This is a genomic window from Pseudomonas sp. CFBP13528, from assembly GCF_005233615.1.
Classification (GTDB): domain Bacteria; phylum Pseudomonadota; class Gammaproteobacteria; order Pseudomonadales; family Pseudomonadaceae; genus Aquipseudomonas; species Aquipseudomonas fluorescens_AM.
In genome coordinates, this window is sequence record NZ_QGAJ01000016.1 from 56,387 (window position 1) to 111,835 (window position 55,449).

The 55,449-nt window shown below is 59.6% G+C and carries 52 protein-coding genes, 2 tRNA genes, 1 pseudogene and 1 riboswitch (1 of these 56 running past the window's edge); of the genes and pseudogenes, 25 read left to right on the top strand and 30 right to left on the bottom strand.

Annotated features, from left to right (window positions below):
- Positions 1-37: 37 nt before the first annotated feature.
- The 3 genes from PspCFBP13528_RS22895 to PspCFBP13528_RS22905 all read left to right on the top strand — a co-directional run bounded on the left by PspCFBP13528_RS22895 (position 38) and on the right by PspCFBP13528_RS22905 (position 2,392).
- Entirely contained in the window at positions 38-955 is a 918-nt protein-coding gene (locus PspCFBP13528_RS22895; protein ID WP_065949292.1) for a LysR family transcriptional regulator, read from the top strand.
- A 147-nt stretch (positions 956-1,102) separates the two neighbouring features.
- A complete protein-coding gene (locus PspCFBP13528_RS22900) occupies positions 1,103-1,744 on the top strand; it encodes a LysE family translocator (protein ID WP_137201585.1) in 642 nt (213 codons plus the stop codon).
- A 120-nt stretch (positions 1,745-1,864) separates the two neighbouring features.
- Positions 1,865-2,392, top strand: coding sequence for a DUF4142 domain-containing protein (locus tag PspCFBP13528_RS22905; protein ID WP_065949290.1), 528 nt, complete (start codon positions 1,865-1,867; stop codon positions 2,390-2,392).
- A gap of 52 nt (positions 2,393-2,444) precedes the next feature.
- Here PspCFBP13528_RS22905 and PspCFBP13528_RS22910 read toward each other — a convergent pair whose 3' ends face one another.
- Positions 2,445-2,870, bottom strand: coding sequence for a low affinity iron permease family protein (locus PspCFBP13528_RS22910; RefSeq protein ID WP_065949289.1), 426 nt, complete (start codon positions 2,868-2,870; stop codon positions 2,445-2,447).
- Between the two features lie 179 nt (positions 2,871-3,049).
- On the opposite strand from PspCFBP13528_RS22910, the gene PspCFBP13528_RS22915 reads away from it, so the two are divergent.
- The gene (locus PspCFBP13528_RS22915; protein WP_137201586.1) at positions 3,050-3,832 is read left to right on the top strand and encodes a GNAT family N-acetyltransferase; all 783 of its coding nucleotides are present in this window, start codon (positions 3,050-3,052) and stop codon (positions 3,830-3,832) included.
- Here PspCFBP13528_RS22915 and PspCFBP13528_RS22920 read toward each other — a convergent pair whose 3' ends face one another.
- The 13 genes from PspCFBP13528_RS22920 to PspCFBP13528_RS22980 form a co-directional block, all read right to left on the bottom strand.
- Complete coding sequence (locus tag PspCFBP13528_RS22920; protein ID WP_065949287.1) at positions 3,833-4,333, bottom strand: methylated-DNA--[protein]-cysteine S-methyltransferase; 501 nt, start codon at positions 4,331-4,333, stop codon at positions 3,833-3,835. It lies immediately after the preceding gene.
- 87 nt (positions 4,334-4,420) lie between these two features.
- Positions 4,421-4,744, bottom strand: coding sequence for a hypothetical protein (locus PspCFBP13528_RS22925; RefSeq protein ID WP_065949286.1), 324 nt, complete (start codon positions 4,742-4,744; stop codon positions 4,421-4,423).
- A 124-nt stretch (positions 4,745-4,868) separates the two neighbouring features.
- Entirely contained in the window at positions 4,869-5,174 is a 306-nt protein-coding gene (locus tag PspCFBP13528_RS22930) for a DUF6482 family protein (RefSeq protein ID WP_065949285.1), read from the bottom strand.
- 231 nt (positions 5,175-5,405) lie between these two features.
- A tRNA-Gly gene (locus PspCFBP13528_RS22935) sits at positions 5,406-5,479 on the bottom strand.
- Positions 5,480-5,613: 134 nt separating this feature from the next.
- On the bottom strand, positions 5,614-6,498 hold the full coding sequence (locus PspCFBP13528_RS22940; protein ID WP_065949284.1) for an alpha/beta hydrolase: 885 nt from the start codon (positions 6,496-6,498) through the stop codon (positions 5,614-5,616).
- 303 nt (positions 6,499-6,801) lie between these two features.
- Positions 6,802-7,494: a pseudouridine synthase gene (locus PspCFBP13528_RS22945; protein ID WP_065949283.1), complete on the bottom strand. Its 693-nt coding sequence runs from the start codon at positions 7,492-7,494 to the stop codon at positions 6,802-6,804.
- Positions 7,484-7,696 (bottom strand): cysteine-rich CWC family protein, encoded by a 213-nt coding sequence (locus PspCFBP13528_RS22950; protein WP_065949282.1) that lies wholly within the window; start codon positions 7,694-7,696, stop codon positions 7,484-7,486. The genes PspCFBP13528_RS22945 and PspCFBP13528_RS22950 overlap by 11 nt, the downstream gene beginning before the upstream one ends.
- A 48-nt stretch (positions 7,697-7,744) precedes the next feature.
- Positions 7,745-11,338, bottom strand: a complete 3,594-nt coding sequence (gene uca, locus PspCFBP13528_RS22955; RefSeq protein ID WP_137201587.1) for an urea carboxylase — start codon at positions 11,336-11,338, stop codon at positions 7,745-7,747.
- 166 nt (positions 11,339-11,504) lie between these two features.
- A complete protein-coding gene (locus tag PspCFBP13528_RS22960; RefSeq protein ID WP_101219220.1) occupies positions 11,505-12,134 on the bottom strand; it encodes an urea amidolyase associated protein UAAP2 in 630 nt (209 codons plus the stop codon).
- Between the two features lie 9 nt (positions 12,135-12,143).
- Positions 12,144-12,869 carry an urea amidolyase associated protein UAAP1 gene (locus PspCFBP13528_RS22965; RefSeq protein WP_065949279.1) on the bottom strand — a complete coding sequence of 242 codons (726 nt, stop codon included), beginning with the start codon at positions 12,867-12,869 and terminating at the stop codon, positions 12,144-12,146.
- Complete coding sequence (locus tag PspCFBP13528_RS22970; protein ID WP_101219218.1) at positions 12,866-13,630, bottom strand: ABC transporter ATP-binding protein; 765 nt, start codon at positions 13,628-13,630, stop codon at positions 12,866-12,868. The genes PspCFBP13528_RS22965 and PspCFBP13528_RS22970 overlap by 4 nt, the downstream gene beginning before the upstream one ends.
- Complete coding sequence (locus PspCFBP13528_RS22975) at positions 13,627-14,442, bottom strand: ABC transporter permease subunit (protein ID WP_065949277.1); 816 nt, start codon at positions 14,440-14,442, stop codon at positions 13,627-13,629. Before PspCFBP13528_RS22975 ends, PspCFBP13528_RS22970 begins: the two co-directional genes overlap by 4 nt.
- 11 nt (positions 14,443-14,453) lie before the next feature.
- Complete coding sequence (locus PspCFBP13528_RS22980) at positions 14,454-15,521, bottom strand: putative urea ABC transporter substrate-binding protein (protein ID WP_065949276.1); 1,068 nt, start codon at positions 15,519-15,521, stop codon at positions 14,454-14,456.
- 59 nt (positions 15,522-15,580) lie between these two features.
- Positions 15,581-15,682: riboswitch (guanidine-I (ykkC/yxkD leader) on the bottom strand.
- A gap of 163 nt (positions 15,683-15,845) precedes the next feature.
- Here PspCFBP13528_RS22980 and PspCFBP13528_RS22985 point away from each other — a divergent pair.
- Together PspCFBP13528_RS22985 and PspCFBP13528_RS22990 are read left to right on the top strand one after the other, a co-directional pair.
- Entirely contained in the window at positions 15,846-16,199 is a 354-nt protein-coding gene (locus PspCFBP13528_RS22985) for a hypothetical protein (protein WP_083217900.1), read from the top strand.
- 145 nt (positions 16,200-16,344) lie between these two features.
- A complete protein-coding gene (locus tag PspCFBP13528_RS22990) occupies positions 16,345-16,779 on the top strand; it encodes a DUF3757 domain-containing protein (RefSeq protein ID WP_137201588.1) in 435 nt (144 codons plus the stop codon).
- 4 nt (positions 16,780-16,783) lie between these two features.
- Here the strand turns inward: PspCFBP13528_RS22990 and PspCFBP13528_RS22995 are convergent, their stop codons facing one another.
- Positions 16,784-17,896, bottom strand: a complete 1,113-nt coding sequence (locus PspCFBP13528_RS22995) for an enoyl-CoA hydratase/isomerase family protein (RefSeq protein ID WP_137201589.1) — start codon at positions 17,894-17,896, stop codon at positions 16,784-16,786.
- A 135-nt stretch (positions 17,897-18,031) separates the two neighbouring features.
- On the opposite strand from PspCFBP13528_RS22995, the gene ung reads away from it, so the two are divergent.
- The 5 genes from ung to PspCFBP13528_RS23020 all read left to right on the top strand — a co-directional run bounded on the left by ung (position 18,032) and on the right by PspCFBP13528_RS23020 (position 26,071).
- Positions 18,032-18,724 carry a uracil-DNA glycosylase gene (gene ung, locus PspCFBP13528_RS23000; RefSeq protein WP_065949273.1) on the top strand — a complete coding sequence of 231 codons (693 nt, stop codon included), beginning with the start codon at positions 18,032-18,034 and terminating at the stop codon, positions 18,722-18,724.
- Positions 18,725-18,915: 191 nt separating this feature from the next.
- Positions 18,916-20,859, top strand: a complete 1,944-nt coding sequence (locus tag PspCFBP13528_RS23005) for a hypothetical protein (protein WP_137201590.1) — start codon at positions 18,916-18,918, stop codon at positions 20,857-20,859.
- Between the two features lie 317 nt (positions 20,860-21,176).
- Positions 21,177-23,141, top strand: coding sequence for a hypothetical protein (locus PspCFBP13528_RS23010; protein ID WP_137201591.1), 1,965 nt, complete (start codon positions 21,177-21,179; stop codon positions 23,139-23,141).
- Positions 23,142-23,433: 292 nt separating this feature from the next.
- Positions 23,434-25,632 (top strand): autotransporter outer membrane beta-barrel domain-containing protein, encoded by a 2,199-nt coding sequence (locus PspCFBP13528_RS23015; protein ID WP_241669136.1) that lies wholly within the window; start codon positions 23,434-23,436, stop codon positions 25,630-25,632.
- A gap of 151 nt (positions 25,633-25,783) precedes the next feature.
- Positions 25,784-26,071, top strand: coding sequence for a chitin-binding domain-containing protein (locus PspCFBP13528_RS23020; RefSeq protein WP_137201593.1), 288 nt, complete (start codon positions 25,784-25,786; stop codon positions 26,069-26,071).
- 150 nt (positions 26,072-26,221) lie between these two features.
- Here the strand turns inward: PspCFBP13528_RS23020 and PspCFBP13528_RS23025 are convergent, their stop codons facing one another.
- The 5 genes from PspCFBP13528_RS23025 to PspCFBP13528_RS23045 form a co-directional block, all read right to left on the bottom strand.
- Complete coding sequence (locus tag PspCFBP13528_RS23025) at positions 26,222-29,377, bottom strand: hypothetical protein (RefSeq protein ID WP_137201594.1); 3,156 nt, start codon at positions 29,375-29,377, stop codon at positions 26,222-26,224.
- A gap of 167 nt (positions 29,378-29,544) precedes the next feature.
- Positions 29,545-30,573 carry an AbrB family transcriptional regulator gene (locus tag PspCFBP13528_RS23030; protein ID WP_137201595.1) on the bottom strand — a complete coding sequence of 343 codons (1,029 nt, stop codon included), beginning with the start codon at positions 30,571-30,573 and terminating at the stop codon, positions 29,545-29,547.
- On the bottom strand, positions 30,566-32,080 hold the full coding sequence (locus PspCFBP13528_RS23035) for a tripartite tricarboxylate transporter permease (RefSeq protein WP_065949267.1): 1,515 nt from the start codon (positions 32,078-32,080) through the stop codon (positions 30,566-30,568). Before PspCFBP13528_RS23035 ends, PspCFBP13528_RS23030 begins: the two co-directional genes overlap by 8 nt.
- A 1-nt stretch (position 32,081) precedes the next feature.
- Entirely contained in the window at positions 32,082-32,546 is a 465-nt protein-coding gene (locus PspCFBP13528_RS23040; protein ID WP_137201596.1) for a tripartite tricarboxylate transporter TctB family protein, read from the bottom strand.
- Positions 32,547-32,693: 147 nt separating this feature from the next.
- The gene (locus PspCFBP13528_RS23045; RefSeq protein ID WP_162515436.1) at positions 32,694-33,683 is read right to left on the bottom strand and encodes a tripartite tricarboxylate transporter substrate binding protein; all 990 of its coding nucleotides are present in this window, start codon (positions 33,681-33,683) and stop codon (positions 32,694-32,696) included.
- A 474-nt stretch (positions 33,684-34,157) separates the two neighbouring features.
- Here PspCFBP13528_RS23045 and PspCFBP13528_RS23055 point away from each other — a divergent pair, with 474 nt between their 5' ends.
- Both PspCFBP13528_RS23055 and PspCFBP13528_RS23060 read left to right on the top strand, forming a co-directional pair.
- Complete coding sequence (locus PspCFBP13528_RS23055) at positions 34,158-34,829, top strand: response regulator (protein ID WP_065949264.1); 672 nt, start codon at positions 34,158-34,160, stop codon at positions 34,827-34,829.
- Positions 34,822-36,213 carry a sensor histidine kinase gene (locus tag PspCFBP13528_RS23060; RefSeq protein WP_137201598.1) on the top strand — a complete coding sequence of 464 codons (1,392 nt, stop codon included), beginning with the start codon at positions 34,822-34,824 and terminating at the stop codon, positions 36,211-36,213. Before PspCFBP13528_RS23055 ends, PspCFBP13528_RS23060 begins: the two co-directional genes overlap by 8 nt.
- On the opposite strand, the gene PspCFBP13528_RS23065 is transcribed toward PspCFBP13528_RS23060, so the two are convergent.
- Both PspCFBP13528_RS23065 and PspCFBP13528_RS23070 read right to left on the bottom strand, forming a co-directional pair.
- The gene (locus PspCFBP13528_RS23065) at positions 36,207-37,028 is read right to left on the bottom strand and encodes an HDOD domain-containing protein (protein WP_137201599.1); all 822 of its coding nucleotides are present in this window, start codon (positions 37,026-37,028) and stop codon (positions 36,207-36,209) included. The two genes, PspCFBP13528_RS23060 and PspCFBP13528_RS23065, sit on opposite strands and share 7 nt — an antisense overlap.
- A gap of 37 nt (positions 37,029-37,065) precedes the next feature.
- Positions 37,066-38,007 (bottom strand): folate-binding protein YgfZ, encoded by a 942-nt coding sequence (locus PspCFBP13528_RS23070; RefSeq protein WP_101219198.1) that lies wholly within the window; start codon positions 38,005-38,007, stop codon positions 37,066-37,068.
- Positions 38,008-38,147: 140 nt separating this feature from the next.
- On the opposite strand from PspCFBP13528_RS23070, the gene PspCFBP13528_RS23075 reads away from it, so the two are divergent.
- Together PspCFBP13528_RS23075 and PspCFBP13528_RS23080 are read left to right on the top strand one after the other, a co-directional pair.
- Positions 38,148-38,402: a succinate dehydrogenase assembly factor 2 gene (locus tag PspCFBP13528_RS23075; RefSeq protein ID WP_065949260.1), complete on the top strand. Its 255-nt coding sequence runs from the start codon at positions 38,148-38,150 to the stop codon at positions 38,400-38,402.
- Positions 38,386-38,832, top strand: coding sequence for a protein YgfX (locus tag PspCFBP13528_RS23080; RefSeq protein ID WP_101219196.1), 447 nt, complete (start codon positions 38,386-38,388; stop codon positions 38,830-38,832). The genes PspCFBP13528_RS23075 and PspCFBP13528_RS23080 overlap by 17 nt, the downstream gene beginning before the upstream one ends.
- Here PspCFBP13528_RS23080 and nadB read toward each other — a convergent pair.
- Positions 38,801-40,417, bottom strand: coding sequence for an L-aspartate oxidase (nadB, locus tag PspCFBP13528_RS23085; RefSeq protein WP_137201600.1), 1,617 nt, complete (start codon positions 40,415-40,417; stop codon positions 38,801-38,803). The two genes, PspCFBP13528_RS23080 and nadB, sit on opposite strands and share 32 nt — an antisense overlap.
- Positions 40,418-40,878: 461 nt before the next feature.
- On the opposite strand from nadB, the gene rpoE reads away from it, so the two are divergent.
- From rpoE to PspCFBP13528_RS23110, 4 genes are all read left to right on the top strand, one after another.
- Positions 40,879-41,460, top strand: a complete 582-nt coding sequence (rpoE, locus tag PspCFBP13528_RS23090) for an RNA polymerase sigma factor RpoE (protein WP_003172477.1) — start codon at positions 40,879-40,881, stop codon at positions 41,458-41,460.
- A gap of 32 nt (positions 41,461-41,492) precedes the next feature.
- Positions 41,493-42,080 (top strand): RseA family anti-sigma factor, encoded by a 588-nt coding sequence (locus PspCFBP13528_RS23095; RefSeq protein ID WP_057723059.1) that lies wholly within the window; start codon positions 41,493-41,495, stop codon positions 42,078-42,080.
- Between the two features lie 16 nt (positions 42,081-42,096).
- Positions 42,097-43,056, top strand: a complete 960-nt coding sequence (locus PspCFBP13528_RS23100; RefSeq protein ID WP_137201601.1) for a MucB/RseB C-terminal domain-containing protein — start codon at positions 42,097-42,099, stop codon at positions 43,054-43,056.
- Positions 43,057-43,290: 234 nt separating this feature from the next.
- Positions 43,291-44,730, top strand: coding sequence for a DegQ family serine endoprotease (locus tag PspCFBP13528_RS23110; protein ID WP_065949256.1), 1,440 nt, complete (start codon positions 43,291-43,293; stop codon positions 44,728-44,730).
- A gap of 64 nt (positions 44,731-44,794) precedes the next feature.
- On the opposite strand, the gene PspCFBP13528_RS23115 is transcribed toward PspCFBP13528_RS23110, so the two are convergent.
- A complete protein-coding gene (locus tag PspCFBP13528_RS23115) occupies positions 44,795-46,228 on the bottom strand; it encodes a M48 family metalloprotease (RefSeq protein ID WP_065949255.1) in 1,434 nt (477 codons plus the stop codon).
- 95 nt (positions 46,229-46,323) lie between these two features.
- Between PspCFBP13528_RS23115 and PspCFBP13528_RS23120 the strand changes: the two genes are divergently transcribed.
- Positions 46,324-46,563, top strand: coding sequence for a sulfurtransferase TusA family protein (locus tag PspCFBP13528_RS23120; protein ID WP_065949254.1), 240 nt, complete (start codon positions 46,324-46,326; stop codon positions 46,561-46,563).
- 18 nt (positions 46,564-46,581) lie between these two features.
- On the opposite strand, the gene PspCFBP13528_RS23125 is transcribed toward PspCFBP13528_RS23120, so the two are convergent.
- Both PspCFBP13528_RS23125 and PspCFBP13528_RS23130 read right to left on the bottom strand, forming a co-directional pair.
- The gene (locus tag PspCFBP13528_RS23125) at positions 46,582-47,055 is read right to left on the bottom strand and encodes a peroxiredoxin (protein WP_101219190.1); all 474 of its coding nucleotides are present in this window, start codon (positions 47,053-47,055) and stop codon (positions 46,582-46,584) included.
- Between the two features lie 10 nt (positions 47,056-47,065).
- Positions 47,066-47,626, bottom strand: coding sequence for a glycine cleavage system protein R (locus tag PspCFBP13528_RS23130; RefSeq protein ID WP_003189463.1), 561 nt, complete (start codon positions 47,624-47,626; stop codon positions 47,066-47,068).
- A gap of 262 nt (positions 47,627-47,888) precedes the next feature.
- On the opposite strand from PspCFBP13528_RS23130, the gene dapA reads away from it, so the two are divergent.
- The 5 genes from dapA to PspCFBP13528_RS23155 all read left to right on the top strand — a co-directional run bounded on the left by dapA (position 47,889) and on the right by PspCFBP13528_RS23155 (position 51,577).
- Entirely contained in the window at positions 47,889-48,767 is an 879-nt protein-coding gene (dapA, locus tag PspCFBP13528_RS23135; protein WP_065949252.1) for a 4-hydroxy-tetrahydrodipicolinate synthase, read from the top strand.
- A 17-nt stretch (positions 48,768-48,784) separates the two neighbouring features.
- Positions 48,785-49,900, top strand: coding sequence for an outer membrane protein assembly factor BamC (gene bamC / locus PspCFBP13528_RS23140; protein WP_065949251.1), 1,116 nt, complete (start codon positions 48,785-48,787; stop codon positions 49,898-49,900).
- A gap of 4 nt (positions 49,901-49,904) precedes the next feature.
- The gene (locus PspCFBP13528_RS23145; protein WP_065949250.1) at positions 49,905-50,663 is read left to right on the top strand and encodes an MBL fold metallo-hydrolase; all 759 of its coding nucleotides are present in this window, start codon (positions 49,905-49,907) and stop codon (positions 50,661-50,663) included.
- A 27-nt stretch (positions 50,664-50,690) separates the two neighbouring features.
- On the top strand, positions 50,691-51,404 hold the full coding sequence (gene purC / locus PspCFBP13528_RS23150) for a phosphoribosylaminoimidazolesuccinocarboxamide synthase (protein WP_003172493.1): 714 nt from the start codon (positions 50,691-50,693) through the stop codon (positions 51,402-51,404).
- Between the two features lie 83 nt (positions 51,405-51,487).
- Positions 51,488-51,577: transfer RNA gene (locus tag PspCFBP13528_RS23155), tRNA-Ser, on the top strand.
- A gap of 74 nt (positions 51,578-51,651) precedes the next feature.
- On the opposite strand, the pseudogene PspCFBP13528_RS27680 reads toward PspCFBP13528_RS23155, so the two are convergent.
- The 4 genes and pseudogenes from PspCFBP13528_RS27680 to PspCFBP13528_RS23180 form a co-directional block, all read right to left on the bottom strand.
- A pseudogene (locus PspCFBP13528_RS27680) lies at positions 51,652-51,938 on the bottom strand (type II toxin-antitoxin system RelE/ParE family toxin).
- Positions 51,928-52,167 carry a type II toxin-antitoxin system RelB/DinJ family antitoxin gene (locus PspCFBP13528_RS23165; RefSeq protein ID WP_137201602.1) on the bottom strand — a complete coding sequence of 80 codons (240 nt, stop codon included), beginning with the start codon at positions 52,165-52,167 and terminating at the stop codon, positions 51,928-51,930. Before PspCFBP13528_RS23165 ends, PspCFBP13528_RS27680 begins: the two are co-directional and overlap by 11 nt.
- 445 nt (positions 52,168-52,612) lie before the next feature.
- Positions 52,613-53,839, bottom strand: coding sequence for an MFS transporter (locus PspCFBP13528_RS23175; protein WP_065949236.1), 1,227 nt, complete (start codon positions 53,837-53,839; stop codon positions 52,613-52,615).
- 244 nt (positions 53,840-54,083) lie between these two features.
- Positions 54,084-55,449, bottom strand: the 3' portion of a protein-coding gene (locus PspCFBP13528_RS23180; protein ID WP_137201603.1) for a response regulator. Its footprint extends 560 nt past the window's final position; 1,366 of the gene's 1,926 nt are visible here — the last part of the coding sequence; its start codon lies off the right edge, out of view — the gene reads right to left on this strand; the stop codon is at positions 54,084-54,086.

A 55,449-nucleotide genomic window follows, 5' to 3' on the forward strand; every position in this document is an offset into this window, starting at 1 on the left:
AGGCTATTCGTCGCGCAAATTTAAATTCCGATTTGTTATGCCGAGCATGCAGCTGATGAATGATCTGCGACGCGTTGACCTGAATCTGTTGGTGATCCTCGATGCTTTGCTCAGCGAGCAACATGTCACCCGCGCCGCCGAGCGCCTGCACCTGAGTCAACCAGCGGTCAGCCATGCGCTGGCGCGCTTGCGTGACCTGCTGGGTGACCCGTTGCTGGTGCGTCAGGGCGGCGCATTGATAGCCACCGCCCGTGCGCTGGAGTTGGCCACGCCGTTGGCAGAGGCCCTGGCCCAGGTGCAGGCGCTACTGGCGCCGAACCGTTTTGACCCGGCTTCGGCCAAGCGCCGTTTTCGCCTGGCGATGTCGGATTACAGCGCGGCGATTTTCCTGCCCGGCTTGGTGCGTCTGTTACGCCATGAAGCGCCGGGCATCGACTTGCAAATCATCCAGGCCAGCCGCGAAGGCATGGTCGACGGCGTGCTCAATGGTGATCTCGACCTCGCTGCCGGGGTCTTCCCTGACGTGCCAGCCGAACTGCGCACGACGCCCTTGTTCGAAGAGCATTACACCTGCCTGGTCGACCGCGACAGCCTGCCCAAAGGCGGTGTGCTGGACCTGGCTGCGTACTTGTCACGGCCCCATGTCTTGCTGGAAATGCGCGGCAGCGGCACGCCGGAAATCGAGCGTGCGCTGGCCGCCATTCGTGAGCGGCGGCACGTGGCAATCAGCCTGCCGCACTGGGGCGTGGCACCGCAGTTGATTCAAGGCACGGACCTGATCCTGACTGTTTCATCCCGAGGCCTGCTGAATATCGATCACGCGCACCTGATGAGCGTACCGCCGCCGTTTCATATTCCATCGTTTGCGTTCGAGTTGGCCTGGCATGCGCGCCGGGGCGGGGATGCAGGGTTGCAGTGGTTGAAGGGTCGGGTGCAAGGTGTGCTGGAGGCCTGAGCAGTCGCTACCAAGCTGCCGGTGGCTGAGCGCGGGTATGAAAAATTCGCTTAACTTGCAGTCGCCCGTCACGAATAGAAGTTTTACCCGCAGCCCCGGAACCTGCAGAATCGCTGTGTCTTTCAACAATTTGCCAGAGCCCCGCCCATGACCCCATCCCTGCTGTTAGCGGTCCTTGCTTCCGGGTTTATCTACGGTATTACGCCCGGCCCTGGCGTGTTGGCCGTGTTCGGCATCGGTGCCGCTCGTGGCCGTCGTGCGGGGGCGGGGTTCCTCGCTGGGCATTTACTCGGGGACGTCGTGTGGTGCAGCACCGCATTGGTGGCGATTGTGGGCGCGCGGGAGGTTGGCAGCAGTGCGTTTGATGTACTCGGCGTGCTCAGCGGCCTTTATCTGTTCTGGCTCGGCTGGCGCGCCATCCGCACCCGGCGCCGTAGCAGCGACGCCCCTCAGGGCGCGGCGCGGCATCCGTTCTGGCACGGCATTCTGTTCGGTCTGACCAATCCCAAGGCGTACCCGGTGGCAGTGGCGACATTCACGGCATTGCTCTCCAGTCGTGCCGAGTTGCTGACGTGGTCGATGCTGCCGTCGCTGATTGTTCTGAGTTTTATCGGCGGCCTGCTGGCCTATGCGATCCTGATCGGTGTGGTCGGTGCCCAACGCGTGCGTACGGTGTATCAGCGCCACGAAATCCTCATCACGAAGCTGTGCGGCGTGATGTTTATCGGGTTCGCCATCAACGCGCTGGCGCACGCGTTGCCGGGCCTGTTTGCAAGCAAACCTGCGTGAGTCGGCAACGACCGTTCGTCGCACTGCAAAGTTTTTTCTAAACCTTTGCCGCGTGCAAAATTCGAATCCAAGGCGAGGCGCAGTTCCCTTGCCCCTATTTTTGCCTTGGAGGAACCCATCATGAGCCGCATGGCTATCCGGTTACGCACCGCCAGTTTCGCGATGCTGCTGGGCCTCGGCGCCAGCAGTGCTTTCGCCCAGTCGCCTGCCCAATTCATCGAGCAGGCTTCAGCCAAAGGCATGGCCGATATCGAAACCAGTCGTATGGCTCACGCCAAGACCTCGTCCCAGGAAATCAAGGATTACACCATTGAGGTGATCAACGAGCGCACCCTGGCCAACCAGCATCTGGCGGCGATCGCCAAGAAGCTCGACCTGCCGGTGGCCCCGCGGGAGAAGATCGTCGACAAGGCCGAAACCTTGATGCCTGAACTCAAGGACGGCGACTCCTTCGACGCTGCCTATGCCGCGCAGCAGGTCAAGGAAAATGAAGACGCCATCGCCCTGTTCAAGCAGGAAGGTGCGGCGTCGGATGTGCCTGAGATCAAAGCGTTGGTGGACGAGACGCTGCCCAAGTTGCAAGAACGTCTGGAGAAAGCTCGGGCCCTGGCATCGACCTACGGCAAGGGGCACCAAGGTGACGGTTGAAGTGACTCCCTGAAATGAAAACGGCGGTTGGATCATCTCCAACCGCCGTTTTTTATGCCTGGTTCAAATCGGTTTTCGGCGGCGCCGCATCGTCGGCGGCGGCACCACAACTGCTGTTGAGGCTCAAGCTGCCGGCTTTGCCGATATCGCGGTATTCCTGACGCAGCTTTTCAAGCTCTTTACGGTCCAGGCCGTCCAGGCTCAGCACAGCGTTCTGAGCATCCTTGGACACACGCAACAGCTCGTCGATCTTGATATGCAGGATGTCGTTATCGCGGTTCTGTGTGTTCTGGATCAGGAACACCATCAGGAACGTGATGATGGTGGTCGAGGTGTTGATGATCAATTGCCAGGTGTCGTTGTAATGAAAGTACGGTCCGCTCAGGCTCCACGCCAGAATCAACGCCACCGCCGCGTAGAACGTCCGGGGGCTGCCGGCCCAGCGCGATAGAGTTTGGGAGACTGTGGAGAATTTCATGACGGTTTTTCCTCAAATAAGGGTGATGAAAATTCTGACCGCAGGCACTCGTCGAAATTTCTTTTTACAACTTAGCCTTCGGATAAAAGCAGGCGTTTTTCTGCCTGGGTTTTAGGAGCGGGCCTACGGCGCTGCGAAGCGTTGAGCGCAAGACTGGGTTTTTGCCCTGGACAGTCCTTATGTACGCAAAGGCCGCTACTGACATACCCGCACTTTATTACTTGACCGAAGATCATTTTTTTGCGACGACCTGCGCGATGTACCGTCGACATGCCGCCGGTATCAACACCTATTTTGCCGAGGAGAATTCCTCGCCGTGGAATACGTTGTTCATTCGCGTGGGCAGCGCTCCCTTGCACGAAGCGACGCAGGTGATCCTGGAGCTGATCCGCCGTAACGTAGCCCCAATACGCATCGTGATTCCTGAGGTACAGGTCGATGGGTTACGCGGCGCGCTCACCGGGCTTGGTTTTGAGCCTGCTGAAAAGAGCACCACGATGGTCCTCCCGTTGGCGCGCTTTGCGCCATCGATCAGCGAGGAGGCTGTGCAGATCAGCCTGACGTGTGACTTGAATGAATGGGCGAATCCGCTTGGCAGTGTGTTTTCGATATCGCCCCAGACGGTCGCCGATTATCAGGCCCGGCACCAGCGGGCGCTGGACGCCGATGAAGCCCTTTATCACTTCATCTTGTCCGCCGAGGGGCAGGTGCGCTGTTCGTTGACCTTGTCATTGTGTGAGGGTGAGGCAAGGCTCAGTGACGTCGGCACGCTTATCGGCTTTCGTGCCAGAGGCTACGCCACGCGATTGATTCAGGCGGCCCTGCTTCACGCTTCGGGTCTTGGGGCAGGCAGGTGTTTTCTCGAGGGATCGATGATGGCTGTCCCGCTGTATCAAAAATTGGGTTTTCAACGTTTATTCGACTGCGCGTCCTTTGTTCGCGGGCCTGTCCCAAGCCCATGATCAGAACGCCAGTGTTGCCTGACCGCGATCCTCCAGCGTCAACAGATACCGCTTGGCTTCAAGCCCGCCGGCAAACCCCGTCAGTGCCCCCGAAGCCCCCACGACGCGGTGACAGGGCGCAATGATCGAGATCGGGTTACGCCCGTTCGCCGCGCCTACGGCGCGCACCGCGTTTGGGTTGCCGATCTGCCGGGCAATCTGGCTGTAGCTGCGAGTTTGGCCAAACGGGATGGTCAGCAAGGCCTGCCAGACTTGCTTCTGAAAGTCGGTGCCGTCGAAGTCCAGTTCCAACTCGAAACGGTTGCGCGTGCCAGCGAAATACTCCGCCAGCTGGCGCTCTGTTTCCAGGAGTACCGGGCTGTCGTTGGCTTCGTGCAGCTCACCCAGGCGCACCCGATTTTCGCGTTCCGTTTCCCAGAGCACGGCACCGAGCTTGCCGTTGCGTGCCACCAGGGTGAGTTGGCCGACGGGGGAGGGCATGAGTTTGTAGGCGTATGACATGGGCTTGATCCTTGAGGCTGTCCGGTGCAACTATCCCCTCAGTGAACCCCAGGAGAAACCGGTTTCTTGCGGTCGAATTTGCTGGCGTTAAAAACGCCAGTGAATCCAATGGCCTGACCCATAGGCCACCGCGACATAGAAAATCAACCAGATGATCGAGGGAACCGACATTGCCACCCACGCGCCGAGATTGAGCAGGGCCAGCATGATAGCGCTGAAGGCTACCCCTCGGCTGGTGTGTCGCATTGAGTACCAGGCGCCGTAGACGGCGCCCGCGAGGGTCGCTGCCACTGCCATGGGGCGCAGTCCGAAAGGGATTGGGGTCAGTGGCAGCAACAATGGAATGATCAGCACAAGCCCCACGACTTTTCTTACTGCTTGCCTTGAATTTTCCTGTTCAGGGTAAGACATCCGGTAGGCCCTGCTGCTGACTGAGGTTGCTGCATTCTCGTGGTGTGGACGGCCCTTCCGTGTAGGACGCTGCTTAAATCAATGTCGCTGATACTCGGAAAACGGGTCCGACAATAAATCTAGCTTAGAGCGCCGCGTTCAGTGAAAAAGGAATGCGCAACCCACCAATCGGCCCTTCGCGGACCCCGCACATTTCGTCATGCACGCTGTGTTGCACCAGCACGCAGGGAAATGCGGCCACCCCTTGCAGCAGGTCGCGCAAGTGGGTGGTGGAGCGGATGCGCAGTGGCTGCCCGTCATCGCCCCGTAGCGTTTTTTCATCGCGATCCAGCCGGACCCGTGCCAGATACAAGCCACCTTCTAGCGACAGCAATTGCAGCTCGCGGATCTCGCCGTTCGCGGCCAGCTCGGTCAGCATGTGCACATTCATGAATTGGACCTCATTGGACGCCGACCTTGGCGTGCTCGAACGGTTGATCAATGTGTTTTGGTCTTCAGCGCACAATACTTGTACAGAATTTTATATTTGTACAGTTTTCTGGGGCGGTGCGAACACACGCGTTATCGGCCCTTGAACGCCAGGCATAAAAAAACCGGTCACAAGGACCGGTTTTTTACACTTCCCCTGTCAGCCGCAGCATGACAGGAGAACGCATTTGTGTGGAGCGGGTAGAGGGAATCGAACCCTCAACTAAAGCTTGGGAAGCTTTCGTTTTGCCACTAAACTATACCCGCTCAAAGCGGCTGACTTTGTACCAGATGTTCACCCGGATTTGAAGTTTTTCTTCGAAAAAATCGCATGTTGCGCTCGCACCGCTTGCCGATAGGCGGTGCCACTGCAGGAGCGCGCTCCTACAGTGGGTCGCATTTCAGACCGCAAAGGCATGTTGCGTCTGACCTGGCTGACAGCGTAACCGACTCACCGGCCGCTGCCCTTTCAAAAAGCCCACCACCGCCTCCCGGCTGTCCCGGCACGCCGCTTTATGCTCCATATCCAGGAAATGCCCCGTCGCCTGAACCGTGCTGAAGCTGCTGTTTTTCACATGCTGGCCGAACAGCCTGGCATCGCCTGCGCTGGTGTACTCGTCCCATTCGCCGTTCACGAACAGCACCGGAATGTCGATCTGCCTGGCTGCCTTGAGGTAGCACAACCGGTCGCTGTAAAGCACTTGGCTGATGTGGAAATGCATCTGCCCGTACTCATGCTCGGCCAGGCTGCTCACGTGCTTGTGGTTGAAGCGCTTGAACAGCGACGGCAGGTGCTTGCCGAGGGTGCTGTTGACCAGGTGGCCGACGCGGTCGCGCTCCAGATTACCGAGGTAGTCGACGCCGCGCTCCAGATAATCACGCATCGGTGCGTTGATCACCGGGGAGAACGAGCTGATCACGGCCTTTTCGACGCGTTGCGGGCGTTGAGCGAGGGCGAACAGCGTGGCGGCGCCGCCCCAGGAGAAGGAGAGCACGTGTTCGGCGGCAAAGCGGTCGATGAGTTCCAGCAGGATCTGGCCTTCGACTTCCTTGGTCAGCATCCGCTCGTGGCGGTTGTGTATTTTGGAACGGCCGGCATAAGGCTGGTCGTACAACACCACATTGAATTGCGGGTACAGGCTTTTCACGGTCTGGGCGAAAGAGGCCGTGGTGGCCATCGAGCCATTGACCAGGATGATGGTCTTGTCAGCGGCATCGGCGCGATAGAACTCCGTGTAAACCCGGTATTGACCCTGTATATCCAACACAGCGATTTCTGGCCTCATGTCGTAAGACTCCTGGCAAGCGGGTAGGGCGCGCAAATGACTTTGCACGAGCTTTATGACAGGTAGGCATACGCCTGGAAGCCGAGCGCCCATGTCGGTCCGATTGCGGCTGGCCGACAGCGGTTGTCAGGGCGGGATGTTTGCCGGGAAGGCCCGTAATCAAGCGCGGGCGCGGCAAGGTGTTTCTTGGAGGTTATAGGTGACCCGCCAGTCATCATCCGACGGGTGATCTTGATTCAAGCACAGCCTGGAGATGTCGCCAGCGGCGCAGCTGGTTTTTTGCCATCAGCGGCTGAGCGGTCGTCAGACGAGACGGATTTCCTCGTCAGTCAGCGCCCGATACTCGCCCGGCGCAAGCGCTGCATCCAGGTGCAGCGGGCCCATGCGCTCGCGATGCAGGGCTGTCACTTTGTTATCAAAATGGCCGAACATGCGTTTCACCTGGTGATAGCGGCCTTCGATGATGCTCAAGCGCGCCGTCCTCGGTCCCAGTAACTCCAGCTCGGCGGGTTGGGTGATGAGGTCTTCGAAGGCGAAGTACAGGCCCGCCCTGAAGACCGCCGCATAGTCAGGGCCGATGTCCTGCTCGGTTTCCACCCGATACACCTTGGGCAACTTGGTTGCCGGTTGCGTCAGGCGTCGCGACCACTGGCCGTCATTGGTGATCACCATCAGCCCGGTGGTGTTGTAGTCCAGGCGCCCTGCGATATGCAGTGCGTCCTTGTGCGGTTCATCGAGCAGATCGAGCACGGTACGGTGTTGCGCATCGGACGTAGCGCTGACGCACCCTTGCGGCTTGTGCAGCATGAAATAACGGGCAGGTTTGCCCGGCTGCAGCACCTCACCGTCCACGCGCACGCTGCTGAACGTGCGCACCTCATGAAGCGGGTCGCATACCGTTGCACCGTCCACCATTACCCGGCGTTCGGCCAACAGCCGCCGCACGTGCTTGCGATTGAACCGTGGCAGGTTACTGAGGAAGCGATCAAGGCGCATCGCGGTGACGCAACTGTTGGTCTACCTGGGCGCAACGCGGGCACAGGCAGGCCTTGTCGCGCAGTTCGTCGGGCAGCGCCTGGAGCACCGCCGGGTCGATGGTGACGCTGTAGCACCAGCAGGCCTGGCCGGCCGTGCGCGGGTCGGCCAGGCTGCAGTCGTTACGGGCACCGCAGGCGGGGCAAAGGGTTGGGGTGTTCATTGGACGGTCATGCCGGGCCTTGAAAGTACCCGCACAATACAGCGTCGCTCAATCCCGCTCCAGCACCACTAACCTTTGGCCGGCGCTGATGCCACTGCCCGGCTGCACGGCAACGTCACGTACCACACCGGCAAACGGTGCCAACACCGGGATCTCCATCTTCATGGATTCCAGCACTACCAGCACATCGCCGGCTGCGACGTGCTCTCCGGCCGATACCCGGACTTGCCAGAGCCCGCCCGCAATGTGGCTGTCGACGCTGTACTGATTGGCGTCTAACGGTTTGTCTTGCGCCAATGGCGCTGCCAGGGCCTCGCTCTCCAAATGCGCCAGGCCGCCGGCAAGCCAGCGCTCGCGTTCGGCATCGAAAGCCCTTTTTTGCCGTTGGCGAAAGACATCGATTGCCGCGGCTTCCTGCGCCAGAAATTGCTGATACGTGATCAGGTCCAACTGACTGTCTTCAATGGTCGGTTCAAAGCGCCCGAGCGGGAAGTCGCGGCGTATCTGCAGCAGTTCTTCGGCGCTCACCGGATAAAAACGGATCTGGTCGAAAAAACGCAGTAACCACGGCTTGCCCCTGAATGCCGCGACGTCGCGATAGCGATTCCACATCTGCAGGGTTCGCCCCACAAACTGATAGCCGCCCGGACCTTCCATGCCATAGACACACAAGTAAGCGCCGCCGATGCCCACCGAGTTTTCAGCAGTCCAGGTGCGCGCCGGGTTGTATTTGGTGGTCACCAGCCTATGCCTGGGGTCCAGGGGGGTCGCGACCGGCGCGCCGAGATAGACGTCGCCCAGGCCCATTACCAGGTAGCTGGCGTTAAACACGGTGTGGCGAACTTCATCCAGGCTGACCAGATCGTTGATGCGGCGAATGAACTCGAGATTGCTCGGGCACCACGGCGCGTCCTGGCGCACCGTGGTCATGTATTTGTCGATGGCCAGCTGGCAAGCCGGGTCGTCCCAGGATAGCGGCAGGTGGACGATGCGAGAGGGAACTTGCAGGTTTTGCCTGGCGCACACGCAGGCCCAATCCGCGATGATCAGCGGTAGCAGATCGGCCAACGGCAATTGTTCCGGTTGATAGTGGATTTGCACGGAGCGGATGCCTGGGGTCAGGTCAATGACACCCTGCAATGCTCGAGCTTCAAGGGCTTGCATCAAGGCGTGGGCGCGAAAACGTAGCACCAGGTCAAGTTCGGGAGCGCCGATTTCCAGAAGCAGGTGAGTGTCGCCGGCCAGACGGACGACGAGGCGCACGTCAGCTTCGCCGATGTCCAGCACCACAGGTGATGCCATTCTCACTGGGACCGTGTTGCGGCTGCACTCGCGCGCTTCAACGAGGGCAGGCCAGCCCTCACAGCGGTCCCACTTCAAGGCGAGACCGCGAGCAGTCTCGAGGTCGACCGCCTCGAACCTGAGCTTGTCTCCCGCCTTGAGCTGTCCCAGTTGCCACAGGTCCGCCTCGATCACCGTCACCGGGCATACAAACCCACCGAGGCTTGGCCCATCCGGGCCAAGGATCACTGGCATGTCTCCGGTAAAATCCACGGTGCCGACGGCATAGGGATTGTCGTGGATATTGGAGGGGTGCAGGCCCGCTTCACCGCCGTCCGTTCGCGCCCATACAGGCTTGGGCCCGATCAATCGCACACCGGTACGACTGGAATTGAAATGCACTTCCCATTGTGCGGCGAAGAACGTGTCGATGTATTGCTGCGTGAAGTATTCCGGCGCGCCGTGTGGGCCGTAGATCACACGCAGCGTGCGCACAGCGGGCAGCGGCTCGGCACTCTGTGTCTGCCCCGCACTGCGATCCTCCAGCGGCCGTACATGCAACACGTCACCGGCACGTAGCGCTCGCCCGCCATGACCGCCAAACAGACCGAGGGTGAAGGTGCTTTTGCTGCCCAGGTAATCCGGTACCTGCAACCCACCGCGCAGACACAGGTAACTGCGCGCACCTGCGCCGGTGATCGTACCCAGGCTCAGGACCGAGCCTGCCTCGATCAATAGCGCGGTATTCATCGGCACTGTCTGCTCGTTGAGCAGCAGCGCAATGTCTGCGCCTGTCACCGCCACCACCGTCGTGCAATTGAAGCGCAGCAGCGGGCCGCTCATGGTGATTTCCAGCGCGGCGGCGCCCTCGCTGTTGCCCAGCAGACGATTGCCCAAGCGTAACGCGCGGCTGTCCATGGGCCCCGATGGCGGCACCCCTACGGCCCAGTAACCCAGGCGGCCGGGGTAGTCCTGCACGCTGGTTTGCGTGCCGGGGCTGATGACCTCGAACGTATGGGCGGTGTAGATCAGGCTGTCGAGGCAACGGGTCCACGGCCGGCCACTGGCGAAGGGCGCCGTGAGTAAAATCTGGCGCAGGTAATCGCGGTTGGTTTCCACACCGTAGAGCCGGCTGTCGCTTAACGCCTGGTGCAACGCCAGGCGCGCCTGTTCGCGGGTAGGTGCCCAGGTAATAAGCTTGGCGATCAGGGGGTCGAAGTAGGGCGGGATTTCGCAGCCGGCTTGTACCCAGGTGTCGATACGCAGGCCTTCGGCGGCCGGAAACTCCACGCAGGTCAACAGCCCTGGGCTCGGCTGGAAATTGCGCCCAGGGTCTTCTGCATACACACGTGCCTGAATCGCATGGCCGCTGGGGCTGAGTGCCAATTCGCTCAACGGCGGCATGTCACCCGCTGCCAGCAACACCATCCAACGTACCAGGTCGACGCCCCACACTTGTTCGGTCACGCCATGCTCTACCTGCAAGCGTGTGTTCACTTCCAGGAAGTAGAAGCGTCCATCCTCACTGTCGAAGATGAACTCCACGGTGCCGGCGCTGCGGTAATTCACAGCTTTGCCCAGGGTGATGGCCGCCGAGCACAGGGCCTCGTTCATGCCCGTGGGCAGGTTGGGTGCAGGGGTTTCTTCAAGGACTTTCTGGTGACGTCTTTGCACCGAGCAGTCACGTACCCCCAGAGCGATCACTTGGCCTGTCCCGTCGCCAAATATCTGTACTTCCAGGTGACGCGCGTGCTGGATGTATTTCTCGATAAACACACCGGTGTCACCGAAATTGTTTTGGCCCAGGCGTTTGACGATTTCGAAGCCGTCGCCCAGCTCCTGCGGGTTGCGGCAGATCCGCATGCCAATGCCGCCGCCACCGGCGGTACTTTTGAGCATGACCGGGTATCCCACGCTGTCGGCGGCCAACAGTGCGTCGTAGAGACTGTCGAGCAGTTCACTGCCTTCGAGCAATGGAATCCGCTGTTGCCTGGCCAGCGCACGGGCGGTGTGCTTCAGGCCAAATAGTCGCAGTTGTTCAGGCGTTGGGCCGATAAAGACCATGCCTGCATCTTCACAGGCCTGTGCAAACGCGGCGTTTTCCGACAGAAAGCCGTAGCCGGGATGAATCGCGCCGGCGCCACAGGCCTTGGCGGTAGCGAGCAGTTTTTCCGCCGCCAGGTAGGTGGTGGCCGCGGTCCCTTCACCGAGGCTGTAGGCCTCGTCGGCTTGCTGGATATGCAAGCTCGCCGCATCGGCTTCGGCATAGACGGCGATACCCTTGACCTGCAATTCACGCAAGGTGCGCAGAATACGGCAGGCAATGGCGCCACGATTGGCGATCAACAGTTTTTTGAACATGACAATACCCCACAGGCTGACAGCTGATCAGCCTTGTCCTGGGCTGCGGGTCGTCCCGCATAATTAGGTGCGCCGAGGTCGTCCACGGCGCGAGGTCGTTATTTGAGGCACTGCCTGCTGCGAGCTTGGCACAGGGCAAACAACCATGTGCGCAGGCGCTTGAGTTTCAATCCCATACCAGCACCTGCGCAGGGGTTGGCCGGTAGGCGTTGCAGGGATTGTTAAGCTGTGGGCAATTGGAGATCAGCACGATCACGTCCATTTCCGCGCGCAGGTCGACATATTTGCCGGGTGCGGAAATACCGTCTTCGAAGGTCAGCCCGCCGTCGGTCGTCACCGGCACGTTCATGAAGAAGTTGATGTTCGCACCGATGTCGCGTTTGCCCAGGCGACCGTCATTGACGCAGGCGCGCAGGTAGTTGTCTCGGCAACTGTGCATGTAGCGTTTGTCCAGGGCGTAGCGCACGGTATTGCTCTCTTGGGCGCATGCGCCGCCCAGTGTGTCGTGGCGTCCGCAGGTGTCGTGCACAAGGGTCAGCATCGGCTGTCCAAGGTTGGAATACAGCACGCTGCCGACGCTGAGGTAAACGCGGTTCTGGCGCCGCAGGGTGCGTTGCACGTCGTAGCGTTCCCTGGGGTTTTGTGCGTTGTAGAACAGCGTGTCGACAGCCTGGTTGCCCTCCAGGTCGAGGATGCGCAGGGTCTGGCCGGCCTTGATCTGCATCAGCCACGGCTCGCCGGCGGGGATAGTGGCGCGGTACACGGCTGCATCCGCTTGTTTCAGTGCATCAGACATGGCAGTTCCTCAAGCGAACAGGCGCTCGGTGTTGATGAAACCGCGCTCGTTTTCCGGGCGCGAAGTGCGGCAGTGCTCGGCGACGCTGGGGGCGGCGTTCATCCAGCTCAGCTTCAGCGGTCGCGGGGCGTAGGCGGGGTTGGGATCCATCGGATGTTGCAGCGCGGTCAGCACCACCAGCGTATCCATCGGTGCGTAGAGTTCGATGTAGTCGCCAGCTTTTGAATTGTCCGGCACAAAGTGCAAACCGCCGTCTTCGTCCACGTTGACTCTGCTGAAGAGGTTGAGGGTCATCAACAGATCGGACAGCCCCAGTCCCCACTTGCCCAGCTCGACCAGCAGGTTGTCGGTGCCGTTGCGGTAGAAGCCATTACGCAGTTCCTGATAACGGCCCTGTCCGTATTTCTCGGCGACCTCCGATGCGCACAGCACGCCGCCGATGCTGTCGCTCCAGCCGCAGGTGTCTGCGGTGATCGCGGCAAGCACACGGCCCATGTCCGAGTACAGACAATGGCCTGCGGTGAGCTTGGCAGTGTGCTGGCATTTGAGGCTGTCAGGCAGGTTCAGGCGTTCGGTTTTTTCATTGGCGTTGAGCAACGTCAGGCTGACGTTGGCACTGCCGTGCAGGTCAGTGAGGCGCAGCAATTGGCCGCGCTTGAGCACAAAGGATCGGTGGCCGCCGCCGGGCAGCAGTTCTTCGGCAAATGGCCGCAACGGTTGGATGGAATCGTTCATGTGCACATCACTCCTGGTTGCGCGATGAATGCCTTGCGGCGCTCGCTGTTCAAAGGGATATCGAAGGTAATACGGGCACCATGGGCGCCAGGACGCAGTGGATCGACGTGCACCTTGTCGAATACCAGTAAGCGCGTACCAAGGCTGAAGCCTTCGTTCAAATCGTGGGTGACCATGAATACGGTCAGTCGGGTCTCGTACCACAGCTCCAGCAGCAGCGAGTGCATGTCTTTGCGAATGCCGGGGTCGAGGGCGCCGAAGGGTTCGTCCAACAGCAACACACGCGGCTTCATGATCAGCGCCTGGGCGATGGCCAGGCGTTGTTGCATGCCGCCGGAGAGCTGCGCCGGATATTTGCGCAGGGCGTGGTCGAGGCCGACTTTGTGCAGCAGTTCGGCGGCCTGTTCGCGCGCCTTCTGCCTGGCTTTGCCAAACAACCTCCCGAGCACGCGCGAGCGCGGCAGCTCCAGGCCCAGGGCGACGTTATCCAGCACGGTCAAGTGCGGGAACACTGAGTAGCGCTGGAAGACCACGCCGCGGCTGGCATCCGGCTCGGCGGCCAGGGGCTGGCCTGCCAACAGGATCTGGCCCTTGCAGGCGGTTTCCTGTCCCAACAAAAGGCGCAGGAATGTGGATTTACCGCATCCGGACGGACCGACCAGTGCGCAGAATTCGCCTTCGGCCACGTGCAGGTTGAAGTTTTCAAGTACGACTTGGGTGCCGTAGCGCTGCCATACATTGTTGACGCTGATAAAGCTCATGCCCGCGCTCCTTCGTACCAGGGAAAAGCGCGTCGGGCCAGGGCCAGCAAGCACCAGTCCATCAACCAGGCCAACAGGGTGACCCATGCGACGTAGGGCACAATCACGTCCATCGCCAGGTAGCGACGTACCAGGAAGATTCGGTACCCCAGGCCGTCGGTGGAGGCTATGGCTTCGGCGGCAATCAGGAACAACCAGGCCGAGCCCAATATCAAGCGCAGTGAAATCAGCAGGCGAGGCAGCAACTGCGGCAACACCACGCGTAACATCAGTGTCCATGTGGACGCGCCCAGGGCTTGCGCCTTGACCAGAAGCTCGACCGGGATCTCGCGCGCACGCTGCTCCAGGTCGCGGGCCAGGGCTGGCGTAATGCCGATAATGATCAGCACGACCTTCGACAGTTCCCCCAGGCCGAATACGATAAACAGGATCGGCAGGATCGCCAGGGGCGGCACCATCGACAGCACGGTCAGCAGCGGCGACAACGAGGCACTGACCAGCGGCAATGTGCCGCAAAACATCCCCAGGCAAAGACTTACCAACGCGCTGATACCCAAGGCAATACCCAAGCGGCGCAGGCTCGATGCGCTGTCTTGCCACAATATGTATTTACCGGTGCGACTATCCTCGCTGAACGCCAAGCGTGCGACGGCCTCAGCCATTTGCCCGGCGCTGGGCAGCAGTTTGTCGTTGGGATTGTCCGCGAGGCGCTCCGCCGAGCCTGCGAAGTAGGCGAACAGCAACAGAGCGAACGGCAGCAGCATCAACAGCACACGGCTGGAGCGATTCGGGCGACGGTTTATCAAACGCATGGCCAGTTCTCCTACAGCGTGCCGTCAGCAGCCATTTGTACGTAAGTGGGATCGAAACGCAGCTTGAGGTTGGCAGTGTTGCCGCTGGTCGTTCCATTGGCGAAGCTCATGCCTACGGCGCCGCTGTCCCGGGCGCCCTCGCCCAGCAGACCGTGTGTAAAGGAGAATTCAGCGACCTTGTGCATGGTTGCCGGCAATTGCGCGCTGGTGACGAAGGCCAGGGCGTCCTGTGGCGTGGCGAACAGCTTGGTGGTGTCCAGTTGCGCTTGATAGCCTGTTAGATCGGTGCCGGACGTCTTGGCCATATGTTCAAGCGCTTGAGCACTGGCGGCGCTTTTGGCGTTCATCAGCGCGACCACCTCGAACCAGGCGCCGGTGAGGGCTTTGCCCAAGCCAGGGTTGTCCTGCAGGACCTGAGTGTTGACCACCATCATGTCCATGAACTCACCGGGCACCTTGCTTGTGTCGAACACTTCGGTTACTCCGGGCCTGGCCTTGATTTGCGACAGCATCGGATTCCAGGTGACGACGGCCTGCACCTGATCGGTGTCGAAGGCTGCGGCAATGTCGGCGTCAGAGGTGTTGACGACGCTCAGGTCTTTCTCTGTCAGACCGGCCGCTTGCAAGGCGCGAGCCAGCAGATAGTGGGACGCCGAGAGTTCCACCAGGTTGACTTTCATGCCCTTGAGGTCGGCCAGGGTCTTGCCGGCGCCCTTGATCACCACGCCATCGTTGCCGTTTGAAAAGTCGCTGACCACCAACGCTGTGCTGTCTACGCCGCCGGCAGCGGGGATGGTCAGCGCGTCCATGTTAGTCATGGTGCAGCCGTCAAACTGACCTGCGGTGTACTGATTGATGGATTCCACATAGTCGTTGAGCTGCACCATGTCGATGGTGATGCCGTACTTCCTTGCCCATTTGTCGAGAATGCCCTGGCTGCCGGCGTACTCCCAGGGGATCCAACCGGCGTAGATGGTCCAGCAGACGCTGAAGTGGTTTTTTGCGGCGGCATGGGCTTGGATGCTCATCATGGCAGTCAATAGCGCGGCGAGCAGAGCGTTCAAACAGGTCGAGTTCATGGGCGGTTCCGCTGAGTCAAGGGCGAGCAGGCGCAACGCGGCACCGCGAACGGTGGCTGATCTCCCGGGCTTTTATCCCGCCGTGTAACCTCGACTGGAGGTCGCCCACTCTCGGACCAGTCACTCGCTGTTGACGAGCCGGAACCCTAGTCGGCCATTGCTGGTTGTGGTGCCGCGAATCTGTGCCTCATCCTTCAGGAAACAGGCGGGAACGAACCGCACTAAAATCGTATTTAACTGTCAGATATTTCGTTATTCGATGATAAATCGGATCACGCCCCCCAGCGTCGCTGGAGGTGCTCTTCCGCGGTCCAGGAGGCCGCCATGTATCGACGACTGCTGCTCACTGCATTACTCGGCCTGACCCTGTCAGCGTGCGTGCCCTATTACGATGGAGGTACCACTTACTATCGCTCCGAGGTCTACACCGCACCGGCACCCGCCTACTATTACGGCGGTCCTCGTTACTACGGGCCCAGCTATTACACACCCGCGCCACGCTACTATTCGGCTCCCCGCTATTACTCGGCGCCGCGTTATTACCAACCCGCGCCACGTTACTATCCAAGGTCTGCCTATCGGCCGTATCCAAACCAGGGATGGGGAGACAATCGGTGGGGCAACGGCGGGCACGGGCGTGGTGGCGATCATGGCGGTGGACGCGGAGGTCACCGCTGACAAAAAGGTTTTGAAAAAAGCGGCGCATGATGCGCCGTTTTTTTTGCCCGCCGTTTGTCGATACTGTCAGAATTCACAGCTAGCTTTGAGGCCGGAGATATATTTCACTGCGGGATAAGCAGTGTGGTTATCGAAGGGGGCATCCATGCTCAAACACTTGATGTACATGCTTTTACTGGTTGTCTGTATGGCTGGCCAGGCGCAAGGCAGCCAGTTCTGTCCAGACAAGTCGGAGATCCAGACGGGCACAGGTTATTTCCTGTACCAGGCCGGCGGCATGCTGTGGCAAGGTCCGAAGGTTGAACCCGGCGAGTTCATACACGCCTTTTCAGGCGCGGTGTTTGCGCCGGAAAAGGGTGATGATCGAAGGAACGGGCTGGTGGAAAAGTGTGTGTACACCAATCAGCGCGACGAGCTTGTCGTATTGCGCCCGTGCCTGTCAGGCGTGGTCAGCGGCATGTCGTTGGTGGACAGCTTGCATTGGGAGCGCGATAACGCCTCGTTCGACCAACTGGTTTATCTGTGCAAGGAAAATCAACCGGGTAACTGTGCTTTTAACGTCAAGGAGAATCGGCGATAAGCTGTCAATAATCAGACAGGTCTGCCAGAGGGTTCCTACCTTCCCATGCCTTGTTGAAGTGCGCCTGCACCACCGCCTCGGGAATGGTATTGATATCCGGCCAATGCCAGCGGGGCGCCTGATCCTTATCGATCAGCCTTGCGCGTACACCTTCGGCAAATTCCGGGTGGCGGCAACAATTGAGGCTCAGCGTGTATTCCATCTGGAACACTTGGGCCAACGACAAATGACGGGCGCGTCGGATCTTCTCCCACACCAGGTGCGCAGTCAGCGGGCAGCCCTCACTGAGGGTCTTGCCGGCGCGGGCCAGGAGTGGGTCGGCGTGATCCTTGAGCAGGCTCAGTGCGCGCCACGCACTGGCCACGTCACCCACATCCAGCCATTCGTCGATCTGCCCCCGGCGCGGCATCCATTGTGCCTCGGGTAGCTGGTGGACGGCGTCCTGGGCCAAGGCCTTGAGCAAGCTGTTGAGCTGCATCGCGGTCTGTTCTTGCCAGTTCAATTGGAGCAGGCCGTCAAGCAATTCGTCTTGCTGGTCATCGCGCAGAAAACGGTCGGCCAGGCCCAGGTCCAGGGCATCACGGCCATTGATATGGGCACCGGTAAGGCCCAGGAACACGCCGAGCGTTCCGGGCAGGCGCGACAGAAACCAGCTGGCGCCCACGTCCGGGTACAAGCCGATGCTGATTTCCGGCATGGCCAAACGGCTGCTGGGCGTCACGATACGCACGGACGCACTCTGCAACAGGCCCATCCCGCCGCCCAGCACATAACCGTGACCCCAGCAGATCAGCGGTTTCGGGTAGGTATGCAGGCGATAGTCGAGGCGGTACTCGGCGGCAAAAAATTGCGCGGCCAAGGTGGGCACAACGCCAGGTTGTTCACGGCAGGCCATCGCCAGGCTGCGCACTTCGCCACCTGCGCAAAAGGCCTTGGGGCCGTTGCCGCGCAGCAATACGCAGACGATATTCGGGTCCTTGGCCCAGGCATCCAGGCGTTCGCCCAGGGCCAGGATCATCGGCAGGGAGAGGGCGTTGAGCGATTGTTGCGCATCCAGGCTGGCGATGCCGATGCGGGCACCGTGGTTGCCGGTGAGTTCTTCGAAGTGCAGGTTCATCGTGACCTCAATCCAGAAGGTGAAGGATCAGTATGATCGCTCCGTGGGAAACTGGAGGTGGTGTATCAGACCAATTGACAAGCGGGGTCGGCTTTCCTAGGGTTCGCCCATTGTTTTTCACTCGATGACCTCATCATGACCGACGGCGACCGCATCAAACTCGAACCCAGCTGGAAACACGCGCTGCGCGAGGAGTTCGACAAGCCCTACATGGGCGACCTGCGCGAGTTTCTGCGCCAGGAACACGCCGCAGGCAAAGAGATTTATCCGCCGGGCCCACTGATCTTCAATGCACTCAATTCCACGCCGCTGGACAAGGTCAAGGTGGTGATCCTCGGCCAGGACCCCTACCACGGCCCCGGCCAGGCTCACGGCCTGTGTTTTTCGGTACAACCGGGCGTGCCGGCGCCGCCCTCGCTGGTCAATATCTATAAAGAACTCAAGCGTGACCTGAATATCGATATCCCCAACCACGGCTACCTGCAAAGCTGGGCCGACCAGGGCGTGCTGATGCTCAACACCACCCTGACCGTGGAGCGCGCCAATGCCAACGCCCATGCCGGCAAGGGCTGGCAGTTTTTTACCGATCGGGTTATCGAGGTGGTCAGCGAGCAGCAGCCGCATTTGGTGTTTCTGTTGTGGGGCGCCCATGCCCAGAGCAAGCAGAAGCTGATCGATGCCACCAAGCACCTGGTGCTGACCTCGGTGCACCCGTCGCCGTTGTCGGCGTATCGCGGGTTCCTCGGGTGCGGGCATTTCAGTCGCACCAACAAATTCCTTGAGCAGAATGGCGAGACGCCGATCAACTGGATGTTGCCGCCCATCTGAAGATGATCGGGCGGTGGCACATCGCCCTTTGCTTGACCTTCTCCCTGGTGTGTCCGTGCATCGGTCACGCCGGGCACCTGTTATATCTGACAGTATCCGCCGCACTTTTTTGCGCATTCAATAAGTAGCCAGACCTGAGCGTGCCGACCGTCTCGGTCGATTACCGATTGATTGTTCAAGGAGGAGTGGATATGTCTGATTCGAACTCACCCGCACGACACCAGCGCGCTCTGCGGCCGCGATCTCCAGGGGTAGATGACCCGACGATACTGGAACTGGACGCTCCCAACCCTTCCCAGACATTGCCTTTGGAATGGGACGAAGCGGCCAGGACGTTACCGGTCCAGCTCCATGATCAGGACCTGGAGGTCACGATCGCAAAGGTCTGGCCATTCAATCTCCATGAGCGGGAGATGGTGACAACGGTGGAATATCGTTGGGACGATGATACGGTGCACACCTTTTATATTCACGGCCCATACGACCCTGACACGGTATTTCCGTTGGTGCAGCGTCTACCCATGTCGATTCTGTCCAGCGGCGGTATCAGTCGCCTGACATACAGGGTCAGCGCGTCTTTGATCGGCACGACCGACTCGTTTCCGACCTTGGTCAATGTCGATAAAACGCCGCCCAATGGTGGCAACCCTGGCCCGCAGTTGCAGATTGATGACGAGGCTCGCGATGAGCTTACCGATGACTATCTGGTCAGGCACGGTGGTTTGCCTGTCGAGCTGGTGCGTTGGTTCGATATGCGCATTGGGGATATATGCCACTTCTTCTACGCAGCTCTGCCGAATCAGGGCTTGGCAGGCACGCTTTTGATTACCAGAGAACACTACCAGGGCGCGCCCATCCGTTACCTCATTCCTGAGGCGCACGTGCGTGCCAGTGGCCGAGGTGAAAGGTTCGCTTCCTGCCGGCTTGAAGACCGGGCTGGGAACGTCGGGCAGTTTTCCGACGAGACCAAGCTCAACGCCTCCCCGGTTGTTCTGCCGGATTTGCCACGCCCCTTTATCGAGTCGGCTGAACTGGACGGGTTAGTCACTCTGGACGATGTCAGGCAGGGGTTGGCGGTCGCCATCACGCGCATAGGCGAGGCAGAGCCGGGGGACGAAATTCATCCCTTCTGGAATACGCATGCCCTCGAAATCAAGCCGATTGGAGAAGTGCAGACGTGGCCGATTCCCGTGAGCGTGCCGTGGTCTATTGTTGCGGCAGGCGGCTTCTCGACGCGCTACCCATTGCGTGTGCGCTACGTGTATCAGCGAGGCACAGCCTCCAGGAATTCACCGGACAGCTTCTATGAAATCGATTTAAGGGTCGCCGGCCCTGACCCGAGCGGGCCTGATCCGATCAATCGCAAGTTGGCCCTTGCGATTGTAAAAGGCGTGACGGGCGACAATACACTGACCTCCGCTGACAGCCCGGGGCCCGTGCCCGTGGAGGTGCGTTTATTTGTAGACCCTGAAGTTGGCGAACACCTGGAGCTGTGCTGGAACAGCGATGACCGTATCGTCGATACCTACTCCGTACAGCCGGGCGATAGGGCCGGGGACTTGATCACCTTATGGGTTTCGTGGGCGGTGGCATCATCCATTGCCTTGGCCGAGGTCTATTACTGGACAGACAATGGCATAAACCGACAGCGCAGTCCTTCCGCTTCGGTGCGGGTGCGTCTTGATACGCTGACCGGTTTGCAGAGCCCGTTATTATTAAATGACAGCACCGAGAATTTTATCGCGTGTGGGACCAACCCGGCACCTCATGAGGGCGTATGGATCGGCATACCCTGGCATGCGTTCCATTTCGAGCCTGGCGACATCGTGCATTTATACTGGGCAAGTTACCCGACGAATGACGGCAGTGGTGAACCGTTCCGAGGCACTGACGTATATTTTGAGCATGAACTGACCACGGATGATTACAACAACCGCAAGGCGACAATCCGCATTCTGCCTTTCGACTTGATTACCGCACCGGGATTGGTACCGGGATTTGGCTCGGCGGTGGTGCGGTACCGGTTGTTCAAGAGAACGGGGGACACCGGGCTGTCTTCCAGAAAACTCATCTATATCAACTTGAAAATACCGGGCGGTGGAACGTGCCTGGGGCCGCATGACGGCAATGTATAAATAATGGAGTTTCATTAACAGGGGCGAAAGCCCCTTTTTTTATGCGAGGTGAAAGAGACCTTCACAGGATGAAGGATGAGCCGGTTGCCGAGGGTTTAGATTAAATAGCATTAATGGTGCTGGTTTTCTTCATCAGCTGGCTATTAAACACTGCGCAATTAATGCCTTTTAATTGGAAGCATATTTTGTATGAGTACGCAGCTGTCAAGTTTGACAGGCTGTGCAGTGTGGGAGAAGGGGGTTTAATCAAACGGTCAATCGTCTCGTGCGGCTGGCGATCAATGCACACCGTCTCTTACTCAAAGGAGTATGTAGCAATGGCTAAGTCGAACCCAAGCAACAATCCACTAACGGAGCCTGTACCTCATGGGCTTGCGCCTCACGCACCGCGAGCGCTGACCAGCGTTACAATCACCAATGCCCTGCCGCCCGTACCGGGTATGCCGCCTAATCTGATGGAAACTGTCGTCGCGCAAACGATAGGGGTTAATTTTAGTATTCCAATGTGGACGGATGTATTACCTATTCCTGGCGGTGTGCCGGATATATTACGGTTTTATCTTAATGGTGTGCCCTACGGAAATCCCATTCGGTTTGAAAAACCATTGGCGGACTTGACGTGGCCCTATGTATCAAACATCAAGGCCGAAAATATATCCAATCACGGGGAGTATGGCATTCATTACGAGATTTTATTGGCGTCAGAGGACAATCAAATCTCCGACACCACGCTGGTGAACGTCGATACGGTTGGCCCTGCCGGCGGTCTTTTATTGGACGCTATCACCTTAGTGGCGGGTGCGGTGGACGGGAAGGTCACGCAGAGCTCTCTGGCAGCCAATGGTGATAAGCTGACCTGCCGTGTTCCGGGGCGTTTGATTGCGCGTGCGCTCGATACACTTCATATCTATAAAAATTATACGGATGCGGAACCGGTAAAAGTAATAACAGACTTGCCGTTGGACTCATCGCCCATCGAGTTCTCGCTGACCAAAGATGAAGTTGTCGATGAAGGTACACGGGTGGACCGTATGGCGTACCGTTATTTTGACTACTCCAAAAACTCAACCATTTATCCGCCAAAGCTGAGAGAGATTGAGTATATATTGACACCGCAACCGGAGAATTTGAGCGATCCGGCGGTACCGGCGGCGCCGTTGGATCTTCGGGACGCGCAGTTGAAATTGGCAGAAGTGCATCTTTTCGGCTATGACAATTTCAGACCCGGCCAGATCGTGCAAATCGAGCTCGATAGTGCGCTTGGTACTCAGGTATTCCCGCATACATTGCTCATCGAGCCTACCCCCACTGACCCCGCAAAAATCGAAATTCCCTGGCTCACTCTCGTCGCGATCTATGGAATCACCGGGCCGGGCACTGCCAGCCTTCGTTACCGCGTGGTAGCGGAGGGGACCGCTTCAGCCTGGTCCAACACGATCTCGGTGGATGCGGACTTCAGCTCCGCTGCCGGGGACACTGACGATCCGGGCCCGATCAGGGATTACCTGCCGTTGGTCACCGTGAGGTCCAGCGAGGGGCTTGTCAATGAAATCGGCCCAGGTGATGCCGGCGATGCGACGGCTGAATTTGCTGTGTATACGAGCGCGGCCCGGGGACACCTGCTGCAGTTCTACTGGGGCGGGATACCGATTTACTCCACCCCTCGTGCCGTGACTCAGGCGGACATAGACTCAGGAACATTCACCGTCATTATTACTGCCGCCGTCATCGCGGCAGGTGGAAACGAACTGGACAAGAAGGTGTGGTACAGCCTGACGAATGGGGTGAACACCAACATGGACACCTCCCTGTCTACGTTGGTTGATGTGCTTGCCAGTGAGCTGCAGAATTTGAAGGCACCGGGTTTCCCCAAGTCTATCAATGCAGGCGGCGGGATTCGCTCGATCACTTGCAAGCAGTTTGTCGAGCTTGGTATCGATGCGAGCATCGTGGACCCGGACAACTTGAAAAAGGGTGACACGATCAGGCGCTTCTGGACCCTTTACGGAGAAGGGTTGACGTCCACCAACAAGCTTGTCGAAGCGGAAATACTGCCCCCGATTGTCGTCGCAAATGATCATAGCCTGCCCGGCGGTGGGGAGTTTTTCGTCGTGGACTTCGCTGCCTATGTGCAGCCGGCGATTTTGGGCCGTGTTGAATTCTATTACACAGTGCTCAAGGCCGATGGAGTGACACAGGGTAAGTCACCGACAACCCTGCTTTATGTGAGCCGTAAGAATGCCGATGAAAGCATTTGCGGCGTCCCGCCCGCTACTCCTTAAGCGCATCAATGTACGAACCGTCATTGGCAGTACTGACGGTTCGTATCATTCGCTCGTTGTAAATACCTATCCGCTCTAAACTCGCTACCTACGCACATTTAGGATTAGTCCTACGGTTACAGGGACTTTGACTACATGAACCTATCCGCCTGATACGTACCCTTGCCGCTTCTGAAAGCCAGAGTCGATGGTCCTTAAATCGCTTGGCTTGTTCAGTCACCGACTAGAGGTACTTACCATGGCTACTGAAACAACATTTTGTCTTTCCCGCTTATCGCTGGCTATCAAAGTAATGGCTGTGATGCCCATGACGTTCGTGGCCACGCAAGCCAACGCACTGAACATCTACCCAGGCCAGAACCTGGTTATAGACGGCACCTCGCAGGTCGATCGCTACGTCGTCAAAGAGGCGACCCTGACCTCCAATGGCGCGACGATGTTAGGCGTCAAGGCGCATGACTCCACGTTTACCATGAATGGCGGCAAGGTCAGAAATACCGCAGGCCAGGAAGTTGGCGTGGCGCTTTACGGCAGCAAGGGCACGCTGCGCGATGTCTCCATATTCAGTGGTGGGGCTCAAGGCCTGGTTGTCGGCACCCAATCGAATCGTGGCTCGACGGTGGAGGTGTTCGACAGCACCATAACCGGCGGCACATTTGGCATCGGGCTCGGCGGCGCCAGCACGTTGTTCTTGAGCAACACCCAGGTCAGTGGTGCAAACGCCGGCTTGAGAGCGTACGACGGACAACTCACCACCCAGGGCGGCCGGATATACGGCGGCACCAACGGGATAGTGGCGTATCGCTTGCCCACGATGGACAACCCCTCGGTGTTGAACCTCAACCAGACCGAGGTGGAGGGCGGCACAGGCGCCGCCATCCTGGTGGACTATCCCGGCGGTACCCAGATCAATATCAACGATGGCACTACCCTGCTCGGCGGCAACGGCAACATGCTCGAAATCGACCATGGCGGTGCAGCCGATGTGAATGTGTTCAACAGTGCCCTGAGCGGCAACGTTCAGGTCGGCAAAGACGGCGCCCTGGACTTGAAGATGGATGCCGCCTTCATGAATGGCGATATCGTCAACAGCGGCGGCACCGCTAACGTCGGCTTGAACAACGGCTCGGTGCTGACCGGGCGTCTGGACAATGTCGACAAACTGTCGGTCAACAGTGACGCCACCTGGGTGATGGTCGACGGGCAGCAGGCGCTCAACGCGCTGTCGATGAATGGCGGTAACGTCAAGTTCGGCGATTCGGGAGCCTTCTATAAGTTGGACGTGGCCAACCTGTCCGGCACGGGCGGTACGTTCATCATGAAGGCGGATTTTGGTCAGATGGCCGGGGACTTCCTGAATGTGACGGGCACCTCTTCCGGTGATCATCAACTGCTGATCGCCAGCACGGGGGCTGACCCGCTGTCCCAGCGCCTGCAGATGGTGCACACCGCCGACGGTGTCGCGAACTTCAGCCTCGCGGGTGGGCGAGTCGACCTCGGCACCTATTCGTATGACCTGGTGGCCGACAATCAAAACCATGACTGGTACCTTGACCCTGATAACAAAATCATCAGCCCGAGCACCAACTCTGTGCTGGCGCTGTTCAACGCGGCGCCGAGTGTGCTGTTGGGTGAAATGACCACCTTGCGCACGCGCATGGGGGAACTGCGTTTCAACGGCGGTCAGAGCGCCGGCTTGTGGACCCGCGCCTATGGCAACAAATATGAAGTGTCCAACGACAAGACAGGCCTGGGTTATAACCAGAGCCAGCGCGGGTTCACCCTGGGTGCGGATGCGCCGTTGGAGGCCGGCGACGGGCAGTGGTTGGTCGGTGTCATGGCCGGGCACAGCCAATCGGACCTGGACCTGAACCGGGGCAGCAAAGCGACCATCAACAGTTACTACATGGGTGGCTATGCCACCTGGCTGGACAGCGAGAGCGGCTTTTACTTCGACGGCGTGCTCAAGTTCAACCGCTTGCACAATGAATCCAACGTCGCCATGAGCGACGGCAAGAAGAGCAAAGGCAACTACACCCAGAATGCCACCGGCGCTTCGGCGGAGTTTGGCCGGCATATCACGCTGGATGATGGTTACTTCGTGGAACCCTATGGCCAGCTGTCGGCGGTGATCACCCAGGCCCAGAGCTACACGCTGGACAACGGTCTGAAAGCCAAGGGAGACCGCTCCAGTTCGGTCATCGGTGAAGTGGGCGTTACTGCCGGCAACAACATCCAACTCGACAGTGGCAGCATTCTGCAGCCCTACTTGAAGGCTGCCGTCAGCCATGAATTCGACCAGAGCAACAAAGTGTTCGTCAACGACAACTCGTTCAACAACGACCTGTCCGGCTCGCGGTTGAAGCTTGGGGCGGGTGTGGCGATGTCGGTCTCTCAGGAATTGAGCGTGCATGCGGACCTGGAACGCAGCGTGGGCAAGAATATCAAGCAGCCGTTGGGTATCAACGTCGGGTTGCGCTACGCATTCTAAGTAGCGCGGGTAACTGGGGCGGGCGCCTCCTTTGTGTTGAAGGAGGTGCGTTCCGTTCGTCGGTCAAGTTGCAAACCTGTCAGATTTGACAGTAGGCGGTTATTTGTTTTTGACGCTAACTGGATGGGCATTCTTTTATAAGGAGATTCCCATGCGTTATTCGTTCAAGAACACAATGATGCGGGCTGTACCTGGGGTGTTAGTGGCAGCGGGGATGGCCGTGCTGCTTGCTGCGTGTTCCAGCAGTCCTGAAAATATAGGCGTGGATGGTTATCCGAACCAGGATCCGCCCTGCACAAGTGCAGGCTATTTCAAAAGCGTATCGCCTGGCTGGTTTTACAGGTGCCGCTACGACCTGGGGAGCAACCGTTGGATAAAGTATCCGCAACAATGCCCGGCCGGCACGGAATTCAATCCCGCCACACGGAAGTGCGAATAACGTAAATGCTGCATCAATAAGCCTCTCTTCCGTACGGTCGAGAGGCTTTTTTGTTTGCATGAACAAGGATGCCGTGTGGCGTTGAAGTGCGTATTGAATAACGTCCGGGGACGTTCCGCGCAACATCGCCACTCGGCACCGTTTCTGCAGCTATGGAAGTTCTGCCACCAAAATATCATCCAGCGAAAACTCTGCCGGTGAGTACGTGCTTTTGAAGTAGATACGTATCGGCAAGTACTGAGAAGGCGCCCCGGCAGGCAGCGAGAAGGACAGGTCGTAGGTGTGCCACTTACCCTCGTGAATATAGACGAAGTTTTCTGACTGACTACCAAACTCAACGTATGTCAGGGGTTGGTAAGGGGACAAATCGACTTTCATTTTGAAACTGATACGGTAGGTTCTACCGCTTTTGATGAAAAAGGTTTTAATCACGCCCGGCGTTATAGCGCTAGCGCCATTGAGCTTTGCATGCCAGTAATTGTTATTATTGAAGTTCCGGATCTCGCCAAGCCCATTGACCAGATTGGCCCAGCCATTCCAGAAGAACACTTCAAAATCCGTGAAGTCAGAGAGGCGCAGCGCTTTGATGAGGTAAGTACTCGATGGAAAGAGCGTCGCGTCCGCTTCTGTTTTGCTGCCGGTATACCCCACTGCGGCCGTCACTTTAACCGTGCTGCCATCGGGGAGTGCGGTGAACCAACCGAGGTCCGCCGGCTCGCGAATAATCCCGTGTTCGGCCTGCTCTTGACTGATGAGATCGCCGTTCAGCAGTGTCAACGGTCTTGATGCATCAGTGCTGTGGCATTTGAGCCAGATCGGTTGGTCCTTCCTGCTGAGCAGCCACCTTGCCAGGTCCACCCAGCAGTAGTTGGTGCTGACTGTATTGAGGTCCAAGAGCGAGCCGGGTTTCAGACTGTTGAGTGTGGGCTGCGGCAGCGGGTTGCCGCCCGGTATCTCATCGAAGCCCAGGACTCGCAGGTTCAATACCCTTGAGTCACGGGTGGAGCCGTTGTTTGTTACGTGGTACTGAATGCGTAGAACGCTTTTGAGGTGGTAGGCCAGTACCCAGTTGGGAAACACAAATAGCACATAGCCCACACGTGGGTTGCCGTATTGAGGCTCAATGGTCGGCAGTGCGATACCGGGCCTGCCTGTCAACTCGGGTTTGATAAGATCCTTCTCAGACATTGCAAACTGCACTCGAATGGTCACATTCGGCGTGCTGTCGGCCATCTTTGGATCAATGGTAGCGTTTTCGTCGTCCAAGGGCGTGCTGTTATAAACCAACGGCGCGGGGAGATCATGCTCGATAATGATTTTCATGGGGACGATTTCCGAAGCCCGCGTTGCAGCGTTTGGCCGTACACGCTCGTAGGAAATATCCATCTGTTTATTGGGTCTGATGAAGTCAAGCTCCACCTTGAAGGGCAGGTCCCGACCTTCCCAGAAGATGTCGATTGGGAGGGGCTGTGAGGGTGCGGTTCCTCCAGGTGCATCACCCCTGGCATGCAGGATGACGGTATCCCCGTCTTTGATATCGGGGTTGGCGGGCACCCAAATGTTGGCTCTTTCGGACGTCCCTAGGTCGAACTCGTAGGCGGGCGGCGGAGCCTCGTCAACGTCCGGTGCGGGCAGTGCGGCATATCGCGCATCAATATAAACCGTTGTTATCGGAGAGCGATGCCTGTCGTCGGCGGTTATCGTGAAGTACCAGATTTCCAGGGAGCCGCCCATGAGCAGGGCAATCGGCACGCCCAGCCCTCGGATAAGCTCAAAGGACACCTTGCCGGAGCCGATTTTGTCTACCGTATTGTCGTAGTAACTATGACCAGGGGACTTGCCCAGCACATGGAGTTCGACCTGGTCGTAGTAACCGAACCCGTGAACTTCGATGTCGACGTGCGCTTGGGTTAGATCAGCAGGAATTCGTCCATTGACGGCCTCGCGCACTTCAGGCGCGCGCAGGCCCCCGGAGGCAGAGCCGGTTACATAGACTTCCGTGATAAAGGAGCCTAGATTCTTCTCGTTATAACGGATTCGTTCATATTGAAGGAAACTGCGGCCGCCAACGAGAGGCTCCAGGTCGATCACCGGGCACGGAATTCTAAGCAGTCGCGAGGCGGTCGATTGCAGTGGGGCTGAATTGTAGATTTTACTCACCGGCAGTCCAGCCGCCGTGCCGCTGAGGCGTACCCTGATCACATCGTTGATGGCATAGTTGCGAGGTTCGATCAAGACAAGGATTGTCACCTGCGCGCCAGTCACCTTGCTCAGGTCCAGTGTGCCGTCGTCGTCAGCCTCCAGGAAGTGGCAAGCTGGCAACAAGTCTCTTGACCCATCGTCCAGATAGACTTGGAGGTATTCGGCTTCCGACCAGCCGTCGGAAGGGTTGCCGACTTCATCTTCCACGCTGAACAGGCAAGGGTGAGAACCATTGCCGATTTTTAGCCAATCGCTCTGACACACTTCAATGACAATGTCCTGGTAGGTTCCAGCCTCTTCCGGCAACACAGTGCGCTTGATGGTGTGGTCACCGATTTTCAGGTGAATGACATCGCGTACTGCCCGATGATCGGGCGGGGGCAATGAAGTGTCGGCGGGATAGGAGGGAATTCCAACGGCTATGCACTTGCCATTGCTGAAGTCCGTCTCGGTGATGCCATCTCGCAGATACTTCGGATCAATGACCGGCTTGCGCAGGTTCGGGTTTACAGGGTGCGGGCTGGCCGGGTTCTCTCCGCCGGGCTGGCGTGTATCGACCTTAAGGAGGGTTCTTTTTGTTTCTCCGACGGCTTGGCCGAGGCGCGTCACTTTGATGTATGCGTAGACCAACCCATCGGAGATCACCGGCCGCGGTACGAACATGACTATCAATTGGTGGCCGTCAAGGTGTTGCTTCTGGATGGTCGTATGCGCAACGGGGTTCTTAAGCGTTCCCCAAAAACATTCCACATCGTCCAGCTCAGCCGCCTCCAGAAAGGGCAATAAGGCGAACAGCACCCCTTCCTCCTGCGACATTACCGCGATGCGGTTGATACCTGCATCAACACCCTGTACGCCCAGCGTGCGTGCCGGTATGTACAGGGTCAGGTCTGAGAGCGGCACTCTTTCGCCGGCCTTTATCAAGTTCAAGGTGGCATCGGAGGGAGGGGGGACCAGGTAACTCGTGTCGATGTGGGATCGCCGTGCAGACGGTGCCTTTTTTCTTTTCTCCTGCGCGCGAGGGATCGGGGCAGGCAGTGATTGCTGCTCTGAGTTGTCGGTCAGGTGTTGGCCGGATGGTGAAGATTCTTCATTGCTGTCCATGGTGAAACCCTCTGCAATCAGTGAGACACACGATGTCTACGGCCATTACGCAATGGCCGTAGCTGCGAAGAGGTGTAACGCGCGATGGGAGGCGCAACCAGCTGTGAGAGTTGACAGTGCCGACCAACGGTCATGGCCCGAATGAGGGGCATTCTCGCAGCGGATTGTCAGGGCTGGCGGTTCCAGTGTCGGAATAGCGGCTCGGCCAGGAATAGCACGAACAGCAAGCGCATCACCTGCATGGCCGTTACCAGGGGGACGGACAGTTGCAGTGTTTCGGCGGTAAGACTCATCTCGGCAATGCCGCCGGGCATCATGCCCAGGGTCAGCGAGCGCAGATCCAGGTGCGTCAGTGCACTCAGGCCCACGGCCGCCAGTGTCGCCAGCGCCATGGTCAAGACCGTGCCGATCAAGGTGCGGGCCATGAACGACGGAGCCCGGCGAAAGAACTGGCGGTTGAAGTGACAACCCAGGCCGCTGCCGATCAGCCATTGGCCGACCTGGCTACCGCCATCGGGCAGCCCGATATGCAGGTCGAACACCACACTGGCCGTCGCACTCACCAGCAATGGCCCGAACAACCAGGGGTTCGGCTGACGCAAACGCTGCCAGCCCCAGGCCACCATTGCGCCGAGTGGAAACAGCAACGCCAGCCACAGCCCGTTCACCGGCGCGGGATGAAACTGCGGCGCGCCGCCGCCCAGCACATACTTGAAGATCGCCGGTACACACAGCACCACCAGCAGCACGCGCAAACTCTGGCCGGCGGCAACACGGCTAAGCACCGCACCGTTGCGCGCGCCGAGGTTGACCATCTCGCCGGACCCGCCCGGCATGCTGGAAAAAAACGCGGTAGCGCGATCTTCACCACTGCGGCGCATCAACCACACGCCGACCACACTCGACAGGCTGGTGACCAGCGCGCCGAAAAAGATCAGCCCGAAGTGGCTCATCACCTGCTCGATCACCACCGGCGTGAAGTGCAAGCCAATGCCGATGCCCACCACCCATTGGCCGCATTTGCGCCCGCCGGGAATTTCCGCCAACTGCCACGGCGTCAGGCAACGCACCAGGATGATCGCCAGCAACGAGCCGACCATGTAGGGCAAAGGCCAGCCGACGAGGCTGGTCAGGTAACCGCCGGCCAGGCCGACCAGCGGTGTTCCCCACCACTGTTTAAAGGTGACGTCAGACATCGGCCACGGCACGACGCTGCAGGGCGCGTTTGCGGTAGATGCGCACCAGCGGGAACATCAGCATCAGCGCGGTCAGTACCCATACGCCAAAGGTGATCGGGCTCGACCAGAGGATGTCCAGCGCACCGTTGGAGATCGACAGCGCCCGGCGCAGGTTCTGTTCCATCAGGCCGCCGAGGATAAAGCCCAGCAATACCGGCGACAGCGGGAAATCGAGCTTGCGCAGGATGTAGCCGAAGATGCCGATCCCGACCATCAGGAACAGGTCGAACGTGGTGGCGTGAACCGCGTACACACCGATTGCGGTGATGATGGCGATCACCGGCACCAGCGCCCAGTTCGGCACGGCGAGGATACGGGTGAAGATGCGGATCATCGGGATATTGAGGATCACCAGCATGATGTTGGCGATAAACAACGACGCGATCAGGCCCCAGACAATGTCCGGTTGCTGTTGGAACAGCAGCGGGCCGGGCGTGATGTTGTACAGCGACAGGGCGCCGATCATCACGGCTGTGGTGCCCGAGCCGGGCACGCCCAGGGTCAGCATCGGCACCAGGGCGCCGCAGGCGGAGGCGCCGATCGCGGTTTCCGGGGCGGCCAGGCCACGCATGTCGCCCTGGCCGAATTTGCCGCTGGCACCGGCCAGGCGTTTTTCGGTCATGTAGGCCACGGCGGACGCCAGGGTTGCACCGGCACCCGGCAACACACCCATGATGAAACCGAGCAAGCCACAGCGGATGTTAACCACGAACACCGCACCGGCTTCCTTGAGGTTGAACATCATGCGCCCGGTGGCTTTGACCGCTTCCTGGCCGCGGTGGGTTTTTTCCAGCAGCAACAGGATCTCGCTGATGGAGAACAGGCCCAGCACCAGCACCACAAACTGGATGCCATCGGTGAGGTGGATGTTGTCGCCGGTAAAGCGGTACACGCCGCTGTTAGCATCGATGCCCACCGCCGAGAGGAACAGGCCGATCAGCGCCGCCACAAAGGTCTTCAGCGGCTTGTCACCGGCCATGCCGCCCAGGCACACAATCGCAAATACCATCAGCACGAAATATTCCGCCGGGCCGAAGGCAATCGCCCATTTGGCCAGCAGCGGGGCGAACAGCACCATGCCGCAGGTGGCGATAAAGGCACCGATGAACGAACTCCAGGCCGACAACGACAGCGCCACACCGGCCAGCCCTTTACGGGCCATCGGGTAGCCGTCGAGGGTGGTCATTACGGTGGAGGCTTCACCCGGAATATTGAGCAGGATCGAACTGATGCGCCCGCCGTATTCGCAGCCCAGATACACCGCTGCGAGCAGGATCAACGCGGACTCGGGTGGCAGGCCCAGGGCGAATGCGATGGGGATCAACAGCGCCACGCCGTTGATCGGGCCCAGGCCCGGCAACAGGCCGACTACGGTGCCGATCAGCGTGCCGCACAGCGCGGTGATCAGGTTGTACGGGCTCAGCGCGACGCCGAAGCCCTGGCCCAGATAGCCAAAAGTATCCATATCAGTTCTCCAGAACGTCAACGTCGAGCAGGCCGAGGGGCAGCGGCACATCCATGGCTTTATCGAACAGCAGGTACAGGCCGATAGCCATGAGGCCGACGATCACCACGCTGGGCATCCAGCGGCCGCCATACAGGCGCGCCATCGGGATGCCGATCAACATGCTGCTGAGGATGAAACCCAAGGATTCGAAGGTAGCGGCGAACACGAGCAACAGCGCCACGCAAATGCCGATCTTGACCAGGGTTTCGCGATCCAGCGCCGGTTCTTCTTCGGTGTGCCGGGTGGGTTGCGGACGAAACAGCATGTAGATCAGCGCCAGGCTCATCAGCCCAAGCATCAGCAGCGGGTAGGCGCGGGGCCCGACCGGCTCGTAGGAAAACGCCGCCTGATATGGCCAGGCCATCAGGGCGAGGCCGGCGCAGGCCAGCAACAGCACGGCGGCAAAAATGCGTTGTAAGAGCATAGAAAACTCCAAGGCCCCTCTTGTAGGATCGAGCTTGCTCGCGAAAAACTTCAACGATAACGCGTGCTGTCTGGACGCACGTGGATGTCCTTGGGTTCTTCGCGAGCAAGCTCGCTCCTACAGGGGCATTACACAAAAGAGGGGCGTTTACTGGATCAGGCCGAACTCTTTGGCCAGCACTTTGTAGTCAGCCACCTGTTTCTTCACATAGGTGTCCAGCTCCGGGCCGGTCATGGCGAAGGGGAACAGCTCGCGCTGGTCACGCAGCTTGGCGAACTCGTCGGAGGCCAGCAGTTTGTCGAACGCGTCTTTCCACCAGGCGTAGTCGGCATCGCTGACTTTTGGCCCGAGGTAGAAACCGCGCACCACGGGCCAAACGATGTCGTAGCCTTGCTCCTTGGCGGTCGGAATGTCTTTCATTTCCGGCTCGTCCAGGCGCTGCTCGGAGAACACCGCCAACAGGCGCATGTCACCGCTGAGGATATGTGGCATGGAGTCGGAGATGTCGGTACTGCCCACCTGGATGTGGCCGCCGAGCAACGCGGTAGCGATTTCGCCGCCGCCTTCGAGCGCGACGTAACGCAGCTCGCGCGGGTTGATCCCGGCCGCCTTGGCGATCAGCGCGGTTTGCATCCAGTCCTGGCTGCCGACCGTGCCGCCGGAACCGATCACCACGCTGCCCGGATCTTTCTTCAAGGCTTTTACGAGATCGTCGAGGCTCTTGTAGGGCGAATCACTTTTCACTGCGATGGCGCCGTAGCTGGTGCCCACCGCGGCGAGCCAGCGCACAGCGCTTTCATCGAAACGACCGAACTTGCCCTGGGCCAGGTTCAGCAACGAACCGCTGGACCAGGCCACCAGCGTGCCGGCATCCGCAGGGCGCTGAGCGACCACCGCGTTATAGGCCACGGCGCCCACGCCGCCTGGCATGTAGGTCACGCGCATTGGCTTGCTCAAGAGCTTCTGGTTGACCAGCGCGCTTTGCGCCAGTTTGCAGGTCAGGTCAAACCCACCGCCCGGGGAGGCCGGGGCGATGCATTCAGGTCGCTTGGGTTCGTCGGCGGCCAACAGGTGGCCGGCGAACAGCATGCAGCCGGCAGTCAGGGCCAGTTTACGCAGTGAAAGGGTCATGGTGATCTCCGTCTTGTTGTTATGAGTGGCTTACCAGGCGCTACTTAATCAGTGTGCGATGCCGTAGTTGACCCGCGGCGCGATGAGCCAGTACGGATCGTCATAGGGCACGGTGCTGTCGCCGGACAGGTGTAGGCCTGGCCAGGCGGCGAAAGGCCGGCAAGCGCGGCGGCACTGGCGGGAGCGGTGTGACTGAGGCGGGAATTATGAACAGGCGGGCAAGCCTGGGGCTGTGTCGACAGCATCGTGGTGCACTCCGTTATTGTTCTTATTTTGGCGAAAACGCGTCGAGGCGTTTTTCGGGCGCTACGGGTGAAGTAGCTCGGCGGGCATAAACCACCGTGGCTGGATGCTAAAGGGCGAAGCTTTCACTAACCTTTCAGTTGCCTTTCAATGTTTTCGGGCTTCACAGGGCAGGTTGCGCCTGTAAACTGCCCGCCAAAGCGTGGCGTCGACCACTCCTGAACGAGGTAGAAATCCATGCGCGTCCTCCTGGTTGAAGACCATTTGCAACTCGCCGAAAGTGTCGCCCAAGCGCTCAAGAGCACGGGGTTGACCGTCGACGTACTGCACGATGGTGTGGCCGCGGACCTGGCCTTGAGCAGCGAGGAATACGCGGCGGTGATCCTCGATGTGGGGCTGCCGCGCATGGAGGGTTTCGAAGTGCTGGCACGCTTGCGCGCCCGTGGAAAAAACGTGCCGGTGTTGATGCTGACGGCCCGCAGCGATGTAAAAGACCGCGTACATGGCTTGAACCTGGGCGCTGACGATTACCTCGCCAAACCGTTTGAACTGACGGAACTCGAAGCGCGGGTCAAGGCGCTGCTAAGGCGCAGCGTGTTGGGCGGCGAACGCCAGCAGGCGTGCGGCGTGCTGGTTTACGACCTCGATACGCGGCGTTTTACGGTCGGTGGCGAATTGATGACCCTGACCTCGCGTGAGCAAGCCGTGCTTGAGGCGCTCATTGCCCGGCCTGGTCGGGTGATGAGCAAGGAGCAACTGGCCTCCCAGGTGTTCGGTCTCGACGAAGAAGCCAGCCCGGACGCCATCGAAATCTACGTGCACCGCCTGCGCAAGAAGCTCGACGGCCAGCCCATCGCCATTGTCACCTTCCGTGGCCTCGGCTACCTGCTGGAAGCCCGCGATGCATAAGCCCAGCAGTCTGCGCTGGCGCCTGCTGTGGAACCTGGCGCTGCTGCTGGTGCTGCTGATGCTTGCCAGCGGCATGAGCGCCTACTGGAACGGTCGCGAAGCCGCCGACACCGCCTACGACCGCACGCTGCTGGCCTCGGCGCGCACCATTGCCGCTGGCTTGACCCAGGTCGACGGCACGCTCAGCGCCAACGTGCCCTATGTGGCCCTGGATACCTTTGCCTACGACAGTGCCGGGCGTATTTATTACCAGGTCAACGATATCCATCAGAAGCTGATTTCCGGTTATGAAAACCTGCCCGGCCCTCCACCCGGAACCCCGCGCACTGACGATTACCCGGCCTTGGCGCGGTTCTACGACGCTGTGTATCAGGGGCAGCCAGTGCGCGTGGTGAGCCTGCTCAAGGCTGTTTCCGAGCCGAACATGAACGGCATGGCGGAGGTGCGTGTGGCGGAAACCGACGAAGCCCGTGTCGCCATGGCGCGCAGCCTGATGGCCGACACCTTGTTGCGCCTGGGCATGCTTGGCATTGGCGCGTTGTTACTGGTGTGGTTTGCCGTCAGCGCGGCGTTGCGCCCGCTGGAGCGCCTGCGCACGGCGGTGGAGGAGCGCCAGCCCGACGACCTGCGACCCTTGCCGCTGGTGGAGGTGCAGGATGAGTTCGGCCCGCTGGTGCGGTCCCTCAATCATTTCACCGAACGCCTGCGCGGCCAGTTCGAACGCCAGGCGCAGTTTATTGCCGACGCCGCCCACGAGTTGCGCACGCCGCTGGCCGCGCTAAAGGCCCGCCTGGAACTCGGCTTGCGCGCCGAAGAGCCGGCCACGTGGCGCAGCACCCTGGAAACCGCGGCCCAGGGCACCGACCGTCTCACCCACCTGGCTAATCAGTTGTTGTCCCTGGCCCGTATCGAAAACGGTGCCAGGGCGATTGCCGAAGGCGGCGCGCAGCTGCTCGACCTCAGTCAACTGGCCCGGGAGTTGGGCATGGCCATGGCACCGCTGGCCCATGCGCGCGGCGTTGCCTTGGCGCTGGAGGCGGATGAACCGGTGTTGCTGCGCGGCGAACCGACGCTGCTCAACGAGTTGCTGAGCAACCTGGTGGACAACGCATTGGCTCACACACCACCGGGTGGCAACGTGATTTTACGGGTGACGGCGCCGGCGGTGCTGGAGGTCGAAGACGATGGCCCAGGTATCCCGCTGGAGGAGCGGGACCGGGTGTTCGAGCGATTTTATCGGCGCAGTCAGCAGGGTATGGGATCGGGCTTGGGGCTGGCGATTGTCGGGGAGATCTGCCGTGCGCATCTGGCGCAGATCAGCCTGCATGATGGCGCGTCGGCGGGGTTGAAAGTGCGAGTGAGCTTTATCGCCGGCGATCAATAGAACATTGAACGTGCTTCATCCAGCTCGAGGTGCAATTTCTCGCTGTCGGGGTCGACCCGCAGTTTTTTCATCGCCGGCACGTCCGTCATGTCGACTTTCGCCAGTGGATGTTCAGTGTTGCGGTGACAGAACAGCACGGCGATCTGCACCAGATCGATGTAATCGAGCTGGCCGCAGTCGCGTTCCAGGTTCAGGTACTGGCCCGGCAGTTTTGCCAGCATTTCCGGAAAGTCCCAGCCACTGAGCAACTTGTCGCCGAGTATCGGGTGGATGCTGTCGATCACGTGGTTGAGGCTGACCGGATCGGACAGCAACTCGTAATGGTCTTCGGCGTAGGTGAGGATCGGCAGCACGCCAATCTGGTGCACCAGGCCACCCAGGGCTGCCTGGTCCGGCTTGAGGTGGCTGTGCCGGCGACACAAGGCATAGCTGACGCCCGCTACCTCCAGGCTGCGGCGCCACACATCGCGCATTTTCTGCTCCACCACCTCGGAGCGGGCGTGAAAGATCTGCTCCATAACCAGGCCGATGGCCAGGTTGCTGCTGTAATTGGTGCCGAGCCGCGTGATGGCGGTGTGCAGGTCGGTGACTTCCTGAGTCGCCCTCAGCAACGGGCTGTTGACCACTTTGATCAGGCGCGCCGACAGGGCCGTATCGCGACTGATCACCTTGCTCAAATGGCTGATGCTGATCTCCGGGTCTTCGGCGGCCTGACGAATCTTCAGGGCCACCTCCGGTAACGTCGGCAGAACCAGGTCATCGTTGTCGATGGCCTTCACCAAAGCCTGTTGGACTTTTTCCGCCAGCTCGTTCATTCATGCTCTCTAGGGTGTTGCAAAAAAGGTGCGGCGATCAACGCTGGATCTCGCGATCGCGATCCAGCGCGTAGGGCAGGTCAAGCAACTGCAGGCCCGGGCCTTCCAGGCTGCCTAAGCGTACGTCGCCATTGTCGGCAGCTTCGGCTTGCAGCACGGCGAGAAGTTCAATTGACTGGTCAGCTTTTGCCGCGAGGACCACTTCGCCGATCGAACTGTTATGGCTGGGGGCAAACAGTGCGGTGCCTGGCTCCGGCAATTGGGCCGCTATCAGGCTCAGGCGGTACAGGCGGCGTTTGAGTTTGCCCAGGTACTGCATGCGCGCGACGATTTCCTGGCCGGTGTAGCAGCCTTTCTTGAAGCTGACCCCGCCCACGGCTTGCAGATTGAGCATCTGCGGGATGAACAGTTCGCGGGTCTGCGGCATCACTTGGCCGATGCCGGCGCGAATCTGGCCCAGCAGCCATTCATTCAGTTCGGCTTGCGGCAGGGTTGCGGCCAGTTGGCTGCGCAGGCTCTCGGTGTGCTCGGCGGGTGCCCAGAGTTCCGCGCGGCCCGGCGATACACGCAGGGCGATCAGTGTCTCGGTGCGCACTACGCTGTCGGTTTCGAGCGGTAAGGCCAGGCCAAGGGCGGACAAGGTCTGATCGGCATTCGCCAGGCCGAAACGCACCCAGGCGGCGCTTTCATCGGTGAGTTTGGATTTGGAGAACACCGCGTATTTCTTCAGGTCCGCCAGTTGCGGCTCGAGCAGTTCGCTGGCCATGGCCAGGAGCACGCCGTCACCTTGTAACAGGATGCGAAAACTCGACTGCATCCGGCCTTTTTGCGTGCAGCGCGCGCCCAGGCTGGCCTGGGTGTCACTCAGGTAATTGAGGTTGCAGGTCAATTGGCCCTGCAGGAACTTGGCAGCGTCAGCACCGCGGACGGCAAGAACGCCTTCGTGGGTCAGGGGGCAGAAGAAAGCAGAGTCGGCCATGGGTCATCGCAGGTTAAAAAGTCATAGGTGCATCATAGAGGGGCGCCCGGCAAATGCATAGTTTCCATGGGGCGCGACCAAAGCCGACTGTTCCGCTGCCGTCGGGCCTGTATACTTGCGCTCTATTTGAGGAGCGTTCCATGGTCGAAGCTGTAGAAATCAATCGCCTCTACTGGCACAGCCGTCGCGGCATGCTGGAATTGGACGTGTTGCTGGTGCCTTTCACCAAAGAAGTCTACGCAACGCTCAATCAAGTGGATCGCGACCTATACGTGCGACTGCTGACATGCGAGGACCAGGACATGTTCGGCTGGTTCATGGAGCGCGCTGAATCGGAAGATCCGGAGCTGCAGCGCATGGTTCGGATGATCCTGGATCGTGTCCAGCCCAAGTAATCGTTTCGAATGCCGCTGGCAGGCCTCGCGGCTGTTGCTGGCGGCTTATCTGCTTGCCCAGCTGCTCGCGCTGGGTGCCTGCCGGGTTGTCGACCTGCCTTTTGCGTCCCTTGGCCTGCTGGTATGCCTGGCCCATGCTGCGTGGGTGTTGCCGCGACATGTCTTGCTGACTCACCGCTCGTCGGTTCAGGGCCTGCGCCGCGATGAGGACGGCTGGCAACTGTTCAGCGCCGAGCGCGGCTGGCACAGCGTGCAGTTACGGCCCGACAGCCTGGCGCTGCCGCTGGTCGTGGTGCTGCGCTATCGCGTGCAGGGTGAGCGCTGGGTGCGCTCCATTTGCGTGCCTCGCGACTCGCAGACCGCCGATGTGCACCGGCGCCTGCGCGTACGCTTGAAGTTCAGTCGCCGTAGGTGGCTGGCACCAGAATAGTGTCGCGGGCCTCGGGCAGCATCTGCGGGTAGTCCAGGGTGTAATGCAGGCCCCGGCTTTCCTTGCGCTCCATGGCCGAGCGAATCATCAGCTCGGCGACTTGAGCCAGGTTGCGCAGTTCGATCAGGTCGCGACTGACTTTATAGTTGCTGTAGAACTCGTCGATCTCATCCAGCAGCAAACGCACCCGGTGCTGTGCCCGTTGCAGGCGCTTGTTGGTGCGCACGATCCCCACGTAGTCCCACATGAAGCGCCGCAGCTCGTCCCAGTTGTGCGCGATGATCACGTCTTCGTCCGAATCCGTCACCTGGCTGGCGTCCCAGCGGGGCAGGGCGGCCGGCACCGGGATGCGCGGCAGTTGTTCAAGGATGTCCGCCGCCGCCGAGCGCGCGTACACAAAGCATTCGAGCAGCGAATTGCTGGCCATGCGGTTGGCGCCGTGCAGGCCGGTGAAGCTGGTTTCGCCGATGGCGTACAGGCCTGGCACGTCGGTGCGGCCATGCTGGTCGACCATCACGCCGCCGCAGGTGTAGTGCGCGGCAGGCACCACCGGGATCGGGCCTTTGGTGATGTCGATGTTGAAGGTCAGGCAACGTTCGTAGACGGTGGGGAAGTGCGTCTTGATGAAGTCCTCTGGTTTGTGGCTGATGTCCAGGTAGACGCAGTCGATACCCAGGCGCTTCATTTCATGGTCAATGGCGCGGGCGACGATGTCGCGCGGTGCCAGCTCGGCGCGTGGGTCGAAGCGCTGCATGAAGCGTTCGCCATTGGGCAGCTTCAAGTGTGCGCCTTCGCCGCGCAAAGCCTCGGTGATCAGGAAGCTCTTGGCCTGGGGGTGATACAGGCACGTGGGGTGGAACTGGTTGAATTCCAGGTTCGCCACGCGGCAGCCTGAGCGCCAGGCCATGGCGATGCCGTCGCCGCAGGCTCCGTCGGGGTTGCTGGTATAGAGGTAGACCTTGGCTGCGCCACCCGAGGCAAGGAGGGTGAAGCGCGCGCCATAGGTGTCGACTTCGCCGCTGGCGCGGTTCAGCACATAGGCGCCGAGGCAGCGCTGGCCGGCAAGGCCCAGGCGTTTTTCGGTGATCAGGTCGACGGCGACGCGCTGCTCCAGCAATTCGATATTGGGCCGTTGGCGGGCCTGGTCGAGCAGCGTCTTGAAGATGGCGGCGCCAGTGGCATCGGCGGCGTGGATGATGCGGCGGTGGCTGTGGCCGCCTTCACGGGTCAGGTGGAACTCGAATCCGCCGTCGTCGTTGCCTGCATGCTCATCGCGCGTGAAGGGCACGCCCTGGTCGATCAACCATTGGATGGCTTCCCGGCTATGCTCGACCGTGAAGCGCACCGCGTCTTCATTGCACAGCCCGCCGCCGGCATTGAGGGTGTCTTCGACATGGGATTGGACGGTATCGGTGTCGTCCAGCACGGCAGCGACGCCGCCTTGCGCCCAGAATGTCGAACCGTTGGCCAGGTCGCCCTTGCTCAGTACGGCAATGCGCAGGTGGCCAGGGAGGGTCAGCGCCAGGCTCAAGCCGGCGGCGCCGCTGCCGATCACCAGGACATCGTGTTGAAACTGTTGGCTCATTGAATGGATTCCGCAAAAAGCGATCCGGAGAGGAGGCGCAAGCAGGACGCCTGGATCGGCGAATCAAAGGGGCACACGGGCCACTAGTATATAGAGGGGTGGAGCGGCACAATAGCCAGGCATTCGTGGCATTGTGAGATTACGGTGCACAGCTTCGGTTACACAGCCAGTCAGCGAGCGGGAACTTTTTGCATAGGCCCCGACTCAATAGCAGGTTGCCCGAAAGCTGGGAAGACGTCGAGTTTATTGGCCCGTCGGGAGCATTGGACGCGTCAGAAGACCGACGACAAGATTATTCGCGCAGCCGGCGTTGCCTGAGCTGCGTTTTTCGTGTGTGCCAAATCAGTGCGTGCCGGAAACTTGCTTGAAGGGGGAGAACTTTTGCGAAAAGCCCGAGTCTATGTTTGCAAGCCTGATCGTTTAGTTATGCAAGCCTCCTTCGAGTACAACGAGGAGTGTTCATGCTAACCCAGGAAGAGGATCAGCAGCTGGTCGAGCGCGTACAACGCGGCGACAAGCGCGCATTTGATCTGTTGGTGCTGAAATATCAGCACAAAATTCTCGGGTTGATCGTGCGGTTTGTGCACGACACCCATGAAGCGCAGGACGTTGCACAGGAAGCCTTTATCAAGGCGTACCGTGCACTGGGCAATTTCCGCGGTGATAGCGCGTTTTATACGTGGCTGTACCGCATCGCCATCAACACGGCGAAGAACTATCTGGTGTCTCGCGGTCGCCGCCCACCAGACAGTGATGTCAGTTCAGAAGATGCTGAATTCTATGATGGTGATCACGGCCTCAAAGATCTCGAGTCGCCGGAGCGTGCGTTGCTGCGCGACGAGATCGAGGGAACCGTTCATCGAACGATTCAGCAACTGCCAGAAGATTTACGTACGGCGTTAACTTTACGTGAATTCGATGGTCTGAGTTACGAAGACATTGCGAGCGTCATGCAATGTCCGGTGGGGACTGTAAGGTCACGGATTTTCCGGGCCCGGGAAGCCATCGACAAAGCCTTGCAACCGTTGTTGCAGGAAAACTAAAGACAGCGGCGACAGCCAAGAGAGGAACCGCCATGAGTCGTGATGCCCTGCAGGAATCGCTGTCCGCAGTGATGGATAACGAAGCGGATGAACTGGAACTTCGTCGAGTGCTCAACGCATTTGATGATGCCCAAACCCGTGATACCTGGTCTCGTTACCAAGTCGCTCGGGCGGTGATGCACAAGGATCTTCTAATCCCTCGTCTGGATATTGCTGCGGCCGTTTCTGCCGCGTTGGCCGATGAAGCCGTTCCGGCAAAAGCTGCACGTGGTCCATGGCGTAGCCTGGGTCGCCTGGCAGTTGCTGCTTCGGTGACCGTCGCCGTACTGGCCGGTGTTCGTTTGTACAACCAGGACGAAATCGCGGGTGCCGAACTGGCCCAGCAGACGCAGCAGCCGGTCATGGCCGGTCCGCAAGTCAAAGGTCCGGCTGTACTGGCTGGCTACAAGGAAAGCTCTGACACCGCCGGCCCTATGGCTAACGGTGTGCTTCAAGGGCAATCCGGCTGGCAGGACCAGCGTCTACCCGGCTACCTGCGCCAACATGCACAGGAAGCGGCGGGCAAGAATGCTGAAAGTGCCCTGCCATACGCTCGCGCAGCAAGCCTGGAAAACCGCTGAACCGTTAAGGAGCCCTATGCGCGCCATACCGCTCCTTACGCTTTTGCTCAGTAGTTGGTTTGCACTACCCGCCCATGCCGATGAAGCCCAAGACTGGCTGACTCGACTTGGGCGTGCAGAGCAGCAGCAAAGCTTTCAAGGTACGTTCATCTATGAGCGTAACGGCAGTTTTTCTACTCACGACATCTGGCATCTGGTCCAGAAGGGTCAAGTCCGGGAGCGGCTATTGCAGCTCGATGGTTCTGCCCAGGAAGTCGTACGGGTAGACGGCCATGCCCAATGCGTCAGCGGCACACTGGTGGCCGGCCTGGGCAATACCCGTGACGGGTCGTCACTTTCCCTGAACCCGCAAAAACTCAATCAATTCTATGAACTGGCTGTCATCGGCAAGTCCCGCGTGGCCGGTCGTAATGCGGTTATCGTGTCGATCACCCCGCGTGATCATTACCGTCATGGTTTCGAGCTGCATCTGGATCGTGAGACTGGATTACCCCTCAAATCGTTGCTGCTCAGTGAGCAGGGGCAACTGCTGGAACGCTTTCAGTTTGTTCGATTGAATACGTCCGTAGCCCCCACTGATCGTGATTTGCAGCCCAGCAGCGAATGCACCCCTGTCGCGATTGTCCATGGCAAGGCAGCGCGAACGCCCGCTTCCAATGCGTGGCACCTGGATTGGCTGCCACCCGGCTTTGAGCTGACCGGGAATACATCTCGCAAAGATCCTCAGACCCAAGCCACCCTCGACAGCTTGATGTATGACGATGGGCTTGCGCGTTTCTCGGTGTTCCTGGAATCCACTGACGGTGCGAGCGTGTCGCAGACTCGCACTCAGCTTGGGCCTACGGTTGCGGTGTCCCGGCACTTGAATACGGTGGACGGCGAGGTCATGGTGACGGTGGTGGGGGAAATCCCGATCGGCACAGCCGAGCGCGTCGCATTATCGGTTCGCGGTGAAAAGACCGCAGCCAAACCATGAGTCGTTAATCCGGTGTTCATCTTGATCTTTCACTCTGCCCCCATGCCAGGGTGCCTGCCGAGAGCATGAAATGTCTGGATCAGCATTTTCACTTGCAAAAAATCTTTATGTTTTTTATAGGTCAGGGCTTCTCGGCCCTGGCCTTGTCTGTTCGCGGAACAAAAAATGCCGGTCGCGATTTTTGGCTTTTTTTGAACCCTGTCGCTCAACCCTGCTCGTCGTAACGGGAGCTGTATGTCGATACCACGTTTGAAGTCTTACCTATCCATAGTCGCCACGCTGTTGGTGCTGGGTCAGGCCGTGCCCGCGCAAGCGGTCGAACTGCCTGACTTCACCCAACTGGTAGAGCAGGCCTCGCCTGCGGTGGTGAACATCAGTACTACGCAGAAATTGCCGGATCGCAAGGTTTCGAACCAGCAGATGCCCGACCTGGAGGGCCTCCCGCCGATGCTGCGCGAATTCTTCGAGCGAGGCATGCCGCAACCCCGCGCCCCGCGCGGTGGTGGCGGTGGCCAGCGTGAAGCGCAGTCCTTGGGTTCGGGGTTCATCATTTCCCCTGACGGCTACATCCTGACCAACAACCACGTGATTGCCGACGCTGACGAGATCCTCGTACGCCTGGCCGATCGCAGTGAGTTGAAAGCCAAGCTGGTCGGCACCGACCCGCGTTCGGACGTTGCCTTGCTGAAAATCGAAGGCAAAGACTTGCCGGTGCTTAAACTGGGCAAGTCCCAGGACCTGAAAGCGGGCCAGTGGGTGGTGGCGATCGGTTCGCCGTTCGGTTTTGACCACACTGTCACCCAGGGCATCGTCAGCGCCATTGGTCGCAGCCTGCCAAATGAAAACTATGTACCTTTCATTCAGACTGACGTGCCGATCAACCCGGGCAACTCCGGAGGTCCGCTGTTCAATCTGGCGGGCGAGGTGGTAGGGATCAACTCGCAGATCTACACCCGTTCCGGTGGTTTTATGGGGGTATCTTTCGCGATTCCGATCGACGTGGCCATGGATGTCTCCAATCAGCTGAAAGCTGGTGGCAAAGTGAGCCGCGGTTGGCTGGGTGTGGTGATCCAGGAAGTGAACAAGGACCTCGCAGAATCGTTCGGTCTCGACAAACCGGCGGGTGCGCTGGTCGCGCAGATCCAGGATGACGGCCCGGCTGCCAAAGGTGGCCTGCAGGTCGGCGACGTGATCCTGAGCATGAACGGCCAGCCGATCATCATGTCGGCCGACTTGCCGCATCTGGTAGGTGCGCTAAAGGCGGGTAGCAAAGCCAAGTTGGAAGTGATTCGCGATGGCAAGCGCCAGAATGTCGAACTCACCGTCGGCGCAATCCCGGAAGAGGGTGCGACCCTGGATGCCCTGGGTAACGCCAAGCCAGGTGCCGAGCGCAGCAGCAATCGCCTGGGCATTGCCGTGGTTGAGCTGACACCCGAGCAGAAGAAGACCTTCGACCTCAAGAGCGGTGTCGTGATCAAGGAAGTCCAGGACGGTCCAGCCGCCTTGATCGGCCTGCAGCCTGGCGATGTGATCACTCACCTGAACAACCAGGCGATCGATAACACCAAGGAATTCACCGACATCGCCAAGGCGTTGCCGAAGAATCGCTCGGTGTCGATGCGTGTGTTGCGTCAGGGGCGTGCCAGCTTCATCACCTTCAAGCTGGCCGAGTAACCTTCCAGCCCAATAAAAAGCCCCGCCATTGAAGGATGGCGGGGCTTTTTTGTGGGCGATGGGTTTAGCTCATCATCCCTTTCACCAGGCGTTCCTGTTCGATCAACTCACGCTGGCGTGCATCGATTCGCGAGGACAGCGGGAAGTTGTTGCCGGCGCGGCGCTTGGCAAAGTCCAATTGCTGGATGGCTTGCTGGAAATCGCCCACCAAGGCGAAGTATTCAGCGCGCGCCTGATGCAGGCCGATGATGTTGCCCGACAAGCCGCGCGTCTCGGCGACCTGATACCACACGTCCGGATCATCCGGGCGGGACTTGAGCAAGCCATCCAGGGCTTTTTCCGCATCGGCGGTACGGTTCTGTTTGAGCAGCAAATCGACGCGTACCTGGTTCAGCGGATAATTGCTGGGGTACTGGGTCAGCATGCGGTCGGTGCGTTGTTGGGCGTCCGGCATGCGATTGCTGGTGATGTCCAGTTCGATCTGCGCCAGGTTGTAGGTAATGTCGTTGGGCGCCTTGGCCAGCAGCGGTGCCAGGCTTTCCCGGGCTTCCTTGAGCTGGGTGCCCTTGATCTGGGCGATGGCCAGGCCATAACGCGCTACATCGTTCTTCGGATTCTCGTCCAGCTGTGCCTGGAAACGCTTGGCGGCGAGGCCGGGGGTATCTTCATACTTCAATTGCACCCGCGCGCGAATCAACTGATAGCGCAGGCTGTCTTCCTTGCCGCCAGGCTTGGCTTGTTCGGCGCGGTTGCGGGTGTCGGCGATCCGCGATTCGGTGACCGGGTGCGTCAGCAGGAATTCCGGTGGCTTGGCATCGAAACGGTACTGGCGCATCAGGCGCTCGAACATGGTGGGCATGGAGCGCGGGTCATAGCCGGCTTTCTCCAGGTTGAGGATGCCGATACGGTCGGCTTCCTGCTCATTCTGGCGAGAGAATCGACGCTGCTCCTGGATCGCAGCGGCCTGGGAACCGGCGATCGCGGCAATACCCGCATCGCCGGCGCCGGCTGCGGCGGCAATGATGCCACCGAGCAGGGCCGCCATCATCGGGATCTGCATGCGCGACTGCGCTTCCACGCCCCGGGCAAAGTGGCGCTGGGACAAGTGCGCCAATTCGTGGGCCAGCACCGAGGCGTATTCACCTTCGGTCTGGGCATTGAGGAACAGGCCGCCATTGACCCCGACGATCCCGCCGGGTGCGGCGAAGGCGTTGAGCTGCGGGCTGTTGATCAGGATGAATTCCAGGCGCCGGTCGTTGACCTGGCTGGTTTCCACCAGCTTGTAGACGCTGGTTTCGACGTAATCCTTGAGCTGTGGATCATTGAGCTGCGAGACCTGGCCGCGCAGATAAGCCAGCCATGCGCGGCCCAGTTGATATTCCTGTTGCGGCGAGACAATGGCAGAACTGGCGTCGCCGAGTGACGGCAGCTCATCAGCGAAGGCCGGGGAGGCCAGCAGGCAGGCCAGCGTCAGCAGGGTAGGGCGCAAAAAAGTCATGCACAAAGCCTTTCGACAAAGAGCTTACTGTAGCCGGACACTGAGCTTCGGACCAGATATTCTAAGCCGCTCAAATGTTTGCCTGGAGTAACACCATGATCGACGCTGTTGCCTTTGATGCCGAACTCGATGCCAGCGGCCTCAATTGCCCGTTGCCCTTGCTCAAGGCCAAGCTGGAACTCAACCGACTGGCCAGCGGCGCCGTACTCAAGGTCACCGCCACAGACGCCGGTTCCCAGCGTGACTTCCGCACCTTTGCCAGGCTGGCGGGCCATACGCTGGTCCAGGAAGAAGAGTCTGCTGGTGTGTACCGTTACTGGTTGCGCAAGGCCTGATGGCCTTATAAACGCCAATCAGGCCTGGTTCAGCGCCTGCGCCGCTGCCAAAACAGCGTCCACATGCCCCGGCACCTTCACGCCGCGCCATTCCTGACGCAGTACACCCTCGCTGTCGATCAGAAAGGTGCTGCGATCCACGCCCAGGTATTCCTTGCCGTAGAGCTTCTTGAGCTTGATTACATCAAACAGCTGGCACACCGCTTCGTCCTTGTCGCTGATCAACTCGAAGGGGAACGCCTGCTTGGCCTTGAAGTTCTCGTGAGACTTCACGCTGTCACGCGACACGCCGAACACCTCGGTGTTGGCGGCCTTGAACGCTGCGTACTGGTCACGAAACCCCTGGCCTTCGGTGGTACAGCCCGGCGTGCTGTCCTTGGGGTAGAAGTAGATCACCACTTGCTTGCCCTTGAGGGCTGCGAGGCTGAAGGTCTGGCCGCTGGTGGACTGGGCTTGGAAATCGGCTACAGGTGTGTCGATGGCTACCGGCATGAGTCCTTCCTTACATTGGGTTCTGTGGGCGCCATGGCTCGATCAGCGCGTCAAGATTCAGGGCATCGGCGAAATCCAGGAACTGGTCGCGCAACCAACTGATCTGCACGCCGGCCGGCAAGGTCACAGTGAAGGTGGCATTGAGCATGGTGCCGCCGGTTTGCGGCGCCTGATAGGTGTCGCAGGTCAGGTTTTCCAGCTCGACGTTGTGGTCGATGAAGAACTGGCACAGCTCGTTGACGATGTCCGAGCGGTAGGCCGAGCTGACATACGCCACATAAGGCAGGGCCTGTGGGCGATTTTCCAAGGCAGCGCTGCGCACTACGTTGACGGTGAAGTCGTGCTTCTTGGCCAGGCCCGGCAGGCCGGTCTCAAGGCGCGCCAGGGCGTCCCAGCTGCCGGAAATCTGCAACACCAGAGCGCTGCACTCGCCATGGCGGGTCAAGCGCGAAGTCACCACCGCGCAGCGATTCTCATGGCTGGCGCGGCACAGGACGTTGGTCAGCTCCATGGGGTTGGCGCCGAGGGCACTGATAACAAGGAATTGTTCGCGAACTGTGGGGGTGGACATGCAGCCTTCCTAAAGCGATGAGCGGTCGATACCGCCAGAGCTGTATCGATCAAAGGATCAAGGGTAGCGAAAACCGTCGCCAAGGGCTAGGAGGTGGCGTTTTCATTGCGTGAACGACCTGCTTCAGGCGCTGCTTTGGCCCAATGATGGCATTGCCCGTCGTTTAGTTGCGCCAGAACGCATCCTCGCACGGTACTTCGCTTGTACAAGCATCTTGGCGCCAGTACCATTACGGCTCTCTTTTTCCGGCAGGAGCGGTTGCATGATTGCGGGCAGTATGGTGGCACTGGTCACACCCATGGATGCACAAGGTCATCTCGACTGGGACAGCCTGGGCAAACTGGTGGACTTCCACCTGCAAGAAGGCACCAACGCCATCGTGGCGGTCGGCACCACCGGTGAGTCGGCCACCCTCGACGTGGAAGAACACATCCAGGTGATCGAGTTCGTGGTCAAGCGCGTTGCGGGCCGCATCGCCGTGATCGCAGGTACCGGCGCCAACTCGACGCGTGAAGCGATCGAATTGACCAGGAATGCCAAGAAGGCCGGCGCCGACGCCTGCCTGCTGGTGACGCCGTACTACAACAAGCCGACCCAGGAAGGCTTGTACCAGCACTTCAAAGCCATCGCCGAAGCCGTCCAGATCCCGCAGATCCTCTATAACGTACCGGGTCGTACCGCGTGCGATATGAAGGCCGAGACCGTGATCCGCCTGTCCACCGTGCCGAACATCATCGGCATCAAGGAAGCCACTGGCGACCTGCAACGCGCCAAGGACATTCTGGCCGGTGTCAGCAGCGACTTCCTGTTGTACTCCGGTGACGACGCCACCGCCGTGGAACTGATCCTGCTGGGCGGCAAAGGCAACATCAGCGTGACCGCCAACGTCGCCCCGCGTGCCATGAGCGACCTGTGCGCCGCCGCCATTGCCGGTGATGCCGTGACCGCCCGCGCGATCCACGAAAAGCTGATGCCGCTCAACAAGACACTGTTTATCGAATCCAACCCTATTCCCGTGAAATGGGCGCTGACTGAAATGGGCATGATGCCGGACGGTATCCGTCTGCCGCTCACCCGTCTCAGCGAAGCCTTTCACGAACCGCTGCGACAGGCCCTGCGCCAGTCCGGCGTCCTGGTTTAATTGAGGAAGCACTACGCATGAAGCGATTGGCCGGACTTTCCGCACTTGCCTTGATTATCTCCAGCACCAGTGGCTGCGGTTGGGTATGGGGCCCGGAAGGCTACTTCCGTGACCGCGGCAGCGATTACCTGGAAGCGCAAGCAACCAAACCCATGCAACTGCCGCCTGACGTGAATGTCGCCAAGCGTCTGGACCCACTGCTGCCGATTCCGCGCAATGTCGCCGACGACACCGTCAAGGGTGAATACGTGGTGCCACGTCCGCAGCCGATCACGGCGGTTGCCGATGCAAGCGACTACAGCCTGCAAAAGAGTGGCGACAACCGCTGGATCGTGGCTCAGCGTCCACCCGCCGAGGTCTGGCCGGTGGCGGTGCAGTTTTTCCAGGACAATGGCTTTCGCATCGACCAGCAGCGCCCGCAGACGGGTGAGTTCACCACGGCGTGGCAGCAAGGCCGTGAGTTGTCCGCCAACATGGCCCAGCGCCTGCTGGCTGGCGGTGTAGCCGCCGACAGCGAAGCCCGTGTGCGTGTGCGCATCGAGCCAGGCGTACAGCGCAATACCAGTGAAGTCTATGTGGTCAGCGCCGAGCGTCCTGCCGGTAGCACGGCGAGCGTCGATTTCACGCCGCGCTCGGTCAATACCGGTGTCGACGCCGCGCTGGTCGACGAGATGCTGGCCAGCATGAGCCGCATCTCCGAGAAGGGCGGCTCGGTGTCCCTGCTCGCCGCACGTGATTACGACACGCCTAGCCGCGTCAGCCTCACCGAAGATGGCAGCGGCAACGTGGTGCTGAACCTGGGTGAAGACCTGGACCGTGCCTGGGCCAGCGTAGGTCGCGCCCTGGAGCAGGGCCCTTGGCGCGTTGAGGACATCAACCGCAGCCTGGGTCTTTACTACATCAACGTGGCTGAAAAGGCCGAGAAAAAAGACGACGAGCCAGGTTTCTTCGGCAAGCTGTTCGGCAGCCAGCCGACCAAGGAAGAAGTCGAGACCCGCGCCGAGCGTTATCAGGTTCGTTTGAGCAAAGTCGGCGAGAGCGTGCAAGTCACCGTCGAGAAAAACATCAACACTGTCGCGCCAGCTGAAACAGCGCGCAAAGTGTTGGGTGTGATTCAGGACAACCTGGGCTGATCCGATGCGTTTTGCTGTTCTCGGTAGCGGTAGCCAAGGGAACGGCACGCTGGTCGCCCATGACGACACGTACATATTGGTAGATTGTGGTTTCTCATTAAGAGAAACCGAACGACGCCTGCTGCGCCTGGGGGTTCACCCCGCGCAGCTGAGTGCGATTCTGGTGACCCACGAACATGCCGACCACGTGCATGGCGTGGGTTTGCTGTCTCGACGCTACAATCTTCCGGTGTACCTGAGTCGCGGCACGTTGCGCGGGATGCGCAAACCCATTGAACCCGCAGGTTTCCTGGCCGGTGGCGAGCAACTGCAGATCGGTGCCCTGAGCATCAGTGTCGTCGCAGTCGCTCACGACGCCCAGGAGCCGACGCAATATGTATTCAGTGACGGCGAGCGACGCTTCGGTGTGCTCACCGACCTGGGTTCCTACTGCGCCAAGGTGCTGGACGGTTACCGCGACCTCGATGCCTTGATGATCGAGTCCAATCACTGCCGAGACCTGCTGGCTCGCGGTCACTACCCCTACTTTCTCAAGCAGCGGGTGGGCGGCGAACTGGGACATTTGAACAACCATCAGGCGGCGTACCTGGTGTATGAGTTGGGCTGGCAAGACCTGCAACACCTGGTCCTGGCCCACCTGAGCAGCAAGAACAACCTGCCGATGCTTGCCCGGCAATGTTTTGTCGACACCCTCGGGTGCGACCCGGACTGGCTGCAACTGGCCGATCAAGATTCAGGGCTCGACTGGCGCCACATCGCCTAGCCCACCTCACTCAAAGCGGAGCCCATCATGGAAAAACGTGAAGAACTCTACCGCGGCAAAGCCAAGTCGGTATACAAGACCGACGACGCCAACCGCCTGATCCTGCTGTTTCGCAACGACACCTCGGCGTTCGATGGCAAGCGCATCGAACAGCTTGATCGCAAGGGCATGGTGAACAACAAGTTCAACGCCTTCATCATGCAGAAGCTCGAAGAAGCCGGCATCCCGACCCAGTTCGACAAACTGCTGGGCGATAACGAATGCCTGGTCAAGAAGCTCGACATGATTCCGGTCGAATGCGTCGTACGCAACTACGCCGCCGGCAGCCTGGTCAAGCGCCTGGGCGTGGAAGAGGGCCTCAAGCTCAACCCTTACACCTTCGAACTGTTCCTGAAGGACGACGCCAAGGGCGACCCGTTCATCAATGAATCCCACGTCGTGGCCTTTGGTTGGGGCACCGCTGAACAACTGGCACGCATGAAAGAGCTGTCCCTCAAGGTCAACGACGTGCTGAGCAAGCTGTTCGACGACGCCGGCCTCCTGCTGGTGGACTTCAAGCTCGAATTCGGCGTATTCCACGATGGCTCCATCGTCCTGGGCGATGAGTTCAGCCCGGACGGCTGCCGCCTGTGGGACAAGGACACCAAGAAGAAGATGGACAAAGACCGCTTCCGCCAGGGCCTCGGTGACGTCATCGAAGCCTACGAAGAAGTCGCCAATCGTCTTGGTGTACCGCTGTAATCGACGCAAGCATCTGATAGCACGGAAAAAAATCTCATCAGAGCTTTGCTTCCACGAAACAGGCTGTTATGATGCGCGCCGTTGGAGAGATGCCAGAGTGGCCGAATGGGACGGATTCGAAATCCGTTGTACCTTCACCGGTACCTAGGGTTCGAATCCCTATCTCTCCGCCATTACATGAAAAAGCCCCGTAGCTGCCTAAGCTACGGGGCTTTTCCGTTTGGGGCGTTGGGCTATCAACCCACGGTTAGCTCAAGCGCTCATTCGCCTTGCGATAGGCTTGATCATGCTCCCGCTTATCCACGGCCACCGCGACGACGGTAATTTCCTGATCGATCACTTGATAGATCAGCCTGTAACCGCTACTGCGTCATTTGATCTTGTAGCAGTCAGGGAGTCCATGCAGGCGATTGGCTTCGTTGCGGGGTTGTTCAGAATCTCCACCAGCTTCTTCTTAAGCTGCTGGCGGAGGGTGTCGCCGAGTTTTTGCCATTCCTTCAATGCGCGCGCATCAAAATCGAGGCTATAGGTCATCTAACGAAACCTTCACTCGCTGGGGAGATGCCAAGCGTTCACGTACCGTGGACATCAAGGCTTCATCCGCCTGCGTCATCAGCACGGGCTTGAATGGCAGTTGACCACGCTCGGCGACGTACTGTAGCGCCTGACGCATCAGCTCTGAGGGCGTGACGCCGAGCTTCTCCAATTCGTGATAGGCGCGAGCTTTCAGGTCGTCATCGATACGAACGTTGATAGATGCCATGGAAAAGTCCTCCTGTAATGACGTTGGTCATTACACTGGATCAGGTGCGTCCCTTTGGCAGGTCTGTCTGGACATACGGCAATCGCTTTCATTCTTTGATCCTACTTTTTACCCTTCGGTTTTGCTGGCGACTTTTTATCCGTTTCCTTGACCGTCTCCCTCGGCCGTTTCTTTGCCTCACCTTCTGTCACGTATTCCCCTGTGACTGCATCACGATATCTCGTTGGCATATAAGCTCCCTGGCAAGTACGTCGCCACAGCGGCGACCCTTCTGAGGCTAGCTTAGAGGCTTGGATGCTCAAGTTTCACTGCGGGAATTCTCGTTACCAGGCCTTTCCGAATGGTCGCTTACGTTCTGCGGGATAGGTAGTTAGATAAATAACGGCCTGAAACAAAAAAGCCTGCCGAGCTCAATGCTCAGCAGGCTTTTCAGTGTGTTGTCTGGTCAGGCCGGTTGAGCGGCCAGGCGATTGCTGATGTTACGACCCAGCACCAACACGGTGACGAAACCTGCGCCCACCAGCGCTGTGGCCAGGCTTAACAATACCGAAGTACCCAGGTGGTCAACGATCTGTCCACCAAAGAACGAGCCCAGCGCAATGATCACCTGGAACAGCGCAACGAATAGCGGCATGCCACGTTCCACGTCCTTGGGCGCGACCACGAACATCCAGATACTGGCGCACGCCGGGAAGGCGCCAAAGGCGAAGCCCCACAGCGCGATCAGCATCGTGGCGCCGATCATGCCGGTGGCGAAGTAGGGGAACAGGGCGGTGCTGGTGCCGATCATCAGCGCGACCAGCAGCAGGGTGTGACGCACGCTGCGGTTGGCGGCGAAACCGGCAAAAATATTACCTGCCACACCGGCCACGCCAAACATCAACAACAGTGAACCGATCGTTGGCCCATCGAAGCCGGCGCTGTTCTTGAAGAACGGCGCGACATAGGTGTAGGCGGCAAAGTGCGCCAGGCCGATCAGCAACACGGCGATCAGTCCGACTCGGGCACGTGGGTTGATAAACAACGCCGGCAAGTCACGCACGAGGATGGCCTTCTCCGGGTAGAGTCGAGGCAACAGGAAGACCTGCGCCAGCAGTACCGGTACACCCAGCAGCGCGGTGACCAGGAAGGTCATGCGCCAGCCCATCAGGCCACTCAGCCAGGTACCGACGGGCACGCCCAGTACGGTGGCCAGCGTTACGCCCATCATGATGATCGAGGTGGCTTTGGCCACGTCCACTCCCCTGGGCGCCAGGCGACCGCTGAGGGCGATGGCCGTCGCCCAGAAACCACCGATGCTGATGCCCAGCAACACGCGGCCGAACAGCAGCAGGCTGAAGTCACTGGCCAGAGACACGACCAGGTTGGCGATGATCATGACCAATGTCAGGCCGATCAGCAGGTAGCGGCGATCCATTTTGCCAATGATCACCGACAGCAGCGGCGCCGCGAGGGCGGCCATGATGCCCGGCAGGGTCACCATCAGGCCCGCGTGGCCGGCGCTGATGCCGAGGTCGCTGGCAACGTCGTTGAGCACGCCCACCGGCAGAAACTCGCTGGTCACCAGGGCGAAAGCGCCCACGGCGACCGAAAGAATCGCCAACCACTGCTGTTTGACACTTTGCTGATTATGTTCGGGAAGGCCGCGAGGGGCCTGGTTGGCATTGGGCATGGCGTTCAGTTCCGGGGTAAACGTCGCCTGAAACAGGCGAGGGGGAGGGAATTCGGAGCGATTATAGAAACCAGTGGTGGTAATTGAGCAGGCGCTCGGTTCGATAGTAATCATCAGCGCAATCGATGCGTCGCCCTGGCAGGCGCTTGGAAAACAGTAAAAGCCAGCTGGCAGTCGCGAGGTGGCGCAGTTGGCGACTTGGCTGAACGAAGCGGTGGCGTGGTTCGAGCTGTTATCAACGACGCTAGGACTTTGCTTCCAGGCCTTGGCGTATCTTTTCGAGCAGTTCGTCAATGTGAAACGGCTTGGTGATCAGGTCCATGCGTTCACCCAGGAAATTTTGCCGATTCGCTGCATTCTCGGCGTAGCCGGTCATGAACAGGATCGGCAAATCGTTGCGCAGGCCACGGGCGAAATCAGCCAGTTCACGGCCGGTCATGTAGGGCAGGCCGACATCGGTGAGCAGCAGGTTGATCGTCAGGTCGGTTTTCAAGATAGCGATCGCTTCGTCACCGTCGGCTGCCAGGCTGCAGTGGTAACCGGCGTCTGCCAGCACTTCGGCGACGAAGCTGCGCACCGAAGGCATGTCTTCGACGATGAGTATATGTTCACCTTTGCTCTTGCCCGGCTTTGCCAACGATCGGGTGGTTACCGAGGCAGGACCTTCCGCGGCCGGGAGCATGATCGTCACTTCAGTGCCTTGGCGGGTGACGCTGCGGATCTGCGCATCGCCGCCGGACTGGCGCGCGAAACCGTAGATGGTCGACAGGCCCAGGCCGGTGCCCTGGCCCACTGGCTTGGTGGTGAAGAAGGGATCGAACACCTTGTCGATGACACTGTGCTCGATGCCTACGCCGTTGTCCCTTACCGATAGCGCGATGTAGGGACCGTCTTCCAGCTTGAGGTTGCCGTTGGAGTAGGCAGGGTAGGTGGTCACCCAGATATTGCCGCCTTTGGGCAGCGCATCGCGGGCGTTGATCACCAGGTTCAGCACTGCACTTTCCAGCTGGATCGGGTCGACCATCGCCACGGCGGCGTTATTGGTCAGCTCCAGTTTCAAGGTGATGTGTTCGCCGATGGTGCGTACCAGCAGTTCTTCCAGGGAACGGATATGCGCGTTGATATCGATAGGCCGCGTGTCCAGCGGCTGCTGCCGGGCGAACGCGAGCAGGCGGTTGGTCAGGCCGGCGGCGCTCAGGGCTGAACTGAGTGCGGCGTCGGCATAGCCCAGGACCTTATCGGTGCGCTGGCTTTCAATGCGCTTCTTGATCAACTCCAGGCTGGTGATGATACCGGTGAGCAGGTTGTTGAAGTCGTGAGCGATACCGCCGGTGAGTTTGCCCAGGGCGTCCATTTTCTGGGCCTGGAGCAGTTGCGCCTCAGTGCGTGCCAGGCGGGTCGCCGCGTTGGCGAGTTCGGCCTGTTGATGACGCTCGCGATGGCGGTATTCAGTCACGTCCTCGACAAATACCAGGCTCAGCTCGGCGCGGTCATAGGGCGAGATCTGCCATTCGGTTTCGCGCAGTTGGCCGTCGACTTTCATCTGCAGCGTGCCTTTCCAACGCTCGCCGGCCGCCAGGCGCAGGCACAGCTCCTGGATCACTGCATAC

What these genes read in the sequence shown, in the direction of transcription:
- PspCFBP13528_RS22895 (WP_065949292.1), top strand. Translation starts at nt 38, where the DNA reads ATGCCGAGCATGCAGCTGATGAATGATCTGCGACGCGTTGACCTGAAT.
- PspCFBP13528_RS22900 (WP_137201585.1), top strand. Translation starts at nt 1,103, where the DNA reads ATGACCCCATCCCTGCTGTTAGCGGTCCTTGCTTCCGGGTTTATCTAC.
- PspCFBP13528_RS22905 (WP_065949290.1), top strand. Translation starts at nt 1,865, where the DNA reads ATGAGCCGCATGGCTATCCGGTTACGCACCGCCAGTTTCGCGATGCTG.
- PspCFBP13528_RS22910 (WP_065949289.1), bottom strand. Translation starts at nt 2,870, where the DNA reads ATGAAATTCTCCACAGTCTCCCAAACTCTATCGCGCTGGGCCGGCAGC.
- PspCFBP13528_RS22915 (WP_137201586.1), top strand. Translation starts at nt 3,050, where the DNA reads ATGTACGCAAAGGCCGCTACTGACATACCCGCACTTTATTACTTGACC.
- PspCFBP13528_RS22920 (WP_065949287.1), bottom strand. Translation starts at nt 4,333, where the DNA reads ATGTCATACGCCTACAAACTCATGCCCTCCCCCGTCGGCCAACTCACC.
- PspCFBP13528_RS22925 (WP_065949286.1), bottom strand. Translation starts at nt 4,744, where the DNA reads ATGTCTTACCCTGAACAGGAAAATTCAAGGCAAGCAGTAAGAAAAGTC.
- PspCFBP13528_RS22930 (WP_065949285.1), bottom strand. Translation starts at nt 5,174, where the DNA reads ATGAATGTGCACATGCTGACCGAGCTGGCCGCGAACGGCGAGATCCGC.
- PspCFBP13528_RS22940 (WP_065949284.1), bottom strand. Translation starts at nt 6,498, where the DNA reads ATGAGGCCAGAAATCGCTGTGTTGGATATACAGGGTCAATACCGGGTT.
- PspCFBP13528_RS22945 (WP_065949283.1), bottom strand. Translation starts at nt 7,494, where the DNA reads ATGCGCCTTGATCGCTTCCTCAGTAACCTGCCACGGTTCAATCGCAAG.
- PspCFBP13528_RS22950 (WP_065949282.1), bottom strand. Translation starts at nt 7,696, where the DNA reads ATGAACACCCCAACCCTTTGCCCCGCCTGCGGTGCCCGTAACGACTGC.
- uca (WP_137201587.1), bottom strand. Translation starts at nt 11,338, where the DNA reads ATGTTCAAAAAACTGTTGATCGCCAATCGTGGCGCCATTGCCTGCCGT.
- PspCFBP13528_RS22960 (WP_101219220.1), bottom strand. Translation starts at nt 12,134, where the DNA reads ATGTCTGATGCACTGAAACAAGCGGATGCAGCCGTGTACCGCGCCACT.
- PspCFBP13528_RS22965 (WP_065949279.1), bottom strand. Translation starts at nt 12,869, where the DNA reads ATGAACGATTCCATCCAACCGTTGCGGCCATTTGCCGAAGAACTGCTG.
- PspCFBP13528_RS22970 (WP_101219218.1), bottom strand. Translation starts at nt 13,630, where the DNA reads ATGAGCTTTATCAGCGTCAACAATGTATGGCAGCGCTACGGCACCCAA.
- PspCFBP13528_RS22975 (WP_065949277.1), bottom strand. Translation starts at nt 14,442, where the DNA reads ATGCGTTTGATAAACCGTCGCCCGAATCGCTCCAGCCGTGTGCTGTTG.
- PspCFBP13528_RS22980 (WP_065949276.1), bottom strand. Translation starts at nt 15,521, where the DNA reads ATGAACTCGACCTGTTTGAACGCTCTGCTCGCCGCGCTATTGACTGCC.
- PspCFBP13528_RS22985 (WP_083217900.1), top strand. Translation starts at nt 15,846, where the DNA reads ATGTATCGACGACTGCTGCTCACTGCATTACTCGGCCTGACCCTGTCA.
- PspCFBP13528_RS22990 (WP_137201588.1), top strand. Translation starts at nt 16,345, where the DNA reads ATGCTCAAACACTTGATGTACATGCTTTTACTGGTTGTCTGTATGGCT.
- PspCFBP13528_RS22995 (WP_137201589.1), bottom strand. Translation starts at nt 17,896, where the DNA reads ATGAACCTGCACTTCGAAGAACTCACCGGCAACCACGGTGCCCGCATC.
- ung (WP_065949273.1), top strand. Translation starts at nt 18,032, where the DNA reads ATGACCGACGGCGACCGCATCAAACTCGAACCCAGCTGGAAACACGCG.
- PspCFBP13528_RS23005 (WP_137201590.1), top strand. Translation starts at nt 18,916, where the DNA reads ATGTCTGATTCGAACTCACCCGCACGACACCAGCGCGCTCTGCGGCCG.
- PspCFBP13528_RS23010 (WP_137201591.1), top strand. Translation starts at nt 21,177, where the DNA reads ATGGCTAAGTCGAACCCAAGCAACAATCCACTAACGGAGCCTGTACCT.
- PspCFBP13528_RS23015 (WP_241669136.1), top strand. Translation starts at nt 23,434, where the DNA reads ATGGCTGTGATGCCCATGACGTTCGTGGCCACGCAAGCCAACGCACTG.
- PspCFBP13528_RS23020 (WP_137201593.1), top strand. Translation starts at nt 25,784, where the DNA reads ATGCGTTATTCGTTCAAGAACACAATGATGCGGGCTGTACCTGGGGTG.
- PspCFBP13528_RS23025 (WP_137201594.1), bottom strand. Translation starts at nt 29,377, where the DNA reads ATGGACAGCAATGAAGAATCTTCACCATCCGGCCAACACCTGACCGAC.
- PspCFBP13528_RS23030 (WP_137201595.1), bottom strand. Translation starts at nt 30,573, where the DNA reads ATGTCTGACGTCACCTTTAAACAGTGGTGGGGAACACCGCTGGTCGGC.
- PspCFBP13528_RS23035 (WP_065949267.1), bottom strand. Translation starts at nt 32,080, where the DNA reads ATGGATACTTTTGGCTATCTGGGCCAGGGCTTCGGCGTCGCGCTGAGC.
- PspCFBP13528_RS23040 (WP_137201596.1), bottom strand. Translation starts at nt 32,546, where the DNA reads ATGCTCTTACAACGCATTTTTGCCGCCGTGCTGTTGCTGGCCTGCGCC.
- PspCFBP13528_RS23055 (WP_065949264.1), top strand. Translation starts at nt 34,158, where the DNA reads ATGCGCGTCCTCCTGGTTGAAGACCATTTGCAACTCGCCGAAAGTGTC.
- PspCFBP13528_RS23060 (WP_137201598.1), top strand. Translation starts at nt 34,822, where the DNA reads ATGCATAAGCCCAGCAGTCTGCGCTGGCGCCTGCTGTGGAACCTGGCG.
- PspCFBP13528_RS23065 (WP_137201599.1), bottom strand. Translation starts at nt 37,028, where the DNA reads ATGAACGAGCTGGCGGAAAAAGTCCAACAGGCTTTGGTGAAGGCCATC.
- PspCFBP13528_RS23070 (WP_101219198.1), bottom strand. Translation starts at nt 38,007, where the DNA reads ATGGCCGACTCTGCTTTCTTCTGCCCCCTGACCCACGAAGGCGTTCTT.
- PspCFBP13528_RS23075 (WP_065949260.1), top strand. Translation starts at nt 38,148, where the DNA reads ATGGTCGAAGCTGTAGAAATCAATCGCCTCTACTGGCACAGCCGTCGC.
- nadB (WP_137201600.1), bottom strand. Translation starts at nt 40,417, where the DNA reads ATGAGCCAACAGTTTCAACACGATGTCCTGGTGATCGGCAGCGGCGCC.
- rpoE (WP_003172477.1), top strand. Translation starts at nt 40,879, where the DNA reads ATGCTAACCCAGGAAGAGGATCAGCAGCTGGTCGAGCGCGTACAACGC.
- PspCFBP13528_RS23095 (WP_057723059.1), top strand. Translation starts at nt 41,493, where the DNA reads ATGAGTCGTGATGCCCTGCAGGAATCGCTGTCCGCAGTGATGGATAAC.
- PspCFBP13528_RS23100 (WP_137201601.1), top strand. Translation starts at nt 42,097, where the DNA reads ATGCGCGCCATACCGCTCCTTACGCTTTTGCTCAGTAGTTGGTTTGCA.
- PspCFBP13528_RS23110 (WP_065949256.1), top strand. Translation starts at nt 43,291, where the DNA reads ATGTCGATACCACGTTTGAAGTCTTACCTATCCATAGTCGCCACGCTG.
- PspCFBP13528_RS23115 (WP_065949255.1), bottom strand. Translation starts at nt 46,228, where the DNA reads ATGACTTTTTTGCGCCCTACCCTGCTGACGCTGGCCTGCCTGCTGGCC.
- PspCFBP13528_RS23120 (WP_065949254.1), top strand. Translation starts at nt 46,324, where the DNA reads ATGATCGACGCTGTTGCCTTTGATGCCGAACTCGATGCCAGCGGCCTC.
- PspCFBP13528_RS23125 (WP_101219190.1), bottom strand. Translation starts at nt 47,055, where the DNA reads ATGCCGGTAGCCATCGACACACCTGTAGCCGATTTCCAAGCCCAGTCC.
- PspCFBP13528_RS23130 (WP_003189463.1), bottom strand. Translation starts at nt 47,626, where the DNA reads ATGTCCACCCCCACAGTTCGCGAACAATTCCTTGTTATCAGTGCCCTC.
- dapA (WP_065949252.1), top strand. Translation starts at nt 47,889, where the DNA reads ATGATTGCGGGCAGTATGGTGGCACTGGTCACACCCATGGATGCACAA.
- bamC (WP_065949251.1), top strand. Translation starts at nt 48,785, where the DNA reads ATGAAGCGATTGGCCGGACTTTCCGCACTTGCCTTGATTATCTCCAGC.
- PspCFBP13528_RS23145 (WP_065949250.1), top strand. Translation starts at nt 49,905, where the DNA reads ATGCGTTTTGCTGTTCTCGGTAGCGGTAGCCAAGGGAACGGCACGCTG.
- purC (WP_003172493.1), top strand. Translation starts at nt 50,691, where the DNA reads ATGGAAAAACGTGAAGAACTCTACCGCGGCAAAGCCAAGTCGGTATAC.
- PspCFBP13528_RS23165 (WP_137201602.1), bottom strand. Translation starts at nt 52,167, where the DNA reads ATGGCATCTATCAACGTTCGTATCGATGACGACCTGAAAGCTCGCGCC.
- PspCFBP13528_RS23175 (WP_065949236.1), bottom strand. Translation starts at nt 53,839, where the DNA reads ATGCCCAATGCCAACCAGGCCCCTCGCGGCCTTCCCGAACATAATCAG.